This window comes from Mesorhizobium sp. WSM4815 (assembly GCF_055811575.1).
Genome location: NZ_JBVVQS010000083.1, coordinates 56697 through 113425 on the forward strand (window position 1 = coordinate 56697; position 56729 = coordinate 113425).

Consider the following 56729-nt stretch of genomic DNA (forward strand, 5'->3'; position numbering starts at 1 on the left):
AATGCACACGATCACCGCCCGGGCCAGGGAGACAGCCAAGATCGCGGCCGCCATGTTGGACGACAAGGCCGCCGAACCCGACACGGCGACAACGACCGGCAGCGTGCCGGAAGACTTCGTCTTGCCGGCGAAAGTCGAGTTGCCGGCGAAAAACTGAGATATTTTTCAGCGCATCTGTCACCGTCCGCGCTCTGACGCCTATAGTGTTTTCCTCTTTTTCCGTGACGCGGTGTCGCCGGATGACTATATCCGGAGTGATGACCACGACGATCCAGACGATCCGCGACGACTTCTCCCTGCTTGACGAGTGGGAAGACCGCTACCGCTATGTGATCGAACTGGGTGAGGCCCTGCCGCCGTTTCCCGACGAGGAACGCAACCCTGTCAACAAGGTGCCCGGCTGCGTCAGCCAGGTCTGGCTGACCACCGAGTATGGTCCGGGGCCCGACCCAGTCGTCACCTTCGCCGGCGATTCGGACGCCCATATCGTGCGCGGCCTCGTCGCTATCATGCTGGCGCTGTTTTCCAGGCGACCCGCCAGCGAGATCCAGAAAACCGACGCGGAAGCCACGCTGAAGGCACTTGGCCTCGACGAGCACCTGTCGCCGCAACGCGCCAATGGTCTTCGTTCAATGGTCAAGCGCATCAAGCGCGACGCAGAGGCGGCCTTGAAGCAGACCGCCTGATCAGACGAACAGCGCGCGATGGCCCGACATGATCGGAGCCGCACATGTCGCGACGCATATCGATTGCTCGAGCATCGCCCCAAGATCAAAACGGCGCCCGGAGGCGCCGTTGATCATCTAACCCAGGTTGGGAAGGGAGCCGGTATCAGCGCCCCTTGCGCTTGCGGCCGAGACCCATCTTCTTGGCGAGCTGTGAGCGGGCGGCAGCATAGTTGGGCGCAACCATCGGGTAGCTGGCGTCCAGGCCCCATTTTTCACGATACTCGTCGGGCGTCAGACCGTAGTGGGTCATCAAGTGACGCTTCAGCGACTTGAACTTCTTGCCGTCTTCAAGACAGACGATGTAGTCGTCATGGACGGAGCGTTTCGGGTTTACTGCCGGCTTCTGCTTGTCGGCAGGAGGCTGTTCACTGGCCCCGCCCACGCGCCCGAGGGCGGCATGGACATCGGCGATGAGGCTAGGCAGCTCGCCGACCGGCACCGGATTGTTGCTGACATAGGCGGCTACGACATCGGCCGTCAATTCGATCAGCGCATCACTATTTCTGGAAGGTGTTTCGATAATATCCATGGCTTCCTGGCCCCAACGTGAGTTGTTTCTACCTGCGCCCTATTTTTGATAGGTCGGGCATCGCGCGAAATTTTTGCAGGAAAGAGCCTCTGCGATTCGCGTCGCAGCATCCTAATGAGCCACTAAACCAAGTAAGTCAATTCGCTTCTTGCGCTGTATTCATCGATGGCAATAAATATTCGACGATCAGCTTCAACCTTTCGTGCACTCTGTAACTTTGCGATATTTTCTGGGCAGACCAGCAGCGGCGGACGCCCAGTCAAGCTGCCGTTACATCCATGAGAGCCAGTAAAAAAAATCTCAATGCTTGGCTATGCTTGGTTGTGGCGTAGGCTATCTGGTTGTTTTTAGAATCTACAAAACCATAGGTTGCGATTTGCTGTTACAAGCAAGCCGGAAATCAGCCCTGCGGACCGGCACCGTCCATCAATGTGGGGTGATGTATTTTCCGTAGACCCAGCCGGTGACGAAATTGCCGTTCTGTGCCGGATCGTGCCAGACTTCGCACCAGCGATAACGGATCTTCTGTTCCTGCTTCCAAACCGGCTGCTTGGCGATGTCGAGCAGGTTTATGCCGCCGGTGCATCTCCCGGTCATCTGCAAAACGGCACCGTTGGGATAGGCGGCCTGCTTTTGGGACGATCCCGCCGGATACTTGCGCACGTTGAGCGTGTCGCCAAACGGAAGGTTGGTCACTTGCCAAGCTGCGAACACGGTTGCATGAGATTGGCCGATAAAGGCCAAGACTGTCGAAGCGACGGCGAAAGCCGCAGCAGCGTGAAAACGGAACTTCATTTTTCCCTCTCCTCCGGCTCATCTTCTGGAGCCCGGCGCAAACATATACTCCGGCTCTTGAACCTGCGCTGATCGGCGTGTTCATTCTCCATACAAGTAACTTCCACAGCGAGACACAATGACCCGAACCCCAGCATTTCCAACTGCCAGCCCGCCGCAACCAGAGAAGCGGCCGGTCTTCGATGTGCACCATGGAGTGACGCGGACGGACGACTATGCCTGGCTGAGAGCCGACAACTGGCAAGAGATGTTCAGGGATCCGTCGCTGCTCGACGCGCAGATCCGCGCCCATCTCGAAGCCGAGAACGCCTATCAGGCAGCGCTCATGGCCGAGACCGCCCAGGTGCGGAAGCAGCTTTTCAAGGAGATGAAGGGCCGCATCAAGGAGGACGATTCGTCCGTGCCGATGAAGGATGGGCCGTACGCCTATGGGTCATCTTTCAAGCTTGGCGGCGAGCAGCCGCGTTATTTCCGCACGCCACGCGAGGGCGGCGACCAAGAGATCCTGCTTGACGGCGATCTCGAGGCCGAAGGCAAGGCCTATTTTCGCCTCGGCGGTGTCGACCATTCGACCGATCACGCCAAGCTTCTGTGGGCCTTCGACGACAAGGGTTCCGAATTCTACACGCTTCGCGTCCGCGATCTCGCCGACGGCAACGATCTGGCCGACAGGATTTTGGATACCGGTGGCGGCGGCGTGTGGGATGCCGGAAATGACGGGTTTTTCTACACCCGCCTCGATGCCAACCACCGTCCTTCCAAGGTGCTGTTCCATGCCCTTGGCGACAGTCCTGAGAACGACCGGCTGATCTACGAAGAAACCGATCCGGGCTTCTTCATGAATGTCGGCGGCACACGCTCCAACGAGTGGATCATGGTTGGCATCAACGACCACGAGACCTCGGAATATCGCATCATGAGCGCCAGCGAGCCGTTCGCCGAACCGAAGCTGGTTGCTGCGCGCGAGACCGGCCTGCAATACGACCTCGAAGAAGGCGGCGATGTCTTCTTCATTCTCACCAATGCCGACGGCGCCAAGGATTTCAAGATCATGACTGCGCCGGCGAGCGACCCGGTGCGCGCCAACTGGCAGGAGCTGGTGCCGCACGAAGCGGGCCGGCTGATCCTTTCGGTAATCGGTTTCAAGGACCACATGGTCAGGCTTGAACGGAAGGAAGGCCTGCCGCGCATCGTCGTGCATGACCGCAACAGCGGCGAGGAACACCTCATCTCCTTCGACGAGGAAGCCTTCTCACTCGGCCTGTCGGGATCCTATGAATACGATACCGAGATCATGCGCTTTTCCTACTCGTCCATGACAACGCCGGCGCAGGTCTTCGACTACAACATGGGCACCCGCGAGCGCGTGCTGCTGAAGACCCAGGAAGTTCCGTCCGGCCACGACCCGGACCACTACGTGACGCGGCGGCTGATGGCGCCCGCAGCCGGCGGCGAACTGGTGCCGATCTCGCTCATCCACCATCGCGACACGCCGCTCGACGGATCAGCGCCTTGCCTGCTTTACGGCTACGGCTCCTACGGCATCACGGTCCCGGCCGCCTTTAACACCAATTTGTTATCGCTGGTCGACCGCGGCTTCGTCTACGCGATTGCCCATGTCCGCGGCGGCAAGGACAAGGGCTATGGCTGGTACGACGACGGCAAGCGGGCGCACAAGATGAACACGTTCACCGATTTCATCGCGGTCGCCCACCACCTCGTCGCCGAGCGCTACACCGCCCATGATCGCATTGTCGCACAGGGTGGCTCGGCCGGCGGCCTGCTGATGGGCGCCGTCGCGAATATGGCGCCGGAATGCTTCGGCGGTATTGTCGCCGAGGTTCCGTTCGTCGACGTGCTCACCACCATGCTCGACGCGATCTTGCCGCTGACGCCGCCGGAATGGCCCGAATGGGGCAATCCGATCGCCTCGGAGGAGGACTACCGAACGATCGCCGCCTACTCGCCCTATGACAATGTCGCCGCGCTCGACTATCCGCCGATCCTGGCGCTTGCCGGCCTCACCGACCCGCGTGTCACCTATTGGGAGCCGGCCAAGTGGGTGGCGCGGCTGCGCGACCGCAAGACCGGCGACAATCCGGTGCTGTTCAAGATCAATATGGACTCCGGTCATGCCGGCGCATCCGGCCGGTTTTCCAGGCTCGAGGAAATCGCCTTCACCTATGCGTTTGCGCTGAAGGTGGCGGGCAAGGCCGACCTTGCCACCACAGCGCCGCCGACCCTTTTGGACGCACAGACGGCGCTGTAGGAGCTTGATCTTGCGCACCACGGGTCAGGCCATGTCGATTTTCCGCTCGCAATTGCCATAGCTGCGCGCTAGCCAATGCGCGGCTTCTCGCAGCCGCGCCACCCAAAAATCATCCAGTCACGGCAAGGGTCCGCAATGTTGCTCGTCGACGTCTATCTCGACAAATCGCCCATCCAGGGCATTGGTGTCTTTGCCAAGAACCACATTCCCCGCGGCACACTGGTCTGGAAGCTCCATCCCAATTACGACCGGCGCATCCCTGTCGAGGTCTATGAGCGCGAAACCGGGCCGGTCAGAGCCTATCTCGATCGCTATTCCTATCCCGATCGGCGCGACCCGAACTTCGTCGTCTTCGAAGCCGACGACGCCCGCTTTATGAACCATGCCGATGACCCGAATTGCGACGTCGCCTCGCCCGACGAGACTTATGCACTGCGCGACATCGCGCCCGGCGAGGAAATGACCTGCAACTACAATCATTTCTTTGAAACCGGCTTCGATTTCCTCGGCGACCGCCACTTGTAAATCGGGAGCGTGGAATGCAGCGCGGGCAGGATTGACAACAACGGACCTTCAGCGCACCTTCCAAACAGGTGGATACAACCTGCTGCTTGCGCCCTCCCGGGTAAGGTGAATGTATCGAGCCACTTCAGGCTCCCTTTGCCCGAACGAACGGGTCAGTAACGCAAGCTCTGACGTCTTCCGTTCTTCGAAGCAAAGGATGATTCCATGCGCGATTTCCGCGATGCAAAAGCCATGGCGCAAACGCTGTCCGAAGCGCTGAGCGCCAAATCCGTTTCGCTGTCCCACAGCGAAAGCCTCGAACTCATTGCTAGGGTCCTCGGCTTGCGCGACTGGAACGTATTGGCTGCAAGGATTCAGGCGAGCCAACCAGTCGGAGCTGGGCCCAGAAACCCGGCGCCCGAGGCCAGCCCGCCCCCGTCCTCCGGCGCGGATCTGCCGATTTTTCCAATGCGGGATTTCGTGCTCTTTCCGCAAATGACTGTTCCGGTCTTCGTGGGCCGCGACAAAACGCGGCGCGCTGTGGAGCACGCGATGGCAGGCGACCGCCGCGTTCTTGTGGTCGCACAGAGGCACGCGACCGACGAGGATCCCGGCGACCTTGCTTCTCTCTATCCGGTGGGTGTCACGGCTAGCGTGATAAACTGCCAGACGCAGGTGGATGGGGTACTCAAGGTCTCGGTCTCCGGCCTCCAGCGAGCCGCGATCCTTCACCTGGTCAACGCCGACTTTCTGGCGGCGGAGGTCGCGCCAGTCGAAGAGCAGCGTCGCCAATCGGCGGAGGCGGTAGCACGTTCGAGCGCGGTTCTCGATACATATCAGAGCTATGCCAACATCGATTTTTCCTCGCTTCCACGAAGGGCCAAGGCGCGACTCGGCCTGCCCTCCATCGGCGATCCCGGTGTCCTAGCCGATACGCTCGCGCCGCTGCTGTCGATCAGTATCGAACAGAAGCAGCAGCTTCTGGAAACCAGCGATGTCGTCGCCCGGCTTGAAAAGATCCTCGACCTGATGAAAGCTGGCCGGCCTGAGTATGGGCCAGAGCCAGCCGGCTGACAGGTGCTAATTCGCCGGCTTGCGTGGGGGATAGCCGTTGGGGTGCGGCGGGATGGCCTTCAGATAGGCCGCGATCGCCGCACGGTCGTTCGGTGCCAACTCGGCCATGTTTCTCTGCACGTCGACCATGGCGCCACTGACGGAATCGAAATCCGGGGTGAAGCCGGTCTCCAGAAAGTAGGCTATGTCGGCCTCCGACCAGTCACCGAGCCCGCCTTCGCCCGAAGTGATGTTCGGCACGATGCCGCTGCCTTCGGCAGCGGTGGCTCCGGCCAGCCACTCGCTCTTCCTGGTGCCGCCAGCAAAATCGCGCGGCGTGTGGCATTCGCCGCAATGGCCGGGCCCTTCGACCAGGTAACGGCCGGCCATCACCGGATCCGGCGTGCCATCGGGGAAGGAAACCACCGGCTGGTCACTCAAATAGAGACGTTTCCACAGCCCGATGCCGCGACGGATGTTGAATGGGAACCCCAGCGAATTGGGCGGCGCCTTGCCCGCCACCGCCGGAAGCGTTTTCAGGAAGGCATGGAGATCGGCAATGTCAGCCGGCTTCATGCGTGCGTAGGACGCATAGGGAAACGCCGGATAGAAGTGCTCGCCGCTCGGCGACACGCCCTTCAGCATGGCGTTGGCGAGGTCTTCGACCGACCAGCCGCCGATACCGTCCGAGGTATCCTGCGAGATGTTCGGTGGCACGAAGATGCCGAACGGCGTCTTGAGTTCGAGACCGCCGGCCAGTTGAAGGCGGACGTCGCCTTGCGAGCCTGGCTTCGCATGACAGGACGTGCAGCCGCCGGCATAAAAAATGCGCTTGCCCCTGGCGGCATCGCCGGGGCCGAGCTGCGCCAGGGCCTCGCTGTCGAGCCTGACCGGCGCCGACAGGAACCAGCCGGCAACCGCGCCGGCGACGCCCAGAACGAGGGCGGCGCCGACGAGTTTTTTCAGCAGGCGCATCGCCCGCTATCAGCCCTTCTTAATCCTGTATGTCTTGTGGCAGGTGCCGCAATCGCCGCCTATGGTGTTGAACCCCGCCTTGAAGGCATCGACGTCGGCAGGAGCGGCGGCCGCCGCAGCCTTGACGTCGGCGAGATATTTTTCTTCCACCGCCTTGAAGCCGGCCATATCGTCCCAGATTTTTGGGGCAGCTGTGGTGTCGCCGGTGTCGCTGCCAGCCGGGAAAAGAGTGTCGACGTTTGCATGGAACTTCTCGGCGTTTGCCTCCAGCGCCTTCAACGCCGCCAGCACGGCCGCTGCGTCATAAGGGGTCTCGCCCTTGACGACTTTCGACAATTGGCCGGCGATCTTTCCACGTTCCTTCATAATGGCCTGCCGCTCCTGGATCGGATCGGCAAACGCCGCCGAACCGGCGAAGGCGAGCATCGAGATGGCGAGGATAAGCTTTCTCATTCAACTGGCTCCATGGTGAAGATGTTTCGGGTGAAGGCCCGACTGATCGATAACGGCAAAACTGGCTTGAAAATTCCGGAAATTCGCCTCACGCTTGTGTAAATTTTTTCGCGACGGTCGTTGGAAAAGCGCGGCCGATCATTTGGCACATAGAGAAAAGCCCCGGTTTTGCCGGGGCTCTTCTGCAACTCAGTCAGGCCTACGCCTTTTCGTAGAGCTCGAGGACATGGTCCCAGTTGATCAGACTGTCGACGAAGGCTTCGAGATATTTCGGCCGGGCGTTGCGATAGTCGATGTAATAGGAGTGCTCCCAGACATCGACACCCAGGATCGGGGTCGCGCCATGGACCAGCGGGTTCTCGCCGTTCGGGGTCTTCGAGATCGCCAGCTTGCCGTCCTTGACCGAAACCCAGGCCCAGCCCGAACCGAACTGGGTGGTGCCGGCGGCGATGAAATCGGCCTTGAACTTGTCGTAACCGCCAAGATCGCTGTCAAACGCCTTTTGCAGCGCGCCCGGCAATTTGTTGCCGCCGCCGCCCTTCTTCATCCACTGCCAGAAGTGGATGTGATTGTAGTGCTGGCCGGCATTGTTGAAGAGCCCGGGGTTCTTGCCGAAGGATTGTTTCACAACCTCTTCGACCGACAAATCGCCGAGCCCGGCTTCGGCAGCCAGCTTGTTGCCGTTGTCGACATAGGCCTTGTGGTGCTTGTCGTGGTGATACTCCAGCGTCTCCTTCGACATGTAAGGCTGCAATGCCTCGTAGTCATAGGGCAAGGCGGGCAATTCAAAAGCCATCGGTCGTACTCCTCGTGGAAAAAATCCGGTGTCGATACCGGACTAACATAGGTCTGGATTGGTGTGGAGCAACTCCGGAACGAAGCGCCGGTTCGCTTTTTAGCCAGTCAGCCGGCCGAAGTCGAATGCGCCCACTCCCAATAGAGTTCGCGCGCCTTTTTCGCTACAGGCCCGGGCTGGAGACTGCGATCCTCGATGCGGGTGACCGGCACGAGTTTCGAGTGGTTTCCGGTCGAGAATATCTCGTCCGCTTCGAGGAATTCGCGCACCGACAGCGCCTTTTCGATGGTCTTGAAGCCATACTCGTCAAGCAGCGTCATCGTCCGCGAGCGGGTGATGCCGGACAGGAACGTGCCATTCGGCGCCGGCGTCAGGACATGGCCATCCTTGACCAGGAAAATGTTCGAGGTTCCGGTCTCGGCGACATTGCCCAGCATGTCGAGCACCAGGGCGTTGTCGAAGCCGCGCATCTTGGCTTCGAGGATGGCACGACCGTTGTTGGGATAAAGGCAGCCGGCCTTGGCGTTGGTCGGCATGGTCTCGATGGTCGGGCGCCGGAACGGCGAGACGGTGACCGAAAAGCCCGACGGCGGGATCATCGGCGATTCATAGAGGCAAAGGCAGAAACGGGTCGAGGCCGGATCGGCCGGCACGCCCATATAGCCACCATGCTCGGCCCAGTACATCGGCCTTATGTAGACCGCCGTCTTGCCGTCGAACTTCTTCAGCCCGTCCCAGGTCAGCCCGACGATCTTTTCGGCGCTCATGGATGGTTTGAGACCAAGCGCGATCGCCGAGGCGTTCACCCTCGCGGCGTGGCGGTCGAGGTCGGGGGCGACGCCCTCGAACCAGCGGGCGCCATCGAACACGCTGGTGCCGAGCCACATGGCATGGCTGCGCGGCCCCAGAATGGCGACGTTGCCTTCATACCAGTCGTCATCCACGAAGGTCCATGTCGCGGATTGCGCCGCAGCCGCCAGTGTCATCGCTTGGTTCCGCGTTTCAGAGCTGTCCTGTCTCGCCATTGGAAGATGCTTTGGCGTCTGCCGTCAACTGATATGGCTGAGATTTGTTAAGGCCAGCGGCATGCGAAATTGCAATCCGTGCTTGCGCCCGGCCTTGCCTCGCCGCAAAACTGTTACCATGCAACATGCGGCTTACGTTTTCGACGCTTACGGAACGCTGTTCGACGTGCACGCAGCCGTCCGCCGTCATGCCGACCAGATCGGACCGGATGGCCAGCTCCTGTCGGAGATCTGGCGCGCCAAACAACTGGAATATTCCTGGGTGAGGACGCTGATGGGCGCCTACGCCGATTTCTGGCAACTCACCGAACAGGCGCTGGATTTCGCCTTGCGAAAGGTTCCCTCCGCGGACAAGGGACTGAGGGCCAAGCTGCTCGACGCCTATTGGCGGCTGGACTGCTATCCGGAGGTGCCGGCCGTGCTCAAGGCGCTCAAAGCATCTGGCGCCAAGCTGGCGATTCTATCCAACGGCTCGCCTGAAATGCTGGAAGCGGCGGTCAAATCGGCCGCGCTCGACCAGGTTCTGGACGACATCTATTCCGTCGAGGCCGTCAAGCGCTTCAAGGCCGATCCGTCGGTCTACGACATGGTCACGACAGGCTGGCGTCTCTATCCGGGTGCGGTGTCGTTTCAGTCATCCAACCGCTGGGACGTCGCCGGCGCCACCAAATTCGGGTTCCGGACAGTCTGGATCAACCGCTCCGACCAGCCCGAGGAATACCGGGACTTTCCGCCGGCCCTGATCCTGCCCTCGCTCGAAGGCCTGCTCGCCGCAGGCTGACACATGACCCTAAATCGGAATCGATTCTTGGAAAGGATCGTAGGCAAAATAAAACTGCGACAGCGTCCTTTGCTGACGCGCGGCGCTGCAGGCCTGTTGCCTCGGCGCAACAGGGGCTGAACCGTCACAGCTTTGCCTTTGTTTGTTCACCCTCAGGCCAGAATCGGAACCGCCTATCGCGCCAGGCATTGGTAGGGCTGGCGCGCCGTACTGATTGGCGTATTCATGTTCTGTTTCGATATGAGACTTAAAAAAGGCAACGATGTTCACAACCGAAATCGACTCCTATCGCCTGAGCCGTCGCGGCTTTCTCAACGCCGCTGCGCTCGGCGCCGCCTCGATTGCGGTTTCCGCCTGCACCACGACGGCAGGCCGGCCTGTCGAGCCGCCGCCGCCTGCCAACGTCGAGCCGCCGCTCATGGACTATGCAACAATGTACGGTCCGGTCAGCGACAATGGGTTCGAGCTGCCGGGCATACCCTACGAGAAAATCGACGAGCAATTTCTGCGTCAGATCGTTCCCGATCCGACCGGCCAGGCGCCCGGCACCATCGTCGTCGATACGGCCGGCCACCACCTCTATTTCGTGCGTCCGGGCGGACAAGCCATTCGTTATGGGGTCGGGCTGGGTCGCGCCGGTTTCGAATGGTCTGGCGATGCCGTCGTCCAGTGGAAGCAGAAGTGGCCGAAATGGACGCCGCCGGCCGAAATGATCGCCCGCAAGCCCGAGTACGCAAAATACAGCGCCGAGAATGGCGGCATGCCCGGCGGGCTCACCAATCCGCTCGGAGCGCGGGCGCTGTATCTCTTCGAGGGCAACGAGGACACGCTGTACCGCCTGCACGGCTCGCCGGAGTGGTTTTCCATAGGCAAATCAGTGTCATCTGGCTGCGTTCGCTTGATAAATCAGGACATTATCGATCTTTATGACCGTGTGCCCAACAAGACGCCGGTGATCGTTACCTCCGGTGTCGGTCAGGAACTGGTTGCCACGGCAGACCGCAAAGCCATTCCAATCGATGCGGGCGTCCCGGAAGGATCGATCCTGCTCGGCCCGGCAAGGGCGATCTCGGAACCGATCTTCTGAGCTGGTCGAAGGCGCTGGAGCGGCGGACTTTCGGCGCCGCCACTTTTCGGTCCGATGCTTTTCCCCGAGCATCGGATTCTCGCAAAACCGGTGCCCGGTTTTGGATCCGATGCGGTGCTTTCAGCGCCGCCCCCTGGCCAGGCTGCCGAGGATGCCGCGCACGATCGCCCGTCCAACCGACGTGCCGACCGAGCGAACCACCGATTTGATCGCCGCCTCCGCCACCGTCTGGCGATTGGACGCTCGCGGCGCCGGTGCTCGCCTGCCGCCGGTGGGCTGGGGGGCGGGATCATCATTGCCGAAGCCTGGAATGGTCCAGCGCGAGCCGCCGCTCTCCTGCTGCTGTGCCTCCGCGTCCAAGGCATCCTTGGCTTTTTTCTGCAGCATCTCGAAAGCCGATTCGCGATCGACGGTCTGATCGTACTGCCCCGCAACCGGGCTCTCGGTGATCAGCGTGCGGCGCTCGTCAGGCGTGATCGGGCCAAGTCGCGACGACGGCGGGCGAACCAGCGTCCGCTGGACCATGGACGGAACACCTTTGGCCTCCAGCGTCGAGACCAGCGCCTCGCCGGTGCCGAGCTGCGTGATCACGGTAGCACAGTCGAAGTCGGGATTGGGCCTGAACGTCTCGGCGGCGGTCCTCACGGCCTTCTGCTCCCGTGGCGTGTAGGCGCGCAGGGCGTGCTGCACCCGGTTGCCGAGCTGGGCCAGAACGGTTTCGGGGATATCCAGCGGATTCTGGGTGACGAAGTAGACGCCGACGCCCTTCGAACGGATCAGGCGGACCACCTGCTCGACGCGGTCGATCAGCACTTTCGGCGCGTCATCGAACAGAAGGTGCGCCTCGTCGAAGAAAAAGACCAGCTTTGGCTTGTCGGGATCGCCGACTTCGGGCAGCTCCTCGAACAGTTCCGACATCAGCCACAACAGGAATGTCGCATAGAGCCGGGGATTCATCATCAGCTTGTCGGCGGCCAGCACGCTGATCGCGCCGCGCCCGTCGCGGGTGGTGCGCATGATGTCGGCGATCCGCAATGCCGGTTCGCCGAAGAAATTCGTCGCGCCCTGCTGCTCCAGAACCAGCAGCGTGCGCTGGATTGCGCCAACCGAAGGTTTCGTCACATTGCCATAGCGAGCGCCGATTTCTTCGGCGCGTTCGGCGATGTTGGCAAGAAGCGCTTGCAGGTCCTTCAGGTCCAGCAGCAACAAGCCTTCCTCGTCGGCGATGCGGAAGGCGATGTTCATGATGCCTTCCTGCGCCTCGGACAGGTTCATAAGCCGCGACAGCAGCAGCGGCCCCATTTCCGAGACGGTGGCGCGGATCGGATGGCCCTGCTCGCCGAAAAGATCCCAGAATATGACCGGAAATTCCTGGAAATCATAGGGATCGAGCTTGACCTGCTCGGCGCGCTTGACCAGAAAATCCTGTGCCGCGCCCATCATGGCGATACCGGACAGGTCGCCCTTGATGTCGGCGCAGAAGACCGGCACGCCGGCATTGGAGAAACCTTCCGCCAAAATCTGCAAGCTCACGGTCTTGCCGGTGCCGGTCGCGCCGGTGACCAGGCCATGACGATTGCCATACTGAAGCAGCAGGTTTTCGGCGCGCTGGTAGCTGTCATCAGGCTTTCGGCTGGCTCCGATGAAAATACTGGTGTCGTCAGCCATGTGTCGGGTCTCCGCAACCTGAAGTGTTGAATGCCCTGATCTATTGAAAGTAGCGGGGCTCGCCGCAGGTATAATGACGCCATTGCGCAGCGACAATGGCCATGGTCGAAATTGGGCTTTTTGGAGCTTGCGGATTTTGCGCATGTTTGGCAATCGGTTGACGGTTCACCGTCGCAGGGCGCGTGTTGCATTGTGATATGCGACGGGGAACCGTAGACTGACGTTCCAGGCCTATCGGCCGAGAAGACGAGGAGAGCGGATGGCCGGTGCCTTGAACCACGATGCCGAACTTCCGAACCCTGACCGGCAGCGGTGGCTGGCCCTTGCGGAAAAAGCCCTGGCCGGCGGATCCTTCGAGGAAAAGCTCGTTTCCCATACGGACGATGGCATCCGCATCGAGCCGCTCTATGATCGTTCGGTCACCGCCGAGCCTCTCGCACGGGCAAACCCCGGATCGTCGTGGATCGTCAGCCAGCGTATCGACGATCCGGATGTCGGCCGCGCCAAAGCCCAGGCCCTGAAGGACGTCGCACAGGGCGCCACCGGATTGTCGCTTGTCTTCGAAGGCGCGCCGAATGCGTTCGGCTACGGCCTGCCGAGGACTGCCGAGGCGCTGGAGACCGTGCTGGACGGCGTGCCGCTCAACCGCATCCAGGTCCGCATCGACGCGCATCCCTGGAGCCGCGCCGTGGCCGACTGGCTGGTTGCGTTCTTGAGCAAGCGCCGGTCGGACCCGGCAAAGCTCAACCTGTCCTTCGGCATCGACCCGGCGGCGATCTTTGCCGGAACCGGCCGGTTGCGGATGTCGATCGAGGCCTTGCAGGCGTCGATGCCGCAGTCCCTGGCGCACTTTTTCTCAATGGGCGTGCCCGGGGTCCTGCTGGAGGCAGACGGACGCGTCTTCCACAATGCCGGTGCCACCGAAGCGCAGGAGCTGGGCACCATGATGGCTTCGGCGGTCTCCTATCTCCGGATGTTTGAGGAGGCGCGCCAGCCGCTTGTCTATGCGGCGCCCCATATCGGCTTTGCGCTGAGCGTCGACCAGGACCAGTTCGTATCGATGGCCAAGGTCAGGGCCCTGCGCAGGCTGTGGGCGCGGGTCCAGGAGGCATGCTCGATCTCCGCCGCCACCGCCAACATTCATGCCGAGACATCGTTCCGCATGATGACTTCGGCGGACCCGGAGACGAACATCCTGCGCACCACGATCGCCGCTTTTGCCGCGGCAGCCGGCGGGGCGGACTCGGTCTCCATCCTGCCTCATACGATCGCGCATGGCCTGCCGGCGGGCTTTGCCCGCCGTGTTGCCCGCAATACGCAACTGATCATGGCCAACGAAAGCCATATCGATCATGTCGCCGACCCTGCTTGCGGTTCGGGCGCCGTTGAAGCGCTGACTGGCGAACTCTGTGAAGCTGCGTGGGAAGAATTCCAGCGGATCGAGGCGGAAGGCGGCGTGCTGTCCAGCCTGCAGCAAGGACACATCCAGAAACGGGTTCAGGCGGCCGCCGCCCGCCGCAATGCCGCCTATCAGGCGGGCGACCGGGCCATCATCGGCACGACGCTTCACCCGTCGAAGATCGAACGTCCGGTCGAAACCCTGGCGGCGGAGCGGCGGCCCTCGGTCACCGAGGGCGTCGCGGTGTGCGAGCCGCTGTTTCCGATCCGTATCGATCAATCGATCGGAGCAGCATCATGATTCCGGATTTCAGCCAGATCGGCTGGTCGGCGCCGCGCCGGGCGCCGATCGAGGTCAAGGGCCAGCGGATGACCCCGGAAGGACTGGCCATCAAGCATCTGTACAACCAGGGCGACCTCAAGGGGTTGCCGCATCTCGACACCTATCCGGGCCTGCCGCCATTCGTGCGCGGCCCCTACCCGACCATGTATGTCCAGCAGCCGTGGACGATCAGGCAATATGCCGGCTTCTCGACGGCGGAAGAGTCGAACGCCTTTTACCGGCGCAACCTCGCGGCCGGCCAAAAGGGACTGTCGGTCGCTTTCGACCTTGCCACGCATCGCGGCTACGACAGCGATCATCCGCGCGTTGCCGGTGATGTCGGCATGGCAGGCGTCGCCATCGATTCCATCCTCGACATGCGCCAGCTCTTCGACGGCATCCCGCTTGACGAGATGACGGTGTCGATGACCATGAACGGCGCGGTGCTGCCGATCATGGCGCTCTACATCGTCGCCGCGGAAGAACAGGGCGTTGCGCAAAAGGACCTCGCCGGGACCATTCAGAACGACATTCTGAAAGAGTTCATGGTGCGCAACACCTACATCTATCCGCCAAAACCTTCGATGCGGATCGTGTCGGACATCTTCTCCTATACGTCGCAGCACATGCCGAAGTTCAATTCGATTTCGATCTCCGGCTATCACATGCAGGAGGCAGGGGCGACCGCCGACCTCGAGCTCGCCTACACCATCGCCGATGGAATCGAATATGCCCGCGCCGGTGTCGCGGCGGGTCTCGATATCGACCGTTTTGCGCCGCGCCTGTCCTTCTTCTGGGCGATCGGCATGAACTTCTTCATGGAGGTCGCCAAGCTGAGGGCAGCCCGCCTTTTGTGGTCGACCCTGATGCTGAAGAACTTCTCGCCGAAGGACGAGCGCTCGCTGTCGCTACGCACCCATTGCCAGACTTCGGGCTGGTCGCTAACGGCGCAGGACCCTTACAACAACATCATTCGCACCATGATCGAGGCGATGGCGGCGACGCAGGGTCATACACAATCGCTGCACACCAACGCCTTCGACGAGGCGATGGCGCTGCCGACCGACCATTCGGCCCGCATCGCCCGCAACACGCAGCTCATCCTGCAAAAGGAATCCGGCACCACCCGCATCATCGACCCGTGGGGCGGCTCTGCCTATCTCGAACGGCTGACGCATGACCTGGCGGCGCGCGCGCTTGCCCATATCGAAGAGGTCGAGAGCCTGGGCGGCATGGCCGCCGCAACCGAAAAAAACATACCGAAGCTGCGCATCGAAGAGGCGGCCGCGCGCACGCAGGCGCGGATCGATTCCGGCGAGCAGATCCTGGTCGGCGTCAACGCCCATCGTCCCGAGACGGATATCAAAGTCGACGTGCTGAAGATCGACAACGCCGAAGTCAGGGCCCGGCAATTGTCGAAACTGCAGCGGCTGAAAGGCACGCGCGACGTCGGCGACGTCGAGAGCGCACTGAGTGCGCTGAGCCGGGCTGCGGAGAGCGGCGAAAATCTGCTGGAGTTCGCCATTCGCGCCGCACGCGCCAACGCCACGGTCGGCGAGATTTCACTGGCGCTGGAAAAGGTTTTTGGCCGCCATGTCGCCTCCGTCCAGACGATCTCCGGCGTCTATCGCAAGGCGCTCGGCGACAATCCGGCGGTCGATCGGCTGCAGGACAAGATCGTCGCGTTCGAGGAGAAGTCCGGCGGCAAGCCACGCATTCTCGTCGCCAAGATGGGACAGGATGGCCACGATCGCGGCCAGAAAGTGATCGCCACCGCCTTTGCCGATCTAGGCTTCGACGTCACCGTCGGGCCGATGTTCCAGACGCCGGACGAGATCGCCAGGCTTGGCGTCGAGCACGACGTGCATATCATTGGCGCCTCGTCGCTGGCCGCGGGTCATTTGACGCTCATTCCCGAACTCAGGGACGCGCTGAAGAAGCTTGGCCGCGACGATATGCTGATCGTCGCCGGCGGCGTCATCCCGCCGCAAGATCATGAGGCGGTACGGCAGGCGGGTGCTGTGGAAATCTTCCCGCCAGGCACCGTCATCCCGGAAGCGGCGGAGCGGCTGATGGATAGGCTGCTGTAGGCCGGCTGAACTTGTTATAATCCATGTTGCAACGACCGACAATTTGAGTTATAATTGGCGTTGCAACAAGGGTTGAATCCATGAACACGACCATTCGCAAAATCGGCAATTCCGAAGGCGTGATCCTGCCCAAGGAAATTCTCGATCACCTGAATCTGAAGGCCGGCGATCAGCTTGAGATCGTCGAAACGAGCAAGGGCATCGCCCTTCGGCCAGTGGACGACAGCTTCGAGCGGCAGATGGAAGCCGCTCGCCAAGTCATGGACAAATACAAAGTCGCGCTTCAGAAGCTCGCCGAATGAGCTGGGAGTTCCTGAGCCGGCGTGCGGTCGAAGCCATGCACGCCGAGCAGTTGCGTCGGCACGGCGGCGCGCACGGTTTGAGGGATGAGAATGCCCTCGAATCGGCGCTCGCCCGAGCCGAGAACAAGGCCAACTATGGTGATCCATCGATCGAGGATCTGGCCGCGGGCTATATCTTCGGCATCGCCAGAAATTACGCCTTTGTCGACGGCAACAAGCGCACGGCCATCGTCGCCGCCGGCGCGTTCCTGATTGTCAACGGCTATGCGCTGACGGCCGACAACGGCACGATCTATGAGTTCGTCATGGGCGTCGCCGCCGGCGAAATCGACGAGGTGGGTGCTGCGGCGTTCTTCCGCGACCATGTTGTCAAGGTCGAGGGCTAATTGTCGGAGAGCTTGACGATTTCCCACTCCTTGCCGTTCACCACGGCAATTTCGCCGACCTTCTTGCCGAACAAGGCCAAGGCCATCGGTGAAACATGGGAAATCGTCCCCTTGGCCGGATCAGCCTCATCCTCGCCGACGATCTTCCAGTGCACCTTCCTGCCGTCATCGCCTTCCAGCGTGACGCCCATGCCGAAGCGAACCAGGTCGCTGCCCGGTTCCGGCACGGAAAGCTCGGCGCTTTCACGCCGCGCGGTCCAGTAGCGCAGGTCACGCGAGATGAGCGCGATGCGCTCGCGGTCGGCCCTCTTTTCCGCTCTGCCCAGATCGTCGCGCAGGGCAGCCAGTTCGGCGTCCATCAGCGCCAGGCCGCGTTGCGTCACCAGATTGCGATGGTGGCTGATCGGCCGCTCGCCGATGCCGGCGATGGCGTTTTCGCTATCTTCTTCGCGCGTGAAGGCTCTGCTCATCAGTCGAGCTTATGCCTCGCGTGGCGACTCCACAAGCTATTGCCGGAAAACCGGATCTGCCGATCCGGCGTGACACGATTCCTGCGGCGCGACGGCAGGACGCTGGGAATTTGTGTGGCTTTGCGCAACTGACCGTCGGACGCAATCATGCGAGCTGAATGCCCGTCCTCAGCTCAGCGCAGCAGTGGGGCGGAGTGAGCCGACCTTGGCGCCGATCCGGCTTTCTATGGGCGGATGTGCCTCTTCGATCAGCATCGCCGCCAGCGCCTTGTCGGCGTGCAAAAACCTGGCCAGCACGGCCGCGACCGTGACTTCAGCGGCGCGGCCGGCGCCATCATCGCATTTCAGTGCAATGCCAAGGCCAAGCTCGGGAAGTGCCGCACAATAGACGCCTTCGGCCCCAACCTTCACAAAAATCCGGCCTGACGCGGCCTGCATCAGCGCAACATCAGCCCTGCCCGTGCCGGCGACCAGAAATGGCTCGGCCATGCAGGCGGAAAGCAGCCGCTTTGCGGCCTTGGCGCGCACGGGTTCAAAGCCGGCACCGGTCGCCATGCGGGCAAAGCCGAGGGCGAAGCTGCGCAGCGGCACGGCATAGGTCGGGATCGAGCAGCCGTCGGTGCCGCAATGATCGACATCATGGGCGGCACCGGTCACCGCTTGCATCGCATCGCGCACCATCTCCTGCGAGGCATGGCCGGATTTGACGTAGCCGCGATGGGCGACGCCGGCGTGGACGCAGGTGCAGAGGAAGCCCGCATGCTTGCCGGAACAATTGTTGTGCAGCGCGTTTGGCAAATTGCCGGTGCTGGCCAGCGCAACGGTCGCGTCATGGCTCGACGGCCAATGCGCGCCGCATTCCAGTGCCGCCACGTCCAGCCCGGCCTTGGCCAGCATCGCCCGCGCCAGTTCGACATGCGCCGGCTCGCCGGAATGCGAAGCGCAGGCCAGCGCCAGTTCGCGGTCGCCGAAACCGTACGCATCGGCGGCGCCGCTTTCGACCAGCGGCAGCGCCTGGATCGCCTTGACCGCCGAGCGCGGGAACACCGGGCGAGCCGTATCACCGATTTCCCAGACCGGCTTGCCATCGGCATCGAAGACCGCAATGGCGCCACGATGCGCGCTCTCGACCACCGTGCCGCGCAAAACTTCGACCAGAACCGGATTTGTCATGAATTCCCCGCTAACGCACGACCTCGAAAATCGGATTCGATTTTCGAAAAGGATCATGCGTAAAATCAAAGTGTTACAGCGTCCTTTGCGCGCCCGGAAGGGCGCGCGGCGCTGTAATGCGGGCGGTTTTTATCTGATCCGATCGAGAATGGAAACATAGTTGGCAACCGCGGCACCGCCCATATTGAAGATGCCGCCGAGCTTTGCTCCGGGCACCTGGATGCCGCCGGCCTCGCCGACGAGCTGCATGGCGCTCAGCACATGCATCGACACGCCGGTGGCGCCGATCGGATGGCCCTTGGCCTTCAGCCCGCCTGACGGATTGACCGGCAGCCGGCCGTCCTTCGCCGTCTCGCCGTCGAGCGCCAGTTTTGCGCCCTCGCCCGGTTTGGCCAGGCCCATCGCCTCATATTCGATCAGCTCGGCGATGGTGAAGCAGTCATGCGTCTCGACGAAGGACAGATCGTCGAGCGTCACACCGGCCTTGTTCAGCGCCTGATTCCACGCCTGCTCGCAACCCTCGAATGCCAGGATGTCACGCTTCGACATCGGCAGGAAATCCTGCACATGCTCGTTGGCGCGGAAAGCGACGGCGCGGCGCATCTTCAATGCCGTCGCCGTGTCGGCAAGCACCAGGGCAGCGGCGCCGTCCGAGACCAGCGAGCAGTCGGTACGCTTCAGGGGACCGGCGACGAAGGGGTTCTTCTCGCTCTCGTGCCGGCAGAACTCATAGCCGAAATCCTTGCGCATCTGCGCGTAGGGATTGTCGACGCCGTTCCTGTGGTTCTTGGCGGCGATCATCCCCAGCGCGTCCGACTGGTCGCCATAGCGTTGGAAATAGGCTTGCGCGATCTGGCCGAAAACGCCGGCGAAGCCTGCCGGCGTGTCGCCCTCCTCGGGCAGATACGAGGCCTTGAGAAGATTCTTGCCGATTTCCGGACCTGATGTCGTCGTCATCTGCTCGGCGCCGACCACCAGCACGATACGCGCCGCATTGGCGTCGATGGCGCGGATGCCTTGCCTGACCGCCGCCGAGCCGGTGGCGCAGGCGTTCTCGACCCGCGTCGCCGGCTTGAAGCGAAGCCGGTCGTCGGCCTGCAGGACCAGGCTTGCGGTGAAATCCTGTGCGGAAAAGCCGGCATTGAAGTGGCCGAGCACGATCTCGTCGACCTCGTCCGGACCGATGCCGGCATGATCGAGCGCCTCGCTAGCCACCTTGGTGATCAGGCCCTCCAGCGTCTCGCCTTCGAGCTTGCCGAAGCGCGAATGCGCCCAGCCGACGATGCATGCTGTCATGATTATCTCCATCCCTGCAGGCCGGGCTACGCGATGTCGCGGCGCGCTATCAACATTGTTCAAGAATGAACCGTCCCAGCGACTTCGTAAAGGGGCCAGAACCACACAACGACTTGATCTTGATATCTGGTCACGGCAGCTGACATTTGCCACACAATCGCGTCGGATTTTTGTTGATTGATCCGTCAATAAAAAATAATCTTGCCGCAACGGACCGGAGCAAAGATGCCGAAAATCGGAATGGAGCCGCTGCGCCGCAGGGCGCTGATCGACGCGACGATCTCGGCGATCGGCGAGCGCGGTTCGCTTGATGTGACGATGTCGGAAATCGCCGGGCGCGCCGGGGTGTCCTCGGCGCTCGCCCATCACTATTTCGGCGCCAAGGACGAACTTTTGCTGGCGACGATGCGGCACATCCTGGCCGAGTTGACCGCCGACATGCGGCGCGCGCTTCGATCGGCCAGCACGCCACGCCAGCGCGTTTCGGCGGTGGTCGCGGTCAATTTCTCCGACGCCCAGTTCCAGCCGGAAACGATAGCCGCCTGGCTCGCCTTCTATGTCGAGGCGCAAAAATCGCCAGCGCTGCGCCGGCTGCTCAAGGTCTATGCGCGACGCCTGCATTCCAATCTGTTGAGCGGGCTGACTGGCATCCTGCCGAGAAGCGAAGCCGACCGTGTCGCCGAGGCGACAGCGGCGCTGATCGACGGGCTCTACATCAGGCGCGCGCTGAAGGACGGCGTGCCCAATGCCGCGACCGCGATCGCGCTGATCGAGGACTATCTCGAAACGAAACTCGGCCAGCGGAGCGCGCAGTGACGTCGAAGCGACCCAATTTTCTGATCGTCATGGTCGATCAACTCAACGGCACATTGGTCCCGGATGGGCCGGCGGACTTCCTGCATGCGCCGCATCTGAAGGCGCTGGCGGCTCGTTCGGCGCGCTTCAAGAACAATTACACCGCCTCGCCGCTCTGCGCGCCGGGCCGTGCGGCGTTCATGAGCGGCCAGTTGCCGTCGCGCACCGAGGTCTATGACAATGCCGCCGAATTCGCCTCGTCGATCCCGACCTATGCGCATCATCTGCGTACCGCCGGCTACCACACCTGCCTGTCCGGGAAGATGCATTTCGTCGGGCCGGATCAGTTGCATGGCTTCGAGGAGCGGCTGACCACTGACATTTATCCGGCCGATTTCGGTTGGACGCCGGATTATCGCAAGCCCGGCGAGCGGATCGACTGGTGGTATCACAATCTCGGTTCGGTGGCCGGCGCCGGTGTCGCCGAGATCACCAACCAGATGGAATATGACGACGAAGTCGCTTTTCACGCGGTGCAGAAGCTTTATGATTTCGCCCGCGTCTCGGACGATGCCGCGCGCCGGCCGTGGTGCCTGACCGTCTCCTTCACCCATCCGCACGACCCCTATGTCGCGCGCCGGCGCTACTGGGATCTCTACGAGGATTGCCCGGCGCTCGAGCCGGAAGTCGGCTTCATCCCCTATGACGAACAGGATCCGCATTCGCAGCGGCTTTACCGCGCCAGCGACTATGACAGTTTCGACATCACCGGCGAGCAGATCCGCCGCGCGCGGCGCGGCTATTTCGCCAGCATCTCCTATCTCGACGACAAGGTCGGCGAACTGCTGTCGGTGCTCGAGCGCACGCGAATGCTCGACGACACGATCATCCTGTTCTGCTCCGATCACGGCGACATGCTCGGCGAGCGCGGCCTGTGGTTCAAGATGTGCTTCTTCGAGGGCTCGGCGCGGGTGCCGCTGATGATCGCCGGAAAAGACATTTCGGCCATCCTGATCGACGCGCCGGTTTCCAATCTCGACGTCGTGCCGACGCTTTGCGACCTCGCCGGCATCGACATGAGCGCGATTGCGCCATGGACCGACGGCCAGTCGCTGCTGCCGCTGCTCGACGGCAAGACGCGCGCTGAACCTGTGCTGATGGAATATGCGGCCGAAGGCTCCAACGCGCCGATGGTGGCGATCCGCGAGGGCCGCTACAAATTCATCCATTGCGAGATCGATCCGCCGCAACTGTTTGATCTTGAATCGGATCCGCGGGAATTGACCAACCTCGCCGCCGACCCGGCGCACGCGGCTTTGGTGGCTTCTTTCACCGGCAAGGTCCGGGCGCGCTGGGACATGGCTGCCTTCGATGCCGCCGTGCGCGCCAGCCAGGCGCGCCGCTGGGTGGTCTATCCGGCGCTGCGCAACGGCACGCATTACCCCTGGGAATTCCAGCCGCTGCAGAAGGCCTCGGAACGTTACATGCGCAACCACATGAACCTCGACCTGCTCGAAGAGCAGAAGCGCTTTCCACGAGGCGAATGATGACAGACGGTCTTGAGGCGGATTTCGTCATCATCGGCGCCGGCTCGGCCGGCTCGGCCATGGCCTACCGGCTGTCGGAGGATGGCAAATATTCGGTGATCGTCATCGAATTTGGCGGCAGCGACATCGGGCCGCTGATCCAGATGCCGTCGGCGCTGTCGATCCCGCTCAATATGAGCCTCTACGACTGGGGTTTTGCCAGCGAGCCGGAGCCGCATCTCGGCGGCCGTGTGCTGGCGACGCCGCGCGGCAAGGTCATCGGCGGCTCGTCCTCGATCAACGGCATGGTCTATGTACGCGGTCACGCCCGCGATTTCGACCATTGGGCAGAACAGGGCGCGGCTGGCTGGGGGTTTGCCGACGTGCTCCCCTACTTCAAGCGCATGGAGGACGCCAACGGCGGCGAGAATGGCTGGCGCGGCCACGGCGGCCCGCTGACGGTGCAGCGCGGCTCAAGGACGAATCCACTCTACGGCGCCTTCGTCGAGGCAGGCCGTCAGGCCGGCTTCGAGCTGACCGACGACTACAACGGCGCGAAGCAGGAAGGCTTTGGTCCGATGGAGCAGACCATTCGCGGCGGCCGCCGCTGGTCGGCGGCGAGTGCCTATCTCAGGCCGGCGCTGAGGCGGAAAAATGTAAGCCTGGTCAAGGGCTTCGCCCGACGGGTGATCATCGAGAATCAACGCGCCACCGGTGTTGAGATCGAAGTGCGCAGACGGATTCAGGTGATCAAGGCGCGACGTGAAGTGATCGTTGCCGCCTCCTCGATCAATTCGCCCAAGATCCTGATGCTGTCCGGCATCGGCCCGGCCCAACATCTGAGGGAATACGGCATTCCGGTGATCGCCGACCGGCCCGGCGTCGGCCGCAACCTGCAGGACCATATGGAACTCTACATCCAGCAGGAATCGACGCAGCCGATCACGCTGAATTCGGTGCTGAACCCGTTCTCCAAGGCGCTGATCGGCGCGCAATGGCTGTTCTTCAAATCGGGCCTCGGCGCAACCAACCATTTCGAGGCGGCCGCCTTCGTGCGCTCGCGCGCCGGCGTCGACTATCCCGACATCCAGTATCACTTCATCCCGGCGGCGGTCCGCTATGACGGCAAGGCGGCGGCGAAAGCGCACGGTTTCCAGGCGCATGTCGGGCCGATGCGATCGAAGTCGCGCGGTTCGGTCACGCTGCGCTCGCCCGATCCCGGATCGAAGCCGGTGATCCGCTTCAACTACATGTCGCATCCGGACGACTGGATCGAGTTCCGCCATTGCATCCGGCTGACGCGCGAGATCTTCGGCCAGTCGGCCTTCGACCCCTATCGCGGCAAGGAGATCTCGCCGGGGTCGCAGGTGCAGTCGGACGACGATCTCGATGCCTTCATCCGCGATCACGCCGAAAGCGCCTACCACCCCTGCGGCACTTGCAAGATGGGCCGCAAGGATGATGCGATGAGCGTCGTCGATCCGGAATGCCGTGTCATCGGCGTCGACGGGCTGCGGATCGCCGATTCTTCGATCTTCCCGCGCGTCACTAACGGCAATCTGAACGCGCCGTCGATCATGACCGGCGAAAAGGCCGCCGACCACATTCTCGGCCGCACGCCGCTGGCGCCGTCCAACCAGGAACCATGGATCAATCCGCGCTGGCAGGTGTCGGATCGATAGAACGACGTGCGTCGATTCGGACGCACAAGCGCTCTATCGCTTTTTTAGTCCTCGCATCGTGCTTTCCGAAAATCGATTCCGATTTTCGAGCCGATGCGATAAGCCATGATCCGGCGGTGCCCGCCCGCCGGTCCCATCGAAAGACAGTTTGGAGAAGGTCCCATGCGCGCCCAGCCAAAGGCATCGCACTATGTCAACGGACGCTACATCGACGATGAGCAGGGTGCGCCGCTGCCGGTCATCTATCCGGCAACCGGCGAGACCATCGCGATGCTGCGTTCGGCGACGCCGAACGTGCTTGAACTGGCGATCGAAGCAGCGCGTGCAGCACAACCGGCCTGGGCGCGGCTGAAGCCGGTCGAGCGCGGGCGCATCCTGCGCCGCGCCGCCGACATATTGCGCGTGCGCAACGCCGACCTGGCGCGCATCGAGACGCTGGATACCGGCAAGGCGATCCAGGAGACGCTGGTGGCGGACGCGCCATCGGCAGCCGACTGCCTCGAATATTTCGGCGGCGCGGTCGCTGCCTATAATGGCGAGTCCGTCGATCTCGGCGGCGCCTTTGCCTATACAAGGCGCGAGGCGCTGGGCGTCTGCGTCGGCATCGGCGCCTGGAACTACCCGATCCAGATCGCCGGCTGGAAATCGGCGCCGGCACTCGCCATGGGCAACGCCATGGTGTTCAAGCCGTCGGAGAACACGCCGCTGTCGGCGCTGGCGCTCGCCGAAATCTATACCGAGGCCGGCCTGCCCGACGGGCTGTTCAACGTCGTGCAGGGCTATGGCGATGTCGGCGCCGGTCTCGTCGGGCACGATGTCGTCGCCAAGGTTTCGGTGACCGGCTCGGTGCCGACCGGCCGCAAGGTGCTGTCGCTCGCCGGCTCGAAGATGAAGCACGCCACCATGGAACTTGGCGGCAAGTCGCCGCTGATCGTCTTCGACGATGCCGACCTCGAAAACGCCATCGGCGGCGCCATGCTCGGCAATTTCTATTCGACCGGCCAGATCTGCTCCAACGGCACGCGGGTCTTCGTGCAGAAGGGCATCCACGACCATTTCGTCGAACGACTGGTCGAACGGACCAAGAAAATCCGTATCGGCGATCCGCTCGACCAGGAAACGCAGATGGGACCGCTGGTCTCCAAGGCGCAGCATGAAAAGGTCATCGGCTATATCGAGGCCGGCAAGCAGGATGGCGCTGTGCTCGCCTGCGGCGGCAATGTACCTTCGCTGCAAGATTTCCAGGGTGGCTTCTTCGTCGAGCCGACGGTCTTCACCGGCGTCACCGACACCATGCGCATCGCGCGCGAGGAGATTTTCGGGCCTGTCATGAGCGTGCTGAAATTCGACGGTGAGGACGAGGTGATCGACCGCGCCAATGATACCGAATTTGGCCTTGCCGCCGGCGTGTTCACGCGCGACCTGCCGCGCGCCCACCGCGTCATCGCCGAGCTGCAGGCCGGCACCTGCTGGATCAACGCCTACAACCTGACGCCCGTCGAAATTCCCTTCGGCGGCTTCAAGCAGTCGGGAATCGGGCGAGAAAACTCGCTTGCCGCGTTGGCACTCTATTCGCAGTTGAAGTCGGTCTATGTCGAGACCGGCGACGTCGCGAGCCCCTATTGAGGCTCACCGGCGCCGCCGACCAGAGACCTTAGCCAGAGAACTTAGAACGTCTGGTTGTAGGCGCCGACTTCGGGGCTGCGGCGCAGCACCGCATCGACGGCTTCGAACATCTGACGGCGCCGCTCCGACGACACCGGGCTCTCCACCACGACGACAAGCTCCGGCTTGTTCGACGACGCCCGCACCAGGCCCCAAGTGCCGTCCTCGGCAACGACGCGAACGCCATTGACGGTGATCAGCTCGGCGATCTTCTGCCCGGCGAAGATGGCGCCGTCATGCTTCATGGTCTGAAAGTCGGAAACGACCCGCTCGACCACGCCATATTTCAGCTCGTCGGCGCAGTGCGGCGACATGGTCGGCGTGCCGAAGGTCAGCGGCAGGTCGCGGTAGAGATCGGCCATGCTGCTTGTCGGGCTGCGATCCAGCATCTCGCAGATGGCGATGGCTGTGATCAGACCATCATCATAACCGCGCCCGATCGGCGGGTTGAAGAAGAAATGACCGGATTTCTCGAAACCGGCGATGGCGCCAAGCTCGGCCACGCGCCGTTTTATGTAGGAGTGGCCGGTCTTCCAGTAGTCGGTGACGGCGCCATCGGCGCGCAGCGCGGCGTCGGTATTGAACAATCCGGTCGACTTGACGTCGACGACGAAGGTCGAGCCTGGATGCAGGCGCGCAATGTCGCGCGCGAGCATGACGCCGACCTTGTCGGCGAAGATCTCGTTGCCTTCATTGTCGACCACGCCGCAGCGGTCGCCATCGCCGTCGAAGCCAAGCCCGACGTCTGCTCCTGTCTCCAGCACCTTGTCGCGGATCGCGTGCAGCATCTTCATGTCTTCGGGATTGGGGTTGTAATTCGGAAACCTATGATCGAGCTCGACATCGAGCGGGATCACCTCGCAGCCGATCCGTTCCAGCGCTTCAGGTGCAAAAGCGCCGGCAGTGCCGTTGCCGCAGGCGGCGACCACCTTGAGCTTTCTCGCTATGCGCTTGTCGCGGGTCAGGTCGTCGAGATAGGTCTTGCGGAAATCCGCAACGAAGTCATAGGAGCCGCCGCCGACCAGGTCGAAGTCGCCGGCAAGCACGATCGCCTTCAATGCGCTCATTTCCTCCGGACCGAAGGTCAAGGGCCGCGCCGCCCCCATCTTGACGCCGCTCCAGCCGTTCTCGTTGTGCGAGGCGGTGACCATGGCGACAGACGGCGTGTCGAGCGCGAACTGGGCGAAATAAGCCATCGGCGACAGCGCCAGCCCGATATCCCTAACCCGCGCCCCGGCGGCCATCAGCCCGGAAACCAGCGCCAGCTTGATCGCCAGCGAATAGGAACGGAAATCATGCCCGGTCACGATATCCGGTCCGGCGCCCAGGCGCCGGATCAGCGTGCCGAGCCCCATGCCGAGCGTCTGGACACCGATCAGGTTGAGTTCCGGCGGCTCGGCAGCGCCCGGATGGCCGAACCACCAGCGCGCATCATACTCACGAAAGCCGGACGCCTTGATCAGCGCCGAGGTTTCAAACTCGAAAGTGTTGGGAAGGGCTTCGCTAACAATCTTCAGGGACAAGACAGCAACTCCAAGCGGCTGGAATCAGAGTGGTTTCAACGCAGGTGGCCATGCCTATAACACGAGCCCTTAAGCGGTGTTTATCCCGCAGGGAACTGAAACCTGTATGACGTTAAGGCGAAACGGCAAGAAATGCGACAGAAGCGCTGCCATTGGCGCTTGCAGGAACGAAGTACGGCGGCTATAAGCCCGCGGTCTGGTCACGGAGTGTAGCGCAGCCTGGTAGCGCACATCGTTCGGGACGATGGGGTCGCAGGTTCAAATCCTGCCACTCCGACCAGAAAAAACAATGGGTTAGGCATCCCGAATTATGCCTGCCCCACAGATATCCCCACTGAAAAGATGGAAAAGCATCTTGGCCGCTCGATGGAGCTGGCAGACGCATACCAAACCACTCGCGATTTTGCAGAATCTGAGGCCGCGCCATCTAAACTATGTCTGCTTCGCGCCAAACGTGTTCAATCGGCGATAGTTGTCGAATGACTTCACTCGGGGCGAAAGCGCCAAGGGCGTATCAATGCAACGATTGCGGCTGATGCCAGCAGAATAAGCCCTGGAACGCCTAAGATCACGGCGTGCATCTCCAGCATAAGGGCGAACGGAGTATCCGCTTTTATCATCGGCTTAATCTCCCCTAAAACCTGAAGGCATTCAACATCGCGACTTCAATGACTGAAGCGTTAACATTCCACCATTTGTAACCTGCCATTGGCGCTGTGCGCGGGATTTAGGCTGCCGCGGATCGGACACCGCCGGCACCGGCGAGTCGTCCAACGATCTTGCTCAGCGTTCGCAGCGTCCAGGCCAGCGGCGCCAGAACCATCCTCAGCAGAGAAGCCAGGACAAGACAGAGTATGAAGTAGGCCGCAAAGGCGCCGAGCCAGGCCGGGAGACCTGCTTGTTCGGCTATCCAACCGGCCGCGTTTGTCAGAAGGTGAGGTCGCGTGATCGCCACATAGGGAAGTGCGACGACGGCGGCGACACCGGCTGCGGTACCGACGGCGGAAAGCGATAGGAACGCACCTTTGCCTGCTGCCCTCAGATGTGCGATCCGCACAGTTCCGCGACCAGCTGCGGCCACCGGTGCCCTCGCAACCCGCAATGCCTTGGCTGCGGCGCCCATGCCCCCGACGACGATTGCCGCATCGAAGGCCGCCCAACCCATCTCGTCCCAGGTCGGAAGCCGCTCGCCGCGGGTGATCACCCCTTCCAGGTCGGAAACGCCGCCCAGGACTATGTTCTTCGCACCAAGCAGCGTGCGGGTGAACTGTCTGCGGACTGCTGTTCCGTCAACGATCTCGAACTCCGACAGCATCTCATGCCCGCGATCCTTGAGCTCGCGAATGGCAATAAGCCCATATTGCTCCGGCGAAATCTCGGCGAGGCCGAATCCCACCTGCCGGTCGTCCCACAGGCTCGAGAGGCCCTGACCGATGGTTTCCTGCAACAAGTACTGCGACGATCCATTCTTCACGAAGTAAGCAATCACCGGCACGACCGGATGGCCGAGACGGTCGAAAACCTCCACGAAATCCGCATCCTCGCCATAGACGAGGAACACTCTGGCTGCATCGTCGCCATATTTCGCCGCTGCCTCATGCCAGCCGAGCCCGCCTGCCGCGCAGGCTGCAAGAACCCATGGCCGAGCCTGCTCCACAGCTTTGCTGCTGAGCGGGCAACGGGTGTCGTCCCGGCGAACTTCCTCCGCCAGCGCGGCTCGCATGACCTCATCCTCGAAGTGATGGGGCTCCCGCCATTCCCAGCTGAGCGTCAGGATGATCGCCACAACGATTGAGGCTGCTAGCAGATATCTCATTCTCAAGGGGCATCCTCCCGCAGTCATGCATGCCAAGACGTGCCGAAGCTATCAGCCAATCCCGATGAAGCGATCGTTAGTTCTGGGATGTGGTGGAAATTTGCTGAAGGGTGGCCGACAGCGGACGTTCCGTTTTCCACCAAACCTCGGCGTTCATGGTCATTTTGGGGCCGCAAGCGGACTGGCAGCTTTGGCCCTCGGATCTTCAATAGCTAACCTTCACGTCGGTGCGAGTAACGCCGTGACGTGACCCCCTGCGGACGTTCGTGGCATCGCAGCGAACGTCCGGAATGTATGACAGCTGACGTTCGTTGTCAGATAGACAAATCTGAGCGAGCGGTAAGGAAGCTTGAAAAGGCAACCTACGTGCTGCTATTGGCCGGAGCACATGAGGCGACATGATCAGCTCAGTCCGTCGCCGCTCGTGGCTGCAAAGCCGATTGCCTGCACAGACGTACCGGCTCCCGCTTGTATTAGTCACGCATTTGGTACCCTTGCCCGGACCCCGGCCCGCGGGGCTCAATCCTCCGGCGGGGTGAAGACCGCGCAGGGATCAGCGATACCGCGCAATAAGTGCTCGCCCAAAGGGATCAAAGCCGTTGTCGTCTCCGCCGCGACCGCGCCCGAGATGAGCACGCTGCGACCAAGGGGCCTGCATAGCCCTTCGAGCCGGCTGACCAGGTTGACCGCAGGGCCGATGGCAGTGAAGTCCAGCCGGTCGGCCGCGCCGATATTGCCCCACAGCATCTCACCGAGATGCAGTGCCGCGCCGAAGGGCAGCGGCGGCAGCCCCTCCGTCTGCCGCACCGCATCGAGATGGGCCATGCCGGCGCGGGCGGCGACAACAGCCCGCAGCGCCGCCTCGCAGGCCTCGGCCGGGGCGCCCGTGACCGGGAAAATCGCCAGCACACCGTCGCCGATGAACTTCAGCACCTCGCCCCCGAAAGCATGCACCGCCCCGGCGACGCGGTCGAACCAAGCGTCGAGGGCGGTGATCATCGCTGCGGGCTCCGTCGCCTCGGACAGGGCGGTGAAGTCACGCAGATCGGCACAGAGCAGCGCGGCGCGGATGGTCTCCCCGGTGCCGCGGCGCAGCGCGCCGGCCTGCACCCGGGCGGCACTGCGCCTGCCAAGATAGGCCTCGAGCAGCGCTGCCAGCGCCGCCCGCGCGGTCAGGGCGGCTAAGGGCGCTGCGGCGAAGCGCGCGGCCTGGCGCAGCCGGCCGGCCTCGGCGGGGCCGAATGGCCGGGTCCCTGCCCAGCCCAGCACCGGACTGTCCGGCTCCGGGCCGATCGTGTCCTCCTGCACAGGGCCAAGCTCGGCCAGCCAGTCGCGCCCGGCTTGGTTGAGCGGGCCGCCGGCGAAGCCCAGCGCCTCGATCACCGCCCCGGTCTCCGCCTGCCACAGCCAGGTGCGGCGGGCGATGATCGGATGCGGCACCGCGACCGTCAGAGCGCCCCCGGCCAACGGCAGGCCGTCGGCCAGCAGCCGGCCGCCGAGCTCGGCCAGGAACCAGTCAGAGCCGGGCGAAGAGCCGGCCTCGTCCAACAACCAGGCGAGGGGCGCGGGCAGATCCATGCCGCGATTATGCCACCGCGGCCACTAGCCTGTCATCCGCGCCGCGGGATGGCGCTTCTGCCTGTCATGTTGTCACGTGAGGACGCCCTCAACGGGACAGGACGGGACGTCGTTAAGGGCGTACTTAAGGGAGAGGTGACATTCAGGGCGAGGCCATGGGACTGCCGCCGGCACAACTACTCCTTTACATAGACGCCATCCTCCAGACTCACGGTCCAATCCTCGATGAGGCAGCCTTCGACACCCCTGCGAGCGACGAGCGGAAAGAGTCAGTCCCTGCCATGCCAGGGGTCCGGCCCCGGTTCACGCCCGGCCGCAACCTCGGCCAGCCGGCCGAGGTAATGGGCCCAGCCTTCCGCATGGCCGGCGCATTGCTCGGCGTTAGGCAGGCCGGTGTGGGTCAGGCGCAGCAGCGTTCCGTCCGGCTGCTCGATCAGGTCGACCTCGATCAGGCTCGACCCCGGCGGCACCACCTCGCTGCCGTCCCAGCCAAAGCTGTAGGCCAGGCGGTGCACCGGCACCACCTCGCGGAAGGAGCCGCGAGCGCAGCGAGCCCCAGTGACATTGACGAGATAGAGCCCGCCAGGCTGCGGCTCGACCTCAGCCTCCGTTCCCATCCAGCGCAGGATCTTCTCCGGATCGGTCAGGAGGGCGAACACCGCGGCGGGCGGCGCCGGGATGTGCGTCTCGCGGCGGACGACGAGGGACTCTTGCATCGGTCTCTCCTACGGTTGCGATGACCTGCTCCGCCTGAGGCGGAGGATGGACGGGCGCCTTCTGTCCTAGTGTGGGAGGTCTTTTCTGACAGCATGTAGGCGGAAGATCGCCTTCAACAAGCAGCTTGGCGAGAAGAAATCCGCACCCGGCTTGAGCGATTCCTGATCGACACGACATGATTGTCGCCTAAGTCAGTCGCATTGGAGATCACTCCGACGCATCTCCCACGTTTAAGCGCTTCAATCGGCATTGTGGGTTTGACGCTGGCCTCCTGCGCCACGAGGTGCCTTCGGGCAGGCGCATCTGGAGGTGTGAGATCGCCTGCAATGCTGAATCTGACGCAATTGTGCTGCAGTTTGCCATCAGAAGGCACCTATCAGTCGGGCCTGAAGCAGGTCGATCTTCCCGCGCCCATACATTCGGCGGTAGCGGATCTGCTGGCTTCAGAAGCGCTCGAGGCGGTCCGAAAGCCTTGTTTATGGTCTGGAGGTTCCAGGACTCGATGCCGCCGACCCGCTCGATCGACTTCACGTGCTTGGCGAGCCGGGACGCGCGATCATGACTCAACCGCCTCCGCTCTCGGAGCAGCTTTCCGTAGGTCCCGCAAGGGGTCCGAATTGCGACTTTCGCTGCGTCCAGAGCATATGTCCGCTGCTGGCGCAACCGTGACCTCCGGTGCCGTCGCCGGCGATGTCTGCTTCCCAGGCAGAGACGAGTTCATCTCTACGGCTGACATCGGCGCATTGCGGACCAACAGCGGTGGGCCGGATGCGACCGGAAGCTCCAGGAGAAAAAGACCTCCTAGGCGGATAGTTCGCATGCCGCCGTGTCCGGCTTATAGCGGACATTCGGCAATTTGGCAGCGAATGATCACATTGTGACAATCTTGCCGAAGACGAACGTCTAACCTAAACCCTCATCCCAGGATATCAACCGAATTGGAGCCACTGTTTGGGACCGGGCGTAGTTGCGACGTTTGCCCTATCCGGACGTGTGAGCAAATGCCGTGGGCAACCGTGATGCGTGCATTTTTTCGTTCGGTTGCTGCGACGATCGTGATGTCCGGCGTGGCCGGTTGCACCAGCATTTCTTACTACGCACAATCCTTGAAGGGTCACGTGGAGATCATGGCGGCGCGCCAGGATGTCGAAGAGCTGATCGACGATCCTTCGATCCCTGGGACACTACGCGCTCGAATGGAATCGGCGAGCGCCATCCGACAGTTTGCGATAGATGAACTAGCGCTGCCGGACAACAATAGCTACCGCAGCTATGTTAACGTTGGTCGGGACGCGGTGACATGGGCCGTCTTCGCCGCGCCGGAATTCTCGCTGACGCCACGAACATGGTGCTTTCCGGTGTTCGGATGCGTTCCGTACCGAGGATACTTCTCCAAAAGGTCTGCGATTGAAACCGCTGTCGAACTTCAGAGACAGGGCCTGGACGTCTATGTGACGGGCATCACTGCATATTCGACGCTTGGCTGGTCAAGTGACCCGCTGCTAAGTACGATGCTCAGCCAAGATGAAACGTATCTTGCGGGGCTAGTTTTCCATGAGCTGGCCCACCAACGCGTCTATGTGAAGGACGATTCCGCATTCAACGAGGCATTCGCTGTCGCCGTCGAAACAACCGGCGTGAGAAAATGGCTGCGCGCGGCTGGTGATACCGGCGAGTTGCGCCGTTACAAAGCCGACCGGAGGCGCAGAGCTCAATTTCTTGCGCTGGTGTCGCAGACCCGGGACGAGCTAAGCCATGTCTATGACGGCAGCGCTACCTCTGAGCAGAAGCGGGCCGCGAAGATGGCCGCGATCGAACGGCTGCGGATGCGCTACCGAGAGATGCGCGACAGTCGCTGGCGTGGATACCAGGGATACGATGTCTGGTTCGATTCTCTGATTAACAACGCGAAGCTCGCCGCGACTTCCGTCTACGGCGATCAGGTGGCGACGTTTCTCCGCTTGTTCGATTTGTGTTCGGGCGACTATCCACGGTTCTTCGCGTCGGTTCGACGGATCGGAGCGTTAGACAAGGCTTACCGCGCCGAAGCGCTCAAAGCAGCGGATTCATGCGATAGCCGGTCAAATCCGAAGGCCAGAAGCGGCGAGTCGGTCGCCGATGTGCTCGGCAGCCGGCGCAGGTGATTGGATTGACCATTTGTCGGCCGATTTCCTAGGAACTTTGACGTCGGCGGGGCCGGAAGCCGCATGTCGGCCTACAGAAGCCAAAAGCGGACTTGCCTGAACTCCCCGGCGGATCCTGGACCACAATGGTTGCCGGCGGGCCGTGGCGCCTCAGGCTGCGCCCTACTAGGCCGAAAACCTCACGCTCACGCCGCGCTGCCGAAAATAAGCCTGCATCAGCTTGCGGCCCGAACGGTTGTTCTGCGCCAGCCTGGTCGGATCGAACACCGCTTGTTTTATCCCTTCTCGTGTCATCGCCGCCTTAAGCGTCGCGATATGCGCGTCGAGGTCGGCATTGTCCGCCCGCAGCGATGCATAGATACTTTCGGTCGCCTCGGCTATGGTCGGTTCGCTCACAGGTGTCGTCCTTTGGTTGGTTGAGCGGCGGCTTACCACAGATTCGCGGCTCCGCCGATACCGATGAGACGGCTAGATGGGCGGCAACAGTGTCCCTTGGGGCTTAAAAGGGATGCCAATGAGGGGCGCCGGCGGCTAACGCGCCATAAGGATCGGCATCGACGGGTCTTCAAGCATCGAGACGGTGACGCCACCGAAGATGCGCTCGCGCAACCGGGAATGACCGTAAGCGCCCATCACCATCAGGTCGGCGGCGATGTCGAGCGCGTGCCGGCGAAGCACGTCGACGACTGAATGGTCCAGGCTGGGCAGCCGGTCGACCGTGACATTCACGCCATGCCGCGCGAGATAGGCGGCGGCGTCGGCTCCGGGTTCGGCCCCGTGGCGGTACTCGTCCTCCACCGGATCGACCATGACGAGGTGCACCTCATCGGCGCCTGGCAGCAGGCCGAGGGATTCGCGGACGGCACGCGATGCCTCCAGACGGGCGTCCCATGCAATCAGCACGCGTTTCGGCTTCAGGGTCGGCTGCGCCCCCGCGGGGATGAGCAGCAAGGGCTTTCCCGAAGAAAACAATGCGCCTTCGATCGCTTTGCTTTTCAGCGTTTCGTTGGCGAGCAGCTCCGGTCCAATGACCGTAATGTCGGCATAGCGGGCACGGCGGCCGATGGTGTCGTCGGCCCAGCCGGCTTCCGGATATTCGCTGGAGACATCGGCCGAAAGCACGCTGCCGGCGAGAAAAGCCGACAGGTCAGCAGTCCGCTTCTTCAACAGATCCTCGACGGCCCGACGCTCGTCGAGCCAGGCTTCTGAAACGACCGCGGCATACTCCCCGACTGGTGGCGGCGCAGCTACGGCAACGACCAGAACAGCAAGATAGGCGCCGATCTCGTTGCACAGGTCGGCGGCAGGCTTGAGATCACCGTCTCCCTCGTGCGGTCCCGTAACGGCAAGTATCGTCCTGAAAGCCATGGCGGCTGCTCCCGATTTTGCCCCAAAGCCCAATCGTCGTTGCAACAACAGCGAGACGGCTCGGCGCGCTGCTAGCGCTGAGTCAAGAACGCCGCCGGTCATCATTTGATCCGTATCAACATGCCCACGGGCCGACGCCAACAGGTTTCAGGCCGCTGGAGGACGCCAAGAATACGCCCCGAACACCGGAGCAGCAGCATCACGGAACGCATTCGTGACCTGGCTGGTTATATCCAGGCGCTGTAGCAGCAAGGGCCTGATGGCGTGGAATTTCAGCGACCACGCTCGCTGGCTTCCCCAGGTTGGGTACAAAACAAAGAGGCATCCGATGATCGTCGAGGATCAGCAATCCGTGGCCGCGATGTTGATGGACCCTGCCGCATATGGCGAGAGCGGACCGGTCGAGGCGATCGAGACCCATATCTCGCGGATATTTCTGGTTGGCCAGCGCGCCTACAAGATCAAGCGAGCGGTCAAGCTGCCCTATGTCGACTTCTCGACCCCGGCGCTGCGGCTCGCCGCTTGCGAGAAGGAGGTCGATCTCAACTCCAGGACTGCCCCCGGCCTCTATCTGGAGGTGCGGCGCGTCACCCGCGAGGCCGGCGGCGAGCTGGCCTTCGACGGAAGCGGCAAACTGGTCGATGCGGCGATCGAGATGGTCCGCTTCGATCAGTCGAAGCTGCTCGACCGAATGGCAGTCGGTGGCGAACTGACGCCTGCGCTGATGACGGATGTCGCGCGCATGATCGTGCGTTATCATCGCGGTGCGCCGGAGGTCCACAAGGGCAGCGGCTCCTCGAACCTGGCAGGCGTGCTTGCCATCAACGAAGCCGGCTTTGCCACCAGCCATGTTTTCGAGCAAGCCGAGATAAAGGCGTTCAACGGGATTTTTCGCACCGCCCTCGCCCGTCATTGCGAGTTGCTCGACCGGCGGGAGACGGCAGGCAAGATTCGGCGATGCCATGGCGACCTGCATCTGCGCAACATCTGTCTCTTCGACGGCGAGCCCCGCCTCTTCGATTGCATCGAATTCAACGACCAGATCGCCAGCATCGATGTGCTTTACGATCTGGCTTTCCTGCTGATGGACCTCTGGCATCGCGGCTTTCCGGAACTCGCCAACCTGGTGATGAACCGCTATCTCGACGAAGCAGACGACGAGGACGGCTTCATCCTCCTGCCGTTTTTCATGGCAGTGCGGGCCGCGGTGCGCGCGCATGTCACCGCAACCCAGATCGAGGAAAGCGGTGACGATTCCAGCGGGCTGCTTGCCGAGGCCAGATCCTATTTCGAGCTTGCCCGAACACTTCTCGAGGAAAAGCCTCCTCGGCTGATCGCCATCGGCGGCTTGAGCGGTTCCGGCAAAACGGCCGTTGCCGAGGCACTCGCCGCACATGTTGGCGCGCCGCCCGGCGCACGCATTGTCGAAAGCGACCGCATCCGCAAAGCCCTGCATGGGGTGCCGGCCGAGACGAAGCTGCCGGACAGGGCTTATCGACCTGACGTGTCGGACCGCGTCTACCGCGAAATGGCATGGCGCGCCGACTTGATCCTTGCCGAAGGCGGTTCGGTGGTCGCCGATGCCGTCTTTGACCGGCCGGCCGATCGCGACCGCATCGAGAAAGCTGCAAACGGCAGAGACGTTGCTTTCGCCGGATTCTGGCTGGAGGCGGATCCGCTCGTTCTTTGGCAGCGGGTGAGCGAGCGCAGTGGCGGTCCTTCTGATGCCACAGTCGATATCTTGTCGCGGCAATTGCAGCGAAAGGCTCCCCCGTCCAACTGGCGCAAGGTCGACGCCGATCGAAAGCTCGCCGATATCGCCGCAGAATTGGCCAAGGTTTCGGACGCGGCCGCTTTTGCGCAGAATCCTCCACTCAAGACCGCATCGTGACGGCGACGATCGACGCGCATAAAGACGGGTAAATGGGAATGACGCAGGAAAAACTGGTGGTTTGTGGCAAATGCGGCGGGGTCAATCGCCTGCCGCCGGGAGGCGATGCCGGGGACGCGAAATGCGGAAAGTGCGGCTCCAGGCTGTTCTCGGGTCATCCTGCAGACGTCGATGCACAGAGTTTCGATCGCCAGGTCACGCGAAGCAGCCTCCCCGTCGTCGTCGACATATGGGCACCATGGTGCGGCCCGTGCAAGATGATGGCGCCGGCCTATGAAGCGGCAGCCAGCGAACTGGAGCCGCATGTTCGACTGATCAAGCTCAATTCCGACAACGAGCAGGCCGTTACAGCCAGGCTCGGCATCCGCGGCATCCCGACCATGATCATCTTCCACGGCGGACGGGAGGTTGCGCGCACATCCGGCGCAATGACGGCGGGACAGATCGTCAGGTGGGTCCGCGATCACCTGCCGGCCGCAGCCTGAAAGCTGCTACTGCGTGGATTTCGCTGATCGCCGTGCCCAGCACGACGGGCGAACTGATGGCCGACACTGAGCACAGAAGCCATATGATGACATTAAGAAGTTCGAGACATCGAATGACGAATTTTCATATGATGACCTCGCTTTTGGCCCGCACTGGGGGTATGGATCCTCAGATCCGGCAAAGTTGGGAGGACCCATGCAGCAGGCCGAACATCGAACGTCCCGGCGGTCGTTCGTCTCTCAGGTTGCCGACGCCCTGCGCGGCCAGATCGAAGCCGGCTTTTATGCGCCTGGCGATAAATTGCCGACAGAACCCGCGCTGATCGACCGGTTCGGGTTCAGCCGCACCGTGGTCCGGGAGGCCATCGCCGCGCTTCGTGCCGATGGGCTGGTGGAATCGCGGCAAGGCGCCGGCGTCTTCGTTCTCGGCCCGAAACCCGTCGACGAGGGATTGAAGCTGTTCACTGACGAAACGAACAAGATCTCGGACATCATCGAAGAGCTCGAGCTGCGCATCGGCATCGAAGTCGAGGCAGCCGGCCTTGCCGCCGCCCGCAGTTCGCCGGCGCAAGAGGCCGAAATCGAGGCCCAGGTCGAAAGGTTCGCCGACCTCATGGCGCAAGGGCAACCCACGGACGATGCCGACTTCCAGTTCCACATGGCGATTGCCGCCGCAACCAACAACGCCAGGTTCAAGGCCTTCCTCGAACATGTCGGCCGGCGGATGATCCCGCGGGTGAAGTTCAAGACGATGATGGGCGGCGTCGACCCCTTGCCCAATCGCGACCATCCGATTCTGCAGGAGCACAGGGAAATCGCCGATGCGATCCTCGCCCGCGACCCGGATAAGGCGCGTGAGGCGATGCGCCGCCATTTGGTGACCGGGATAAAGCGCTATCGCGCCCTGACCGTCCGGCGCCCGACAAATCAGGACAACAGCGGCGGTTGACTCGCCAGGATACTCATCATATGAATATAGATGACATCATATTAATTTGTGGGATGAGTTCCTTTGTCGCCAGATGAAATCAAGTCGCGTGTCGCTTCAGGGCTGCTGTCGTTTCCGGTCACGCATTTCAACGAGGATTTCAGCCTCAATCTCGAAAGCTATCGCGCGCATGTCGAATGGCTGTCGGGGTTCGGTGCCGCTGCCCTGTTCGCGGCCGGCGGCACCGGTGAATTCTTCTCTCTGTCGCCGGAAGAGGTCGCCGACGTTACCCGCGCGGCCAAGGATGCCTCGGGAGACGTGCCGATCATCGCCGGCTGCGGCTACGGCACGGCGCTCGCCACGGAAATCGCCCGCCGCGCCGAGGCTGCGGGAGCCGACGGTCTCCTGCTTCTGCCCCACTATCTGATGGAGGCCTCGCAAGAAGGGATTTTTCGGCATGTCCAAGCCGTGTGCCAGTCCACCGGCCTCGGCGTCATCATCTACAACCGTGCGAACTCGGTCGCCAATGCCGACACCGTCGCCCGCCTTGCTGACGCGTGCCCAAACCTCATCGGGTTCAAGGACGGCACAGGCAAGATAGATCTTGTCCGCCACGTCACTGCAAAGCTCGGCGATCGGCTCTGCTACATCGGTGGCATGCCCACGCATGAGCTGTTCGCCGAGGGCTTCAACGGCGCCGGCGTGACGACTTATTCCTCCGCGGTCTTCAACTTCGTGCCGGAATTGGCCCAGCGCTTCTACAGGGCGATGCGGACAGGTGATCGCGCTGTGATGGAAGAAATCCTGCACAGCTTCTTCTTCCCCTTCGCGGCTTTGCGCGATCGCGAGCAAGGTTATCCGGTGTCGATCATCAAGGCCGGCGTCGAGCTCATCGGACGGACACCCGGCCCGCTTCGGCCGCCGCTGACGGATCTGAAGCCGCAGGAGAAAGACGTGCTGCGCGGACTGATCGAGAAGATCGCCGCCTAGCCGCCGCGAGATCGGCAAATCGTCGGCCGAACGGGATGAGGAGGATCGTCTCGTGCGACAGCCAAAACGGAAGATCCCAAATGGAAGATCAAGGGAGGAGTGACATGAACAGAAGCATTCATGCGATTGCAGCTGTCGTATTGATGACCGCTGCCGCGCCATCGGCCGTTGCACAGGAAGCGGCGCAGGAGATCCGTATCGTCCTGCCGGAGCAGCCGGCCAATCTGGAGCCCTGCGGCACCATCATCACCAATGTCGGCCAGATACTCAGCCAAAACGTGGTTGAATCGTTGACCGTCATCGATCCGGTCAGCGGACAGCCCCAGCCGAAACTGGCGACGGAGTGGACCAGCGTGGACCCGACCACCTGGCGGATCAAGCTTCGCGATGGCGTCAAATTCCAGGACGGAACCGAACTCAATGCGGATGCGGTCGTCTTCTCCATCAACCGGATGATCAGCGGCAAGCTTACCTGCAGCAACATTGCGAAATTCGGCGATGCCAAACTGACGCTGACGCCGGTCGACAAGCTGACCGTCGAAATAAAGTCGGACAGGCCCGAGCCCATCATGCCGACGCTGTTGAGCGTGGTCATGATCGTCTCGCCGAAGACGCCGGTCGACCAGGCGGTGAACGATCCGGTCGGCACCGGCCCGTTCACGCTGTCGACCTTTTCCCCGCAGACCGTGGTGCTGGACGCGTTCGACGGCTATTGGGGCAACAAGCCGCAGATCACCAAGGCAACCTATGTCTGGCGACCCGAATCCTCGATTCGAGCCGCCATGGTGGAGACCGGGGAAGCCGACCTGACACCGTCGATTGCCATCCAGGACGCCAGTAATCCGGAGACGGATTTCGCCTACCTGAACTCCGAAACCACTGCCATCCGCATCGATGCCGCCGAGCCGCCGCTCGACGACCTGCGCGTGCGCAAGGCGCTCAACCTGGCGATCGACTGGGAAGGCCTTGCGCAGCTGTTCGGCGACGACGTCAAGCGTGCGTCGCAGATGGTCGTCTCCGGGATCAACGGCCATGACGATGCGCTCGAGCCTTGGTCGTATGATCCGGAAGAGGCGAAAAAGCTCATCGAAGAGGCGCGCGCGGCGGGTGTCGCGGTCGACACCGAGATCAAGCTCATCGGGCGAAACGGCATCTATCCGAACGGCGCCGAAGCGATGGAGGCGATGATGACGATGTGGCAGGACGCCGGCCTCAACGTCAAGCTTACCATGCTCGATGTCGCCGACTGGCTGCGCTATCTGCAAAAGCCGTTCCCGGCGGAGCGCGGCCCCAATCTCCTGCAGATGATGCATGACAACAACAAGGGCGATGCGGCCTTCACGGTGCCGATCTTCTATCGATCGAGTGGCAGCTACTCGACCTTGGCCGATCCGGCATTCGACAAGCAGATAGACGAGGCGCTGGCGGCGACCGGCGATGCCCGCACCAACAGCTTCAAGGCGATTTTCGGCAAGGCCCGCAACGAAGTGGTGGCGGACATCCCGATGTTCCACATGATCGGCTACACCCGGGTTGGCACCAGGCTGGAATGGAAGCCCGATATCACCACCAACAGCGAAATACCGCTGGCCAATATCGCCATCAAAGACTGAGCGATACGGGGGCGCCAGGCGGTCGTCGCCCTGCGCCCCCGACCCGTTGCCTCCGTCGATATCCGCCGAAGGGCATCCGAAATGATAATCTATCTTGGACGCCGGGCGTCGCACAGCATCCTGTCGGTCATCGGTCTTTTGACCTTGGTTTTTTTCCTGACACGGCTCACCGGCGATCCTTCCGCCTTGTACCTGCCTCTGGACTCGACTGCGGAAGCTCGGGCCGCGTTCGCGCGGTTGAACGGCCTCGATCAGCCGATCCATTGGCAGTTTCTGGGATATCTGCGCGATCTGCTGCAGCTGGATTTCGGTGAATCGCTGCGCCAGAACCGCTCGGCGATGCAGGTCGCGCTTGAGGCGTTCCCGGAAACACTGAAGCTGGCCGTCGTCGCGATCACGCTGTCGACCGCCTTGGCAATCCTTGTCGGCTCTCTGGCGGCCGCGCGGCCGGGCAGCATCTTCGACCGTATCGCCAGCCTCGTCTCGCTGGCCGGCGCAAGCGCGCCGGATTTCTGGGTCGCCATCGTCGGCATCCTTGTCTTCGCCGTGGGGCTCGGAGTTTTGCCGACATCGGGCACCGGCAGCTGGGCGCACTGGATCATGCCGACCTTCGTGCTGATGCTTCGCCCTTTCGGTCTCCTGGTGCAGGTCGTGCGCGGAACCATGCTGTCGGCGCTTGCCTCTCCATACATCAAGACCGCAAGGGCCAAGGGCCTGCCGCGGCAGAAGATCATCTTCGGGCATGCGCTTCGCAACTCGCTGCTGCCGGTCGTCACGGTCGCCGGCGACCTGGCGACCAGCCTCGTCAACGGCGCCGTCGTCGTGGAGTCGATATTCGGCTGGCCCGGCATCGGCAAGCTGATGATCGATTCGATCATCCAGCGCGATTTTGCCGTCGTCCAGTCGACCATTCTGGTGACGGCAACCGCCATCTTCATCCTCAACATCGCAATCGACCTGCTCTACGCGGTTCTCGATCCGCGCATCCGGTACTGAGCCATGACGATCATCACCCCCGACATCAAGCCGGCGGCCGTTCCAGGCAGCGGTCGCGTGCTTTTCGCCTATTTGAAGCGCGACAGGCTTGCGCTCGCCGCTGCTATTTTCCTGGCGATCGTCGTCATCGCGGCGGTCCTTGGCCCGTGGCTGGTGGGCGACGCCGCATCGCGGCTCGGGCTGCGCCAGCGCAACCTCGCCCCGTTCTCGCTGGCCAGCGGCTGGATCTACGTCCTTGGCGCCGACACCCTCGGCCGGCCGATCCTGGCCAGGCTGATTGTCGGCGCGCAGAACACGTTCGGCATTGCCGCGGCGGCGGTGTTCGCGTCAATGCTGGTCGGTGGAACGCTGGGCCTGATAGCGGGCTATTCGGAGCGCTGGTACAGCCATCTCATCCTGCGCCTGGCCGATGTCGTCATGAGCTTTCCCTCGCTGCTGCTGGCGCTTATCGTGCTCTACACGCTGGGTCCGAGCATCACCAACCTGGTGATCGTTCTCGCCGTCACGCGCATGCCGATCTACCTCAGAACGGCGCGCGCGGAAGTGCTGGAGCTGCGCGAGCGCATGTTCGTCAGCGCGGCGCGAGCCATGGGCGCGAAGCCGGCCCGGATCATCATCCGGCACATCGCCCCCCTGGTCCTGCCGACATTGGTGACGATTTCAGCCATTGACTTCGCGACCGTCATTTTGTCGGAATCGGCGTTGAGTTTCCTTGGCCTCGGCATTCAGCCACCCGACTTCACCTGGGGCGCGATGGTGGCAAACGGCCGCGGCTATCTCGCCACCGCCTGGTGGATCGCATTCTGGCCGGGCCTTGCAATCATGCTGACGACGCTGTCGCTCAACATCCTCTCGAACTGGGCGCGCACCGTTGCCGATCCGCAGCAACGCTGGCGCCTTCAGACATTGCGAAAAGCTGCCCGATGAGCAACGCGACCATTCTCAAGGTCGAGGGCCTGACCGTCGATTTTCTTTCGGATGATCAGCCGGTACGCGCCGTCGGCGATGTCTCTTTCCACGTCAGCCGTGGCGAGACGCTGGTGATCCTCGGCGAAAGCGGTTCGGGAAAGAGCGTCAGCACCAGCACGGTGATGGATCTCGTCGACTGCCCGCCAGGCGATATCGTGGCCGGCTCCTGCTTCTTCGACGGCGTCGAACTGTCAGGCCTCGGCGCCGAGGCGCGCCGAAGCATCAACGGCCGCAGGATTGCGATGATCTTTCAGGATCCGCTCGCCTATTTGAACCCGGTCTACACGGTGGGGCGCCAGATCGAGGAGGTCTTTGAGAGCCACGGTGCGGCAGCCGGCAAGGGCGCACGCGCCAAGACGATAGAACTGCTTCGGCGGGTCGGCATTCCAGAGCCGCAAAACCGCGTCGACTTCTATCCGCATCAGTTCTCGGGCGGACAACGCCAGCGCGTGATGATTGCCATGGCGATCGCGTTGAAACCGGACATCCTGATCGCCGATGAGCCGACGACTGCCCTGGACGTCAGCGTGCAAGCGCAGATCCTCGATCTGCTGCGCGATCTCCAGCGCGAAACCGGCATGGCGTTGATCATGATCACCCACGACCTCGAAGTCGCCGCGTCCATGGCGGACCGGATTATTGTCATGAACGGCGGCATGGTCGTCGAGACGGGCATCGCCAGGGAGGTCTTCAGCAATCCGCAGCACGCCTATACCCGCCGCCTCATCGCCGCCCTGCCCCACGGCAACGCAGCGGAGGCGCCGAACAGGCGTTCGACGGCGATCGCCGGCGAGACGCTGCTCAAGGTGGAACATCTCACCAAGCACTATGAGCTTGCTTCCGGAGCTTTTAGCAGCAAGCGGACGTTCAAGGCGGTGGACGACATAAGCTTCGAGGTCAGGAGAGGAGAAACGCTCGGCATCGTCGGCGAGTCTGGCTCCGGCAAATCGAGCGTCGCGCGCATGCTGCTGGGGCTGAACGCGCCAAACGCCGGTAGCGCGGTCTTTGCCGGTGAGAACATCTTCGACATGAATGGGACGCGCCTTATGGCGTTTCGGCGCAAGGTCCAGATGATCTTCCAGGACCCATACGGATCGATGAATCCGCGCATGCGCGTTTACGCCATCATTTCCGAACCCTGGGTGATCCACCGCGATATCCTGCCGAAGGAGAGGTGGAAGGCTCGCGTGGCAGAGCTCCTGGAATTGGTGGGGCTGTTGCCGGAGCACGCCGAGCGCTACCCGCACCAGTTTTCCGGCGGCCAGCGACAGCGCATCGCCATTGCGCGCGCACTTGCCAGCGAGCCGGAACTGATCGTCTGCGACGAGGCGGTTTCGGCGCTCGACGTCTCTATCCAGGCGCAGGTGATCGACCTTTTGGCCGACCTCAGGACGAGGCTCGGCCTCTCCTATATTTTCATCACCCACGACCTGCCGATCGTGCGTCATTTTGCCGACCGGATCATGGTCATGAAAGACGGACGGATTGTCGAGGAAGGCCAAACCGCGGCGCTGTTCGGGGCGCCTCGCCACGACTATACGCAAAGCCTGCTGCAGGCTGTGCCCAGGCCCAAATGGCTTACGCAGGCTCAATAGTTCCCTGGATATCGGCCTCGATTGTCCGTGCGCGCCCAGCTAGCGTTGCCGATTGATGGACCGAATGCGCTTGACAAAATGGCGATCGCCCGCTCAATTTGACCCATTCACCAGGGGGGTCCCGGCAAGGGGCTGAGATACTGCTGGCTTTCGCGGCGCAGTGACCCGTTGAACCTGATCCAGTTCATACTGGCGTAGGGACGGTGCAAGCGCTTTGCGGGAGTCCATGCCCGAAAACCTGTAAGCAGGCCAACCAGAGCGTCTTTTCATCCTTCCGGCACAGAACTGGGTCTCCAATGCATGAGCAAAGGAGCCTCAATATGAATGCCCTAACCCCAGCGGTCTCAACGGGACCGCTGCCTGCCTCACGGAAAATCCACAAGTCCGGCGTCCTCTATCCGCACATCAAAGTGCCGATGCGGGAAATCGCCGTCCACCCTACGGCAGGCGAACCGCCTGTCACCGTTTACGATCCGTCCGGCCCCTATACAGACCCGACTGTCGAAACCAGCATCGAAAAGGGCCTCGCCAGGTTTCGCCATGAATGGGTTACGGCGCGCGGCGACGTCGAATTCCACGATGGCCGCAGTGTCAGGCCGGAGGACAACGGCTTCGCGTCAGGTGAGCGCCTGACGCCGGAATTTCCCGTGCGCCACCGGCCGCTAAAGGCAAAAACGGGCAAAGCGGTGACGCAGCTTGCCTATGCGCGCGCCGGGATCATCACCCCCGAAATGGAGTTCGTCGCCATTCGCGAGAATCTCGGCCGCGAGAGCTTACGCGGCGGGATGCAGCGCGACGGCAACTCTTTCGGCGCGGCGATCCCGGACTTCGTCACGCCGGAATTCGTGCGCGACGAGATAGCGCGCGGACGGGCTATCATTCCCTCCAACATCAACCACCCGGAGAGCGAGCCGATGATCATCGGCCGCAATTTCCTGGTCAAGATCAATGCCAATATCGGCAATTCAGCCGTCACCTCGTCGATGGCCGAAGAGGTCGAAAAAATGGTCTGGGCGATCCGCTGGGGAGCCGACACCGTCATGGACCTGTCGACCGGTCGCAACATCCACAACATCCGCGAATGGATCGTCCGCAATTCGCCTGTGCCGATCGGAACCGTGCCGCTCTACCAGGCGCTTGAGAAGGTCGGAGGGATCGCCGAGGACCTGACCTGGGAAATCTACCGCGATACGCTGATCGAACAGGCCGAACAGGGCGTCGACTATTTCACCATCCATGCCGGTGTGCGGCTGCACTACATCCCGCTGTCGGTCGACCGGGTCACCGGCATCGTGTCGCGCGGCGGCTCCATCATGGCCAAGTGGTGCCTGCATCATCACCGCGAAAGCTTCCTCTACGAGCATTTCGAGGAAATCTGCGACATCTGCCGCGCTTACGACGTGTCGTTCTCGCTCGGCGATGGCCTTCGTCCCGGCTCGATCGCCGACGCCAACGACGCGGCGCAGTTCGCCGAACTGGAAACGCTCGGCGAGTTGACAAAGGTCGCCTGGGCCAAGGATTGCCAGGTCATGATCGAGGGGCCGGGCCATGTTCCGATGCACAAGATCAAGGAGAACATGGACAGGCAGCTCGAAGTCTGCGGCGAGGCGCCCTTCTACACGCTTGGGCCGCTGACCACCGACATCGCACCCGGCTACGACCACATCACCTCAGGCATCGGCGCGGCGATGATCGGCTGGTACGGCACGGCGATGCTCTGCTATGTCACGCCCAAGGAGCATCTCGGTCTCCCGGACCGCAACGACGTCAAGACGGGCGTCATCACCTACAAGATAGCCGCGCACGCCGCCGACCTCGCCAAGGGACATCCGACGGCGAAGGTCAGGGATGACGCCCTTTCCCGCGCACGCTTCGAGTTTCGCTGGGAAGACCAGTTCAACCTGTCGCTCGACCCCGAAACCGCGCGCTCCTTCCACGACGAGACGTTGCCGAGGGAGGCGCACAAGCTGGCGCATTTCTGCTCGATGTGCGGGCCGAAATTCTGCTCGATGCGCATCTCCCACGACATTCGGGCCGAGGCACAGAAAGAGGGCATGGCGGCGATGGCCGCGAAGTACCGCGAGGGCGGCAATCTTTACATGCCAGTGGACGGCGAACCGCCCATGCCGAAGATGCCGGAGCCGTCATGAGGCTGCTGGTCAAAGGGGCCGGCGTCGCCGGCCTCACCGCCGCCTTCGAACTCGCCGCCCGCGGTGCTGCGGTAACCATTGCCGAGACCCGGCATGGCCTTGGCGGCAACGCATCATGGATGGCCGGCGGCATGCTGGCGCCCTGGTGCGAGCGCGAAAGCGCCGAGCAGCCGGTGCTGGATCTCGGACGCGATGCCGCCGACTGGTGGGATGCTGTCCTGCCGGGTCATGTCACGCGGGCCGGAACGCTCGTTCTGGCAATGCCGCGGGATGCGGGCGAACTCGACCGGTTTGCAAGCCGCACGTCGGGTCATCGGCGGATCGACGAAGACGAAATCGCGCTCCTGGAACCCGATCTCGCCGGCCGCTTCCGTCGCGGGCTGTTCTTCCCGGGCGAAGCCCATCTCGACCCACGCCGTGCAATGGCGGCGCTGCATGAAAAACTCGCCGGAAGCGGCGTCGAGTTCCGCTTCGGAATGGACGCCCTGCACATGACGGGATTCGACCGCGAGATCGACTGCATGGGAATGGCGTCCAGCGATGAAAGGCTTCGCGGCGTTCGCGGCGAGATGCTGATCCTGCGTACACCGGACATCTCGCTGTCGCGCCCGGTCAGGCTGCTGCACCCGCGTTTGCCGCTCTATCTAGCGCCGCGCGCCGACCACCATTTCATGGCGGGTGCAACGATGGTCGAGAGTCTGTCCACGGAGCCGGTCACGGTGCGGGCGATGATGGAACTCCTGAACGCCGCCTATTCGGTTCATCCCGCCTTCGGCGAGGCCGCGATCGTTGAGACGGGCGTCGGCATTCGACCGGCGTTTTCCGACAACCTGCCGCGCGTCGAAGCGCATGGCAGGAGCGTCGCGATCAACGGGCTCTACCGCCATGGTTTCCTTCTGGCCCCCGCCATGGCGCGTCGGGCGGCCGACCTTGTTTTCGATTCTGACAAACCGCTGGAACTTGCTGATGAAACTGACGGTCAACGGCGAAGCGCATGAGATCACCGCCGCCACCCTGGCGGAGCTTCTCGCGGCGCTCGGCTACGAAGGCAACTGGCTTGCAACGGCAGTGAACAGCGAGGTTGTGCACGCGACTGAGCGGGCGCTGCTCCAGTTGAAGGACGGCGACCGGATCGAAATCCTCTCACCCATGCAAGGAGGTTAGTGACGTGATCGAGCTTTACGGAACCAAGCTTCCGTCGCGCCTGCTTCTCGGCACCGCGCAGTACCCCTCGCCCGCCATTCTTGCCGATGCGGTCAAGGCATCCTGCGCGTCCGCGGTGACCGTCTCATTGCGCCGCGAAATGGCCGGCGGCAAGGGTGGCGAGAAATTCTGGTCGCTTATCCAATCGCTGCGGCTGCATGTCCTACCCAACACCGCCGGTTGTCACTCCGTCAAGGAAGCCGTCACGACCGCAAATATGGCGCGCGAGGTCTTCGGCACGAACTGGATCAAGCTCGAGGTGATCGGCAATCATGACACGCTGCAGCCTGACGTCTTCGGCTTGGTCGAGGCCGCGCGAATCCTGTGCGACGACGGCTTTGCTGTATTTCCTTACACGACGGACGATCTCGTCGTCGCCGAGCGATTGCTGGAAGCCGGATGCAGGGTGCTCATGCCCTGGTGCGCGCCGATCGGTTCTGCGCTTGGACCGGTAAATATCACCGCGCTCCGCTCGATGCGCGGCCATTTCCCGGATATCCCGCTGATCGTGGATGCGGGCCTCGGCCGCCCATCTCACGCGGCTCTTGTGATGGAACTCGGCTTCGACGCGGTGCTGCTCAACACGGCAGTGGCCAAGGCCGCCGATCCGATCGGCATGGCGCGCGCGTTCGGCAAGGCGGTCGATGCCGGCCGTGAGGCCTATCGCTCGGGCCTGCTCGAGCCACGCGACCTCGCCGTCCCATCGACGCCGACAATCGGCCGGGCAGTCTTTCAATGAAACTAGATCCTTTTTATCTGATCGTCGATAGCGCCGCCTGGATTGAAAGGCTGGCGCCGCTCGGCGTCAGGCTGGTGCAGCTTCGCGTCAAGAACCTCGCCGAGGCTGCGTTGCGCGCCGAGATCCGCAAGGCGAAGGCCTTGTGCGCCCGATACAAATGCCAGCTCATCATCAATGACTTCTGGCGGCTGGCGATCGAGGAGGACTGCGATTTCATTCATCTCGGACAGGAAGATCTGCAAGCGGCGGACCTTACCCGGATCAGGGCTGCAGGTCTCCGTCTCGGCCTCAGCACGCACGACCATCTCGAACTCGAAACAGCCCTTGCCGCCAGACCGGACTATATCGCGCTCGGCCCAGTCTATCCGACCATCCTGAAACAGATGAAATGGGCGCCGCAGGGGCTCGAACGGCTTGGCGAATGGAAGCGCCGGATCGCGCCGACACCTCTGGTCGCGATTGGCGGCCTCAATCCCGACCGGATCGAGGGCGTCTTCGGTGCCGGTGCGGACAGCGCCGCGGTAGTGACCGACATTACATTGGATGCCGATCCGGAAGCGCGAACGCGCCAGTGGATCGAAAAGACGAGCCGATGGCGTTGAGGCGCGAACCGCATGTGCTTGTCGTCGGCGGCTCGGACTCCAGCGGCGGCGCCGGCATAGCCCGCGACATTGAGACGATTTCCGCCCTCGACTTGCGCACCTGCCTTGCCAGTACCACCGTGACGGTGCAGACGCATGAAGCCGTCGCGCAAATCCACAATTTGCAACCCGGGCTGGTGGCCGATCAGATGCGTGCCGCGCTGCAAGCCAATGCGGTCGGGGCGATCAAAATCGGCATGCTCGCGACGGAGCAAACCGTCGTCGCCGTCGCGGATGTGCTGCGCCAAAACCCACAGATACCGGCAGTCATCGACCCGGTGCTGGTCTCTTCTTCGGGTTGGCCGCTTCTGGACACAGGCGCTATCGGCGTCCTGAAGCATGAACTCATCCCGCTTTGCCGTCTCGTCACACCCAACCTCATCGAACTGGCTGTCCTTGCCGGCTCAGACCTGGCCATCGACGAGGACGGCGTATTGCAACAAGGTCAGAAATTGCTCACCGCCGGATTGCAGGCCCTGCTGATCAAGGGCGGCCACGCCGCGGGGTGTCGATCGACGGACATCCTGCTGCGCGCCGATCAAGAGCCCATCCGCTTCGATGCGCCGCGTCTTGGCGGATCGATGCGCGGGACGGGTTGCGCGCTGGCCAGCGCCATCGCCGCGCACCTGGCAAACGGAAGCCTGCTTGAAGACGGCGTGCGCAAAAGCAAGCTGTTGGTTTTCGAGAAGCTTCGGAAATCGATCTCTCGGGATTGAGGCGGTTGAGCTTGGCGGGGGCTTTTCTGGGCAGCAAGCTGGCGGCCGGTTCTTCGCCTTCCTTCGGAGAGTCTCTCAGACAGCACGCGAAGTAAATCGCCTTGTCGGGTCTTGTCTCAAGCGATGTCGTCGCGAATGCAGGCCTTCAAATGGCCATCGGACGTTGTTGCCCGTAATGGCGGGACGATGCCGGCGCAAGCGTCGAGGGCAACCGGGCAGCGGGTTCGGAAAACACACCCGGTCGGCGGATTTGCCGGGCTTGGAATGTCGCCCTTCAGCACCTGCCGGCCTTGCCTGGCCAGCGGGTCGAGCGACGGAATGGCCGAGAGCAGCGCGCGCGTATAGGGATGCTGCGGCCGGGCATAGAGCGCGGCAGCAGGCGCGACTTCCATGATGCGGCCGAGGTAGAGAACGATCACCGTGTCGCAGATATATTCGACGACGGCCAGGTCATGCGAAATGAACAGCATGGTCAGGCCGAGCCGGACCTGCAGGTCGCGCAAAAGATTGATGATCTGCGCCTGAATGGAGACATCGAGGGCAGAGACCGGCTCGTCGGCGACGATGAATTCGGGTTCGAGCGTAAGCGCCCGGGCGATACCGATGCGCTGGCGCTGCCCGCCCGAAAATTCGTGGGCGTAGCGATCATAGGCATCGACTGGCAACTCAACAGCAGCAAGCGCCTTCTCAGCCTTCGCCCGCCGCTCGCGCCTGCTGCCGATGCCCTGAATATCGAGGCCTTCGGTCAGGATCTGACCGATGGTCATGCGCGGCGACAGGCTGGCGAACGGATCCTGGAAAATATACTGCATCTTGCGGCGCTGGCGAGCCAGAGGCCCGGCGCTCAGCTTGGTGATATCGACGCCGTCAAACCTTATTTCGCCGGACGTCGGCTCGATGAGACGCAGCACCGAGCGGCCGATCGTGGTCTTGCCCGACCCGGATTCGCCGACGAGGCCGACCACCTGGCCGCGCGCGATGTCGAAGGAAATATCGTCCAGCGCCCTGACGACAGGACCGCGCGAGAACGCCGTCGGCGCAAAATGCTTGGTCAGGTTCCTGACTGAAAGGAAGGGAGCGTTCACTGTCAGAGATCCTCCCAGCGCAAACAGCGGCTTTGCTGGGTCGACGTCGCCGCGAACAATGGCGGTACAGCAGTGCGGCAGGCATCGACAGCCAGGGCGCAACGCGGCGCGAAAGAGCAGCCCTTGGGCAGCAAGGCAAGCGATGGAACATTGCCGGCGATGGTCGGCAGCGGCGTTCCTGCTGCTTTCAGCGTGGTGGCTTGGCCAAGTCGCGGCACCGAACGCATCAGCCCGGCGGTGTAGGGATGACGCGGACGGTTGAACACCTGGCTCACCGGACCCGATTCCACGATGCGCCCGGCATACATCACCGCGACCCGGTCGGCGATCTCGGCAACGACGCCGAGATTGTGCGTGACGAATAGAATGCCCATGCCGCGTTGCGCTTGCAGCGCGGCCAGCAGGTCGAGAATCTGGGCCTGGATAGTGACGTCGAGGGCGGTGGTCGGCTCGTCGGCGATCAACAAGGTCGGATCGCACGACAAGGCCATGGCGATGGTGGCGCGCTGGCGCATCCCTCCCGATAGCTCATGCGGGTATTGCCGCGCCCGCCGATCAGGGTCGGGAATTCCGACCTGAGCCAGCAGCCGCACGGCATCAGTGGCCGCATCACGGTGCGATCTGCCGAGATGGATGCGGATCGGCTCGGCAATCTGTTCGCCGATGCTGTAGACCGGATTGAGGCTGGTCATCGGCTCCTGGAACACCATGCCGATGTCGTTGCCGCGCACCTTGCGCAGCGACTCGGGATCGAGGCCGGTCAGTTCGGTCACCGTGCCGTCCCTGCGCCGCAGCGCGATCGAGCCCTCGGCAATGCGTCCGACCTTCTTCGGCAGCAGGCCGATGATCGACAGGCTGGTGACCGACTTGCCCGATCCCGACTCGCCGACCAGCGCAACCGTCTCGCCCGAACCTATCACCAGGTCGATGTCCTGCACGGCGGCGATGTCGCGTCCGGCGATACGGAACACCGCCCGCAGACCGGAAATCGAGAGGATCGGAGCGTCCACGGTCAGCGCAGCAAGCCGACGTCGCGAAGGATGATATCGACCTTTGCGGCTTCCTCGTCGTTCAGGCTGCGTTGCGGCCGCGCCATGGTGTTGGAGGCGATGATGCCGAGGCTCCTCATCGCGGTCTTGAAGGCGCCGACCCCGGCCGAGCCGGCGCTCGTCCTGCCGAGCGAGATCCAGACGATCTCGAACAGCTTCAACAGCCGCTCCTGCTCCAGGCGGGCCTCGGCGTGCTGACCCGCCTGCATCAGGTTCCACAGCCTGACGTAGCCGTGCGGGTCGACATTGGCGAGGCCCGGCACGACTCCATGCGCGCCCATGGCAAGTACGCTGTCGACCAGGATCTCGGACCCGGTCATGCCGAAAAAATTCGGGTCGTTGGCCATGCCCTTGAGCACATAACGCAGATTGCCGTCGTCACCGCTGGAATCCTTGATGCCGGCGATAACGCCCTCGCTGGCAAGGCCGACGGTGGTCTGGCGCTCCAGCTTGACATGGACGCAGACCGGGATGTCGTAGGCGATGATCGGGATGTCGACTGCGTCCTTGATGTAGCGGAAGTGATCGCCGATCTCGGGCTGGCTGGTGCGGGCATAGAACGGCGCGGTGACCACGACTGCGTCAGCGCCGGCCGATCTGGCTGTTAGGGCGTGGTTGATGACGCGATCGGTTGTCGGGTCGATGACCCCGGCGAAGATCGGAACGCGGCCATTGTTGACCTTGACGGCGTGCTCGATGATGGCCCGGCGGCCGGCCTCGTCATGGAAGACCACCTCGCTGGTCGAGCCGAGCACGAACAGGCCGTGAACGCCGCCGTCGAGCAGGTTTTCGATGGTCCGCGTGAACGACGCAAAATCGACCCTGAGATCGGAATGGAGTGGGGTGACGACGGGTGGCACGACACCGGTAAACAGGGGCATTTTTTCAAAAACCTTCAGGTCAGTTGAGATCGGAACGAGGGTCGAATGCATCGCGCAGGCCATCGCCGATGAAGTTGATGGCCAGCACGGTGAGCACGAGTACGGCGCCGGGAAACATCCATTGCCAGGGGTATTGCTCGAGCACCACGGTGGAGCGGGCGAGATTGAGCATGTTGCCCCAACTGGCTTCGGGCGGTGCGATGCCGAGGCCGAGGAAGGAAAGGCCGGCTTCGAGCAGAATGGCATTGGCGATCTGCAGCGTGGCGTAGACGACAAGAATGTCGATGCAGTTCGGCAGGCCGTGGCGGAACAGGAGATGCGGCAGCCCCGCCCCCATGCCACGGGCGGCGACGACGAAGTCACGCTCGCGCAGCTCGAGCAGCCGGGCGCGCACCATGCGCGACAGCACCGGCCAGGAGAGCAGCGAGATCACCAGGATGGTCGGCGCGATGCCGGTGCCGGCGATCGAAGCGAGCACGAGCAGGAAGATCACCGGCGGCAGCGTCATGGCGAGGTCGACGAAGCGCATCACCGTGCCGTCGACAAGGCGCCCGCCGAAGCTGGCGACAGCGCCGACCAGGAAGCCGATGACGATCGAGATGGCGACCGAGCAGACGGCGACCAGCAGCGAGATCCGTCCGCCTTGCAGCAGCCGGGCCATGACGTCGCGGCCGACGCCGTCGCTGCCTAGCCAATGAATGGCGGACGGCCCCTTGTTGATCGCCCTGAGATCGATGGCGTTGGGGCTGAACGGCCACCACAGGGAATAGGTCGAGACCGCCAGCAGAATGGGGATGACGATAAGCAGACCGGCGCGCGCCGCACGATTTTCAAAGAACCGGCCGAGCGCGCGGCGAAGCGGTCCCTTGGTTTGCGGCCCGGCTGTCGGGTCGATTGTCGGATCTGGTGCGGTGATCGTCATCACGACACCTGGATGCGCGGGTCGACGACGGCATAGACGATATCGGTCAGGAGATTGACCAGAATGACGCAGATGCCGATTACCAGAGTGGCGCCCATGATCACCGGGTAGTCCCTTGTGCCGACGGCGTTGACCAGCAGCAGGCCCATGCCCGGCCAGTTGAACACGCTTTCGAGGAAGATGGCGCCGCCGATCGCTATGCCGACCGTCGACCCGATCAGGGTGATGACCGGTAAAAGCGCATTGCGGGTTGCATGCTTGATGATCACCCAGAATTCGCGCACGCCCTTGGCACGTGCGGTCCGCACATAGTCCTGGTTGAGCACTTCCAGCAGCGACGCGCGCATGTAGCGCATGATCAGCGCGGCGTGTCCGATGGACAGCAGGCAGGCGGGCAGGACCAGGTGCGCGAGCACGTCCGCTACGGAAAAAGGCGCGCCGGCGGTCTGCATGCCGCCTGATGGTGCCCAGCGCAGCAGCACCGAGAAAAAGTACAGTCCCAGAAGTGCCGTCAGAAACGCCGGGCTGGAGATGCCGACGAAGGAAACCACCGACAGCGCGATGTCGGGCAGCGTGTTACGGCGGACGGCGCTGAAGATGCCGGCGGAAATGCCGAGCACGATGGCGATGGCCAGGCCGGTGCCCATCAACAGCGCGGTCGGGCCGATGCGCTCCATGACCAGCGGCAGCACGCCAACGCCGCTGCGCTGGATCGAATAGCCGAAGTCGCCGCCGAGCGCAGCGCGAAGCCAGGCGAGGTATTGCACGGGAAGCGGCTGGTCGAGCCCAAGCCGGTCGCGCAGGACTTCGAGGTCGGAAGCCGACATCGGGCTGGACGGATTGATATAGGCATCGATCGGATCGCCGGGCGCCAGCCGCAGAAGGATGAAGATGAGGACGCTCAGGGCGACCAGCATCAACAGTCCTGTAGCGCTGCGGCGGGCAATGAAACTCAGCATTGGCTGTCCGTGGCGATGGTGAGCGGAGCCGGCATCGTGCCGGCCCGTATCATTGGCGGGCCGGAATGGCCCGCCAGCCGTTTTACTGGATGTCCCAGCGTTCCGGGTGAGCCGCATAAGGACCGCCGCCCGGCGCCGGCGTCCAGACAAAGTCACGCAGCTTGTTGGAGGCTACGCCATAGCGGTTGGCCACCCATAATGTCGCCCAGGGCAGATCCTTGTTCATCACCTTGCAGACTTGCTGCCAGGATTGATCGATCTTGGCCGGATCGGTCTGGGCGAGCGCAGCGTCCAACGCGGCGCTGAGATCATCGAACTCGATGCGCATGGTGTTGAAGCCTGCCGGCGGAATCTGGGACTTGTTGAGACCCGGGCTGATGCCGGCCGGATTGGGACCGTTCTGCAGGCCGGCATAGACCATCGCAAACGCGTTCCAGTCCGGCGTGCCTTCCTTGTAGACGATGCCGTTATAAGTCGGCGTATCGACGACGCGCGGCACCACATTGATCCCGACCTCGGCCAGCATCGACTGGATGGCAGCCATCACGTTGGCGGCTTGCGGCGAGCCGTAATAGGTCAGCAAGGTGATCGGCTTGTCGCCGTTGATCTTGTCCCAGCCCGCCTCGGCAAGCAGAGCCTTGGCCTTGGCAGGATCATAGGCATAGGGTTCGAGACCTTCGGGAAGCAGGTGCGGCGCGACGTAGCCGCAATTGGCCGGTTTGGCCGCGCCGCCATAGAGGCTCTCGATGATGGCATTGCGATCGATCGCGTACATGATCGCCTGGCGCACGCGAACATCCTTAAAGAGCTCGACCTTCTGGTTGAGGCCGATGTAGTTGACCACATAGGAGGCGCCCTCGATCAGCTTGAAATTGCTGTCGCTCTTGAAGGTTACCGCGTCGTCGGGCTCGACATAGGTGAACTGGATTTCGCCGGCGCGCAGCGCCGCAACGGCCGCCGCCGGGCTCTCGAAATATCGGTTGATGAGCACGTCGACCTTCGGCTTGCCGCCGCGATACTCGTCATCCGCGGCCAGTTCGACATATTGATCGCTGACATAGCGCTTGAACTTGAAGGGGCCGGTGCCGACCGGCGTCGTGGACCACCAGGTGCTCGTGGCCAGCGTTTCCGGCGGCATCGCGGCCAGGGCATGCTCCGGCAGGATCATCACCTGCGAGAGAATCGACAGGAAGGAGCCGTTGGGCTTCGACAATTTGACGACCACGGTGCGATCGTCCGGCGCGTCGACCGACGCGATGTCGCCGAGGCGCGCGGCAAACAGGCTGCCGGAGGCCTTGTTCCTGGCGAGCTCAAGCGTGAACTTGACGTCCTTGGATGTGAACGGCTTGCCGTCGTGCCAGCTCTCCTGGGCAAGGTTGAACGTGTAGGTCAGCTTGTCGTCGCTGACCTTGTAGTCCTTGGCCAGATCGCCTTCGAGTTCGGTCAGTTCGGCGTTGTAGATGACCAGCGGTTCAAAATAGGTGCTGAGCCAGGTAAAGCCGCCGGTCGCAGCCAACGGATTGAAGTTCTTGGGAAAGCCGCCGGGGCCGACATCGAAGCCTCCGGTGATGGTCTTGGCGCCCTGTGCCTGGACGCTGGTGGCAAGGCTAATGCCGCCGAGCAGCAGCCCGGTGATGGCCAGATGACGAGCTATAGTTCTGATGCGCATGGTTTCCTCCCTTGGCATTGTCAGGTAGTTCGGCGTTGGGTCAGGTAATCCGGTTTTTGGCGATCACTTGCTGAATACCCCTGTAGTGGTCGTCGAGGCGCTCGCGCGCCCGGTCGACGTCCTTGGCGGCGACGGCCTCGACGATCTCGTGATGGTCGCGCCAGGTCGCCAGCGGCGTCGGATTGTCGAGGCTGGTGAAATTCGAGGCCTTGTTGAACGCCACCCAGAAGATGTCGATCAGCGCGCTCAACATGTGATTGTTCTGGCAGCGGAACAGCAACTGATGGAATTGCTGGTCCTCTTCGGCAAAGCTCTCCTGGCGCTCGGCGCGCCG

General features: G+C 62.7%; 54 protein-coding genes, 1 tRNA gene and 1 riboswitch (2 of these 56 cut by a window edge). Of the genes, 31 read left to right on the forward strand and 24 right to left on the reverse strand.

The features are described from left to right. Together AC0L2B_RS08015 and AC0L2B_RS08020 are read left to right on the forward strand one after the other, a co-directional pair. Positions 1 to 157 carry the final stretch of a DUF5330 domain-containing protein gene (locus AC0L2B_RS08015; RefSeq protein ID WP_473744847.1) on the forward strand. It extends 194 nt beyond the left edge of the window, so the window shows 157 of its 351 coding nt (coding positions 195-351); the start codon falls outside the window, past its left edge; it ends in the stop codon at positions 155 to 157. A gap of 100 nt (positions 158 to 257) precedes the next feature. Beyond that, positions 258 to 686 (forward strand): SufE family protein, encoded by a 429-nt coding sequence (locus AC0L2B_RS08020; RefSeq protein WP_473744891.1) that lies wholly within the window; start codon positions 258 to 260, stop codon positions 684 to 686. Between the two features lie 145 nt (positions 687 to 831). Here AC0L2B_RS08020 and AC0L2B_RS08025 read toward each other — a convergent pair whose 3' ends face one another. Continuing rightward, the gene (locus AC0L2B_RS08025; protein WP_023800837.1) at positions 832 to 1257 is read right to left on the reverse strand and encodes a Ros/MucR family transcriptional regulator; all 426 of its coding nucleotides are present in this window, start codon (positions 1255 to 1257) and stop codon (positions 832 to 834) included. A 426-nt stretch (positions 1258 to 1683) separates the two neighbouring features. Further along, complete coding sequence (locus AC0L2B_RS08030; protein WP_473744848.1) at positions 1684 to 2052, reverse strand: SH3 domain-containing protein; 369 nt, start codon at positions 2050 to 2052, stop codon at positions 1684 to 1686. A 118-nt stretch (positions 2053 to 2170) separates the two neighbouring features. Between AC0L2B_RS08030 and AC0L2B_RS08035 the strand changes: the two genes are divergently transcribed. The 3 genes from AC0L2B_RS08035 to AC0L2B_RS08045 all read left to right on the forward strand — a co-directional run bounded on the left by AC0L2B_RS08035 (position 2171) and on the right by AC0L2B_RS08045 (position 5899). Next, complete coding sequence (locus tag AC0L2B_RS08035; RefSeq protein ID WP_473744849.1) at positions 2171 to 4321, forward strand: S9 family peptidase; 2151 nt, start codon at positions 2171 to 2173, stop codon at positions 4319 to 4321. A gap of 135 nt (positions 4322 to 4456) precedes the next feature. Continuing rightward, positions 4457 to 4846, forward strand: coding sequence for an SET domain-containing protein (locus AC0L2B_RS08040; protein ID WP_091590843.1), 390 nt, complete (start codon positions 4457 to 4459; stop codon positions 4844 to 4846). Between the two features lie 204 nt (positions 4847 to 5050). Further along, positions 5051 to 5899, forward strand: coding sequence for an LON peptidase substrate-binding domain-containing protein (locus AC0L2B_RS08045; protein WP_473744850.1), 849 nt, complete (start codon positions 5051 to 5053; stop codon positions 5897 to 5899). Between the two features lie 6 nt (positions 5900 to 5905). Here the strand turns inward: AC0L2B_RS08045 and AC0L2B_RS08050 are convergent, their stop codons facing one another. The 4 genes from AC0L2B_RS08050 to AC0L2B_RS08065 form a co-directional block, all read right to left on the reverse strand. Then, positions 5906 to 6853 (reverse strand): cytochrome c, encoded by a 948-nt coding sequence (locus tag AC0L2B_RS08050; protein WP_473744851.1) that lies wholly within the window; start codon positions 6851 to 6853, stop codon positions 5906 to 5908. Positions 6854 to 6862: 9 nt separating this feature from the next. After that, on the reverse strand, positions 6863 to 7306 hold the full coding sequence (locus AC0L2B_RS08055) for a c-type cytochrome (protein ID WP_091590353.1): 444 nt from the start codon (positions 7304 to 7306) through the stop codon (positions 6863 to 6865). A gap of 199 nt (positions 7307 to 7505) precedes the next feature. Then, positions 7506 to 8102, reverse strand: a complete 597-nt coding sequence (locus tag AC0L2B_RS08060) for a superoxide dismutase (RefSeq protein WP_077382015.1) — start codon at positions 8100 to 8102, stop codon at positions 7506 to 7508. 107 nt (positions 8103 to 8209) lie between these two features. Beyond that, the gene (locus AC0L2B_RS08065) at positions 8210 to 9088 is read right to left on the reverse strand and encodes a branched-chain amino acid aminotransferase (protein ID WP_473744852.1); all 879 of its coding nucleotides are present in this window, start codon (positions 9086 to 9088) and stop codon (positions 8210 to 8212) included. Between the two features lie 157 nt (positions 9089 to 9245). Here AC0L2B_RS08065 and AC0L2B_RS08070 point away from each other — a divergent pair, with 157 nt between their 5' ends. Next, positions 9246 to 9908, forward strand: coding sequence for a haloacid dehalogenase type II (locus tag AC0L2B_RS08070; RefSeq protein ID WP_023800845.1), 663 nt, complete (start codon positions 9246 to 9248; stop codon positions 9906 to 9908). Between the two features lie 9 nt (positions 9909 to 9917). Here AC0L2B_RS08070 and AC0L2B_RS08075 read toward each other — a convergent pair whose 3' ends face one another. Then, positions 9918 to 10178, reverse strand: a complete 261-nt coding sequence (locus AC0L2B_RS08075) for a hypothetical protein (RefSeq protein WP_473744853.1) — start codon at positions 10176 to 10178, stop codon at positions 9918 to 9920. Between AC0L2B_RS08075 and AC0L2B_RS08080 the strand changes: the two genes are divergently transcribed. Then, complete coding sequence (locus AC0L2B_RS08080; protein WP_473744854.1) at positions 10171 to 10995, forward strand: L,D-transpeptidase; 825 nt, start codon at positions 10171 to 10173, stop codon at positions 10993 to 10995. The two genes, AC0L2B_RS08075 and AC0L2B_RS08080, sit on opposite strands and share 8 nt — an antisense overlap. A gap of 120 nt (positions 10996 to 11115) precedes the next feature. On the opposite strand, the gene AC0L2B_RS08085 is transcribed toward AC0L2B_RS08080, so the two are convergent. After that, positions 11116 to 12663 carry a helicase HerA-like C-terminal domain-containing protein gene (locus tag AC0L2B_RS08085; protein WP_473744855.1) on the reverse strand — a complete coding sequence of 516 codons (1548 nt, stop codon included), beginning with the start codon at positions 12661 to 12663 and terminating at the stop codon, positions 11116 to 11118. Positions 12664 to 12922: 259 nt separating this feature from the next. Between AC0L2B_RS08085 and AC0L2B_RS08090 the strand changes: the two genes are divergently transcribed. From AC0L2B_RS08090 to AC0L2B_RS08105, 4 genes are all read left to right on the forward strand, one after another. Further along, positions 12923 to 14362 carry a methylmalonyl-CoA mutase subunit beta gene (locus AC0L2B_RS08090; RefSeq protein ID WP_473744856.1) on the forward strand — a complete coding sequence of 480 codons (1440 nt, stop codon included), beginning with the start codon at positions 12923 to 12925 and terminating at the stop codon, positions 14360 to 14362. Continuing rightward, entirely contained in the window at positions 14359 to 16473 is a 2115-nt protein-coding gene (scpA, locus tag AC0L2B_RS08095; RefSeq protein ID WP_473744857.1) for a methylmalonyl-CoA mutase, read from the forward strand. Before AC0L2B_RS08090 ends, scpA begins: the two co-directional genes overlap by 4 nt. Positions 16474 to 16553: 80 nt before the next feature. After that, positions 16554 to 16775 carry an AbrB/MazE/SpoVT family DNA-binding domain-containing protein gene (locus AC0L2B_RS08100; RefSeq protein ID WP_023800850.1) on the forward strand — a complete coding sequence of 74 codons (222 nt, stop codon included), beginning with the start codon at positions 16554 to 16556 and terminating at the stop codon, positions 16773 to 16775. Continuing rightward, entirely contained in the window at positions 16772 to 17161 is a 390-nt protein-coding gene (locus tag AC0L2B_RS08105) for a type II toxin-antitoxin system death-on-curing family toxin (RefSeq protein ID WP_473744858.1), read from the forward strand. The genes AC0L2B_RS08100 and AC0L2B_RS08105 overlap by 4 nt, the downstream gene beginning before the upstream one ends. On the opposite strand, the gene greA is transcribed toward AC0L2B_RS08105, so the two are convergent. The 3 genes from greA to AC0L2B_RS08120 form a co-directional block, all read right to left on the reverse strand. Next, positions 17158 to 17631, reverse strand: coding sequence for a transcription elongation factor GreA (gene greA / locus AC0L2B_RS08110; protein ID WP_473608406.1), 474 nt, complete (start codon positions 17629 to 17631; stop codon positions 17158 to 17160). The genes AC0L2B_RS08105 and greA overlap by 4 nt on opposite strands. Before the next feature lie 168 nt (positions 17632 to 17799). Further along, positions 17800 to 18804, reverse strand: coding sequence for an asparaginase (locus AC0L2B_RS08115; RefSeq protein WP_473744859.1), 1005 nt, complete (start codon positions 18802 to 18804; stop codon positions 17800 to 17802). Positions 18805 to 18933: 129 nt separating this feature from the next. Further along, on the reverse strand, positions 18934 to 20100 hold the full coding sequence (locus AC0L2B_RS08120; RefSeq protein ID WP_473744860.1) for an acetyl-CoA acetyltransferase: 1167 nt from the start codon (positions 20098 to 20100) through the stop codon (positions 18934 to 18936). 225 nt (positions 20101 to 20325) lie between these two features. On the opposite strand from AC0L2B_RS08120, the gene betI reads away from it, so the two are divergent. The 4 genes from betI to betB all read left to right on the forward strand — a co-directional run bounded on the left by betI (position 20326) and on the right by betB (position 25729). Beyond that, positions 20326 to 20916 (forward strand): choline-binding transcriptional repressor BetI, encoded by a 591-nt coding sequence (betI, locus tag AC0L2B_RS08125; RefSeq protein WP_091590338.1) that lies wholly within the window; start codon positions 20326 to 20328, stop codon positions 20914 to 20916. Beyond that, the gene (gene betC / locus AC0L2B_RS08130) at positions 20913 to 22442 is read left to right on the forward strand and encodes a choline-sulfatase (RefSeq protein ID WP_473744861.1); all 1530 of its coding nucleotides are present in this window, start codon (positions 20913 to 20915) and stop codon (positions 22440 to 22442) included. Before betI ends, betC begins: the two co-directional genes overlap by 4 nt. Then, positions 22442 to 24103, forward strand: coding sequence for a choline dehydrogenase (gene betA, locus AC0L2B_RS08135; RefSeq protein ID WP_473744862.1), 1662 nt, complete (start codon positions 22442 to 22444; stop codon positions 24101 to 24103). Before betC ends, betA begins: the two co-directional genes overlap by 1 nt. A gap of 162 nt (positions 24104 to 24265) precedes the next feature. After that, a complete protein-coding gene (betB, locus tag AC0L2B_RS08140) occupies positions 24266 to 25729 on the forward strand; it encodes a betaine-aldehyde dehydrogenase (protein ID WP_473744863.1) in 1464 nt (487 codons plus the stop codon). A gap of 41 nt (positions 25730 to 25770) precedes the next feature. Here the strand turns inward: betB and AC0L2B_RS08145 are convergent, their stop codons facing one another. Beyond that, entirely contained in the window at positions 25771 to 27291 is a 1521-nt protein-coding gene (locus AC0L2B_RS08145; RefSeq protein WP_473744864.1) for a phosphomannomutase/phosphoglucomutase, read from the reverse strand. A gap of 203 nt (positions 27292 to 27494) precedes the next feature. Here AC0L2B_RS08145 and AC0L2B_RS08150 point away from each other — a divergent pair. Next, positions 27495 to 27571, forward strand: a tRNA-Pro gene (locus tag AC0L2B_RS08150). Between the two features lie 447 nt (positions 27572 to 28018). On the opposite strand, the gene AC0L2B_RS08155 is transcribed toward AC0L2B_RS08150, so the two are convergent. The 3 genes from AC0L2B_RS08155 to AC0L2B_RS08165 form a co-directional block, all read right to left on the reverse strand. Further along, a complete protein-coding gene (locus AC0L2B_RS08155; RefSeq protein ID WP_473744865.1) occupies positions 28019 to 29107 on the reverse strand; it encodes a hypothetical protein in 1089 nt (362 codons plus the stop codon). Positions 29108 to 29626: 519 nt separating this feature from the next. Beyond that, positions 29627 to 30685, reverse strand: a complete 1059-nt coding sequence (locus tag AC0L2B_RS08160; protein ID WP_473744866.1) for an adenylate/guanylate cyclase domain-containing protein — start codon at positions 30683 to 30685, stop codon at positions 29627 to 29629. A 269-nt stretch (positions 30686 to 30954) separates the two neighbouring features. After that, the gene (locus tag AC0L2B_RS08165; protein ID WP_023801387.1) at positions 30955 to 31401 is read right to left on the reverse strand and encodes an SRPBCC family protein; all 447 of its coding nucleotides are present in this window, start codon (positions 31399 to 31401) and stop codon (positions 30955 to 30957) included. Positions 31402 to 32421: 1020 nt separating this feature from the next. On the opposite strand from AC0L2B_RS08165, the gene AC0L2B_RS08170 reads away from it, so the two are divergent. Further along, positions 32422 to 33546 carry an aminopeptidase gene (locus tag AC0L2B_RS08170; protein ID WP_473744867.1) on the forward strand — a complete coding sequence of 375 codons (1125 nt, stop codon included), beginning with the start codon at positions 32422 to 32424 and terminating at the stop codon, positions 33544 to 33546. 165 nt (positions 33547 to 33711) lie between these two features. Here AC0L2B_RS08170 and AC0L2B_RS08175 read toward each other — a convergent pair whose 3' ends face one another. Continuing rightward, entirely contained in the window at positions 33712 to 33942 is a 231-nt protein-coding gene (locus AC0L2B_RS08175) for a hypothetical protein (RefSeq protein WP_473744868.1), read from the reverse strand. Positions 33943 to 34077: 135 nt separating this feature from the next. After that, on the reverse strand, positions 34078 to 34914 hold the full coding sequence (locus AC0L2B_RS08180) for a universal stress protein (RefSeq protein ID WP_287174534.1): 837 nt from the start codon (positions 34912 to 34914) through the stop codon (positions 34078 to 34080). A 328-nt stretch (positions 34915 to 35242) separates the two neighbouring features. Here AC0L2B_RS08180 and AC0L2B_RS08185 point away from each other — a divergent pair, with 328 nt between their 5' ends. The 14 genes from AC0L2B_RS08185 (at position 35243) to thiD (ending at position 49830) form a co-directional block, all read left to right on the forward strand. Next, positions 35243 to 36805: a bifunctional aminoglycoside phosphotransferase/ATP-binding protein gene (locus tag AC0L2B_RS08185; RefSeq protein WP_473744869.1), complete on the forward strand. Its 1563-nt coding sequence runs from the start codon at positions 35243 to 35245 to the stop codon at positions 36803 to 36805. Positions 36806 to 36843: 38 nt separating this feature from the next. After that, a complete protein-coding gene (trxC, locus tag AC0L2B_RS08190) occupies positions 36844 to 37290 on the forward strand; it encodes a thioredoxin TrxC (protein WP_473744870.1) in 447 nt (148 codons plus the stop codon). A 196-nt stretch (positions 37291 to 37486) separates the two neighbouring features. After that, complete coding sequence (locus AC0L2B_RS08195; RefSeq protein ID WP_473744871.1) at positions 37487 to 38239, forward strand: FadR/GntR family transcriptional regulator; 753 nt, start codon at positions 37487 to 37489, stop codon at positions 38237 to 38239. Positions 38240 to 38302: 63 nt separating this feature from the next. After that, the gene (kdgD, locus tag AC0L2B_RS08200; RefSeq protein ID WP_473744872.1) at positions 38303 to 39208 is read left to right on the forward strand and encodes a 5-dehydro-4-deoxyglucarate dehydratase; all 906 of its coding nucleotides are present in this window, start codon (positions 38303 to 38305) and stop codon (positions 39206 to 39208) included. A gap of 104 nt (positions 39209 to 39312) precedes the next feature. Next, positions 39313 to 40821, forward strand: a complete 1509-nt coding sequence (locus AC0L2B_RS08205) for an ABC transporter substrate-binding protein (protein ID WP_473744873.1) — start codon at positions 39313 to 39315, stop codon at positions 40819 to 40821. An 81-nt stretch (positions 40822 to 40902) separates the two neighbouring features. Continuing rightward, positions 40903 to 41817, forward strand: a complete 915-nt coding sequence (locus AC0L2B_RS08210; RefSeq protein ID WP_473744874.1) for an ABC transporter permease — start codon at positions 40903 to 40905, stop codon at positions 41815 to 41817. A 3-nt stretch (positions 41818 to 41820) separates the two neighbouring features. Next, positions 41821 to 42744, forward strand: coding sequence for an ABC transporter permease (locus tag AC0L2B_RS08215; RefSeq protein ID WP_473584247.1), 924 nt, complete (start codon positions 41821 to 41823; stop codon positions 42742 to 42744). Next, positions 42741 to 44381 (forward strand): ABC transporter ATP-binding protein, encoded by a 1641-nt coding sequence (locus AC0L2B_RS08220; protein ID WP_473744875.1) that lies wholly within the window; start codon positions 42741 to 42743, stop codon positions 44379 to 44381. The genes AC0L2B_RS08215 and AC0L2B_RS08220 overlap by 4 nt, the downstream gene beginning before the upstream one ends. 102 nt (positions 44382 to 44483) lie before the next feature. Then, a riboswitch (TPP riboswitch) is annotated at positions 44484 to 44600 on the forward strand. Between the two features lie 101 nt (positions 44601 to 44701). Beyond that, positions 44702 to 46531: a phosphomethylpyrimidine synthase ThiC gene (gene thiC, locus AC0L2B_RS08225; RefSeq protein ID WP_473744876.1), complete on the forward strand. Its 1830-nt coding sequence runs from the start codon at positions 44702 to 44704 to the stop codon at positions 46529 to 46531. Beyond that, the gene (thiO, locus tag AC0L2B_RS08230) at positions 46528 to 47529 is read left to right on the forward strand and encodes a glycine oxidase ThiO (protein ID WP_473744877.1); all 1002 of its coding nucleotides are present in this window, start codon (positions 46528 to 46530) and stop codon (positions 47527 to 47529) included. Before thiC ends, thiO begins: the two co-directional genes overlap by 4 nt. Continuing rightward, positions 47498 to 47695 carry a sulfur carrier protein ThiS gene (gene thiS, locus AC0L2B_RS08235; RefSeq protein ID WP_473744878.1) on the forward strand — a complete coding sequence of 66 codons (198 nt, stop codon included), beginning with the start codon at positions 47498 to 47500 and terminating at the stop codon, positions 47693 to 47695. Before thiO ends, thiS begins: the two co-directional genes overlap by 32 nt. Before the next feature lie 4 nt (positions 47696 to 47699). Then, complete coding sequence (locus AC0L2B_RS08240) at positions 47700 to 48473, forward strand: thiazole synthase (protein WP_473744879.1); 774 nt, start codon at positions 47700 to 47702, stop codon at positions 48471 to 48473. Beyond that, on the forward strand, positions 48470 to 49075 hold the full coding sequence (locus tag AC0L2B_RS08245; RefSeq protein WP_473744880.1) for a thiamine phosphate synthase: 606 nt from the start codon (positions 48470 to 48472) through the stop codon (positions 49073 to 49075). The genes AC0L2B_RS08240 and AC0L2B_RS08245 overlap by 4 nt, the downstream gene beginning before the upstream one ends. Beyond that, positions 49066 to 49830 carry a bifunctional hydroxymethylpyrimidine kinase/phosphomethylpyrimidine kinase gene (gene thiD / locus AC0L2B_RS08250; protein WP_473744892.1) on the forward strand — a complete coding sequence of 255 codons (765 nt, stop codon included), beginning with the start codon at positions 49066 to 49068 and terminating at the stop codon, positions 49828 to 49830. The genes AC0L2B_RS08245 and thiD overlap by 10 nt, the downstream gene beginning before the upstream one ends. Before the next feature lie 116 nt (positions 49831 to 49946). Here the strand turns inward: thiD and AC0L2B_RS08255 are convergent, their stop codons facing one another. The 7 genes from AC0L2B_RS08255 to AC0L2B_RS08285 form a co-directional block, all read right to left on the reverse strand. After that, the gene (locus AC0L2B_RS08255) at positions 49947 to 50915 is read right to left on the reverse strand and encodes an ABC transporter ATP-binding protein (RefSeq protein ID WP_473744881.1); all 969 of its coding nucleotides are present in this window, start codon (positions 50913 to 50915) and stop codon (positions 49947 to 49949) included. A gap of 2 nt (positions 50916 to 50917) precedes the next feature. Beyond that, the gene (locus AC0L2B_RS08260; RefSeq protein ID WP_473744882.1) at positions 50918 to 51925 is read right to left on the reverse strand and encodes an ABC transporter ATP-binding protein; all 1008 of its coding nucleotides are present in this window, start codon (positions 51923 to 51925) and stop codon (positions 50918 to 50920) included. A gap of 2 nt (positions 51926 to 51927) precedes the next feature. Then, positions 51928 to 52845 (reverse strand): dihydrodipicolinate synthase family protein, encoded by a 918-nt coding sequence (locus tag AC0L2B_RS08265; RefSeq protein ID WP_473744883.1) that lies wholly within the window; start codon positions 52843 to 52845, stop codon positions 51928 to 51930. A 19-nt stretch (positions 52846 to 52864) separates the two neighbouring features. Beyond that, positions 52865 to 53767, reverse strand: coding sequence for an ABC transporter permease (locus tag AC0L2B_RS08270; RefSeq protein WP_287327350.1), 903 nt, complete (start codon positions 53765 to 53767; stop codon positions 52865 to 52867). Next, on the reverse strand, positions 53767 to 54726 hold the full coding sequence (locus AC0L2B_RS08275) for an ABC transporter permease (protein ID WP_027154064.1): 960 nt from the start codon (positions 54724 to 54726) through the stop codon (positions 53767 to 53769). The genes AC0L2B_RS08270 and AC0L2B_RS08275 overlap by 1 nt, the downstream gene beginning before the upstream one ends. Before the next feature lie 82 nt (positions 54727 to 54808). After that, positions 54809 to 56395 carry an ABC transporter substrate-binding protein gene (locus AC0L2B_RS08280; protein ID WP_473744884.1) on the reverse strand — a complete coding sequence of 529 codons (1587 nt, stop codon included), beginning with the start codon at positions 56393 to 56395 and terminating at the stop codon, positions 54809 to 54811. Positions 56396 to 56435: 40 nt separating this feature from the next. Beyond that, positions 56436 to 56729: the final stretch of a FadR/GntR family transcriptional regulator gene (locus tag AC0L2B_RS08285; RefSeq protein ID WP_023801363.1), read on the reverse strand. 456 nt of this gene lie beyond the right edge of the window; 294 of the gene's 750 nt are visible here — the last part of the coding sequence; its start codon lies off the right edge, out of view; the stop codon is at positions 56436 to 56438.

Coding starts and splice junctions, on each gene's coding strand:
- AC0L2B_RS08065 (WP_473744852.1), bottom strand. CDS start 9,088: ATGACACTGGCGGCTGCGGCGCAATCCGCGACATGGACCTTCGTGGAT.
- AC0L2B_RS08205 (WP_473744873.1), top strand. CDS start 39,313: ATGAACAGAAGCATTCATGCGATTGCAGCTGTCGTATTGATGACCGCT.
- greA (WP_473608406.1), bottom strand. CDS start 17,631: ATGAGCAGAGCCTTCACGCGCGAAGAAGATAGCGAAAACGCCATCGCC.
- betB (WP_473744863.1), top strand. CDS start 24,266: ATGCGCGCCCAGCCAAAGGCATCGCACTATGTCAACGGACGCTACATC.
- AC0L2B_RS08210 (WP_473744874.1), top strand. CDS start 40,903: ATGATAATCTATCTTGGACGCCGGGCGTCGCACAGCATCCTGTCGGTC.
- AC0L2B_RS08070 (WP_023800845.1), top strand. CDS start 9,246: ATGCAACATGCGGCTTACGTTTTCGACGCTTACGGAACGCTGTTCGAC.
- AC0L2B_RS08270 (WP_287327350.1), bottom strand. CDS start 53,767: ATGACGATCACCGCACCAGATCCGACAATCGACCCGACAGCCGGGCCG.
- AC0L2B_RS08160 (WP_473744866.1), bottom strand. CDS start 30,685: ATGGATCTGCCCGCGCCCCTCGCCTGGTTGTTGGACGAGGCCGGCTCT.
- AC0L2B_RS08085 (WP_473744855.1), bottom strand. CDS start 12,663: ATGGCTGACGACACCAGTATTTTCATCGGAGCCAGCCGAAAGCCTGAT.
- AC0L2B_RS08170 (WP_473744867.1), top strand. CDS start 32,422: ATGCGTGCATTTTTTCGTTCGGTTGCTGCGACGATCGTGATGTCCGGC.
- AC0L2B_RS08120 (WP_473744860.1), bottom strand. CDS start 20,100: ATGACAGCATGCATCGTCGGCTGGGCGCATTCGCGCTTCGGCAAGCTC.
- AC0L2B_RS08245 (WP_473744880.1), top strand. CDS start 48,470: ATGAAACTAGATCCTTTTTATCTGATCGTCGATAGCGCCGCCTGGATT.
- AC0L2B_RS08040 (WP_091590843.1), top strand. CDS start 4,457: ATGTTGCTCGTCGACGTCTATCTCGACAAATCGCCCATCCAGGGCATT.
- thiD (WP_473744892.1), top strand. CDS start 49,066: ATGGCGTTGAGGCGCGAACCGCATGTGCTTGTCGTCGGCGGCTCGGAC.
- AC0L2B_RS08035 (WP_473744849.1), top strand. CDS start 2,171: ATGACCCGAACCCCAGCATTTCCAACTGCCAGCCCGCCGCAACCAGAG.
- AC0L2B_RS08060 (WP_077382015.1), bottom strand. CDS start 8,102: ATGGCTTTTGAATTGCCCGCCTTGCCCTATGACTACGAGGCATTGCAG.
- AC0L2B_RS08090 (WP_473744856.1), top strand. CDS start 12,923: ATGGCCGGTGCCTTGAACCACGATGCCGAACTTCCGAACCCTGACCGG.
- thiO (WP_473744877.1), top strand. CDS start 46,528: ATGAGGCTGCTGGTCAAAGGGGCCGGCGTCGCCGGCCTCACCGCCGCC.
- betI (WP_091590338.1), top strand. CDS start 20,326: ATGCCGAAAATCGGAATGGAGCCGCTGCGCCGCAGGGCGCTGATCGAC.
- AC0L2B_RS08165 (WP_023801387.1), bottom strand. CDS start 31,401: ATGCAAGAGTCCCTCGTCGTCCGCCGCGAGACGCACATCCCGGCGCCG.
- AC0L2B_RS08195 (WP_473744871.1), top strand. CDS start 37,487: ATGCAGCAGGCCGAACATCGAACGTCCCGGCGGTCGTTCGTCTCTCAG.
- AC0L2B_RS08155 (WP_473744865.1), bottom strand. CDS start 29,107: ATGAGATATCTGCTAGCAGCCTCAATCGTTGTGGCGATCATCCTGACG.
- AC0L2B_RS08080 (WP_473744854.1), top strand. CDS start 10,171: ATGTTCACAACCGAAATCGACTCCTATCGCCTGAGCCGTCGCGGCTTT.
- AC0L2B_RS08025 (WP_023800837.1), bottom strand. CDS start 1,257: ATGGATATTATCGAAACACCTTCCAGAAATAGTGATGCGCTGATCGAA.
- betA (WP_473744862.1), top strand. CDS start 22,442: ATGACAGACGGTCTTGAGGCGGATTTCGTCATCATCGGCGCCGGCTCG.
- scpA (WP_473744857.1), top strand. CDS start 14,359: ATGATTCCGGATTTCAGCCAGATCGGCTGGTCGGCGCCGCGCCGGGCG.
- AC0L2B_RS08275 (WP_027154064.1), bottom strand. CDS start 54,726: ATGCTGAGTTTCATTGCCCGCCGCAGCGCTACAGGACTGTTGATGCTG.
- AC0L2B_RS08045 (WP_473744850.1), top strand. CDS start 5,051: ATGCGCGATTTCCGCGATGCAAAAGCCATGGCGCAAACGCTGTCCGAA.
- thiC (WP_473744876.1), top strand. CDS start 44,702: ATGAATGCCCTAACCCCAGCGGTCTCAACGGGACCGCTGCCTGCCTCA.
- AC0L2B_RS08050 (WP_473744851.1), bottom strand. CDS start 6,853: ATGCGCCTGCTGAAAAAACTCGTCGGCGCCGCCCTCGTTCTGGGCGTC.
- AC0L2B_RS08055 (WP_091590353.1), bottom strand. CDS start 7,306: ATGAGAAAGCTTATCCTCGCCATCTCGATGCTCGCCTTCGCCGGTTCG.
- AC0L2B_RS08280 (WP_473744884.1), bottom strand. CDS start 56,395: ATGCGCATCAGAACTATAGCTCGTCATCTGGCCATCACCGGGCTGCTG.
- AC0L2B_RS08265 (WP_473744883.1), bottom strand. CDS start 52,845: ATGCCCCTGTTTACCGGTGTCGTGCCACCCGTCGTCACCCCACTCCAT.
- thiS (WP_473744878.1), top strand. CDS start 47,498: ATGAAACTGACGGTCAACGGCGAAGCGCATGAGATCACCGCCGCCACC.
- AC0L2B_RS08100 (WP_023800850.1), top strand. CDS start 16,554: ATGAACACGACCATTCGCAAAATCGGCAATTCCGAAGGCGTGATCCTG.
- AC0L2B_RS08105 (WP_473744858.1), top strand. CDS start 16,772: ATGAGCTGGGAGTTCCTGAGCCGGCGTGCGGTCGAAGCCATGCACGCC.
- AC0L2B_RS08180 (WP_287174534.1), bottom strand. CDS start 34,914: ATGGCTTTCAGGACGATACTTGCCGTTACGGGACCGCACGAGGGAGAC.
- AC0L2B_RS08185 (WP_473744869.1), top strand. CDS start 35,243: ATGATCGTCGAGGATCAGCAATCCGTGGCCGCGATGTTGATGGACCCT.
- AC0L2B_RS08220 (WP_473744875.1), top strand. CDS start 42,741: ATGAGCAACGCGACCATTCTCAAGGTCGAGGGCCTGACCGTCGATTTT.
- AC0L2B_RS08115 (WP_473744859.1), bottom strand. CDS start 18,804: ATGACAAATCCGGTTCTGGTCGAAGTTTTGCGCGGCACGGTGGTCGAG.
- AC0L2B_RS08030 (WP_473744848.1), bottom strand. CDS start 2,052: ATGAAGTTCCGTTTTCACGCTGCTGCGGCTTTCGCCGTCGCTTCGACA.
- trxC (WP_473744870.1), top strand. CDS start 36,844: ATGACGCAGGAAAAACTGGTGGTTTGTGGCAAATGCGGCGGGGTCAAT.
- AC0L2B_RS08020 (WP_473744891.1), top strand. CDS start 258: ATGACCACGACGATCCAGACGATCCGCGACGACTTCTCCCTGCTTGAC.
- AC0L2B_RS08215 (WP_473584247.1), top strand. CDS start 41,821: ATGACGATCATCACCCCCGACATCAAGCCGGCGGCCGTTCCAGGCAGC.